Source organism: Streptomyces sp. NPDC007863 (genome assembly GCF_040633895.1).
Taxonomy (GTDB): Bacteria; Actinomycetota; Actinomycetes; order Streptomycetales; family Streptomycetaceae; genus Streptomyces.
Window position 1 is genome coordinate 277,079 of record NZ_JBEYEI010000002.1, and the last position, 57,671, is coordinate 334,749.

The window sequence follows — 57,671 nt, forward strand, 5'->3', positions numbered from 1 at the left end:
CCGCCGAGGCCGGGGTCGCCGAGCTGGTGACCGGCGTCCAGGGCGACGTCCGCGGGCTCTTCGACGTGGTCGAGCGCGACGCCTACGACGCGGTGCTCTGCCACGGCGTCCTGGAGTACGTGGACGACCCGGCCGAGGGCGTACGGAACACGGTGGCCGCGCTCCGTCCCGGCGGGGCGCTCAGCGTCCTCGGCGCCGGGCTCGGCGGCGCGGTCCTGGCCCGCGCCCTCGCCGGGCACTTCACCGAGGCCCGGACCGCGCTCGGCGACCCCGACGGGCGCTGGGGCGCGGGCGACCCCGTGCCCCGGCGGTTCACCGCCGAGCAGCTGACCGGCCTCGCCGAGGAGGCCGGGCTCTCCGTGAGCGCCGTCCACGGCGTACGGATCTTCGCGGACCTGGTCCCCGGCGTCCTCGTCGACACCGAGCCCGGTGCCGCCGAGGCGCTGCTGAAGCTGGAGGCCGCGGCGGCCGAACTGGCCGCCTTCCACGCCGTCGCCACCCAGCTCCACGTGCTCGCCGAGAAGCCCGCCTGATCGGGTGGAACCCAGGGGCCCCGCCACCCGTTCGGAGGTGTGGGCCCCGCTCTGCGACAGGCCGCCCCATATGCGGCTTCGCGCCGTATGATCGAGGGAAACCATCCGGCATGACGGGCGGGCGGCTGGGGAATCAACGCCTCACCAACCGAACCGCGTGGCGGCCCGGATGGGCTGATCGGCATTGAGGGCGGGTTTCACGGGGGCGATTCCCTGCCTATCCTGAAAGGGCCGCAACCGGTCGCCCCCGCGACCGACGACTAGGAGGACTCCGTGCCGCTCTCGGAGCACGAGCAGCGAATGCTCGAGCAGATGGAGCGAGCGCTGTACGCCGAAGACCCCAAGTTCGCGACAGCGCTCGAGGGAAGCGGGCTGCGCACGTACACCCGGCGACGGGTGTATCAGGCAGTCGTCGGCTTCCTGGTGGGTATCGCGCTCCTCATGGCCGGACTGGTCTTCTACGAGGACGGCCTGATCTGGATCAGCGTGGTGGGATTCCTCGTCATGCTGGGCTGCGCGGTTCTGGCGGTCACCGGATGGCGCAAGGCGCCGAAGCCGGGTGAGCAGGCGCAGCAGACGGGTCGGGGCCGGCAGGTCCAGGCGCGACGCTCGATGATGGACCGGATCGAGGCGCGGTGGCAGCGCCGCCGCGACGAGCAGCAGGGCGGCGGCCACTGACGCGGCCCTGAGCGGAGACCCCGCACCCCCGAACCCTCGCCCCGCCGGCCCCGAGCCTCGGCGGGGCGCAGTGTTTTCCACCCACCGGGGCGGTGCCCACGCTGTTCCGCCGTTCGCGGGTGCCTCCGCACACGCGCCTGAACCCGCACCCGTACGAAGCCGTACATCGGGGTGCGGGTTCAGGCGCGTAGGGCCTTGGCCCGGCAAGGGGCGCCGTCAGGTCGTCACAGGGTGCCGCGGAGGCCCGGGGTTCGGGTTTTGAGGGCGGTCCACTTCGTGGAGGCGGACCAGTGGAGGCGGGCGGCCGAGCGGGGGGCCAGCAGGGCTCGGAGGCGTACCCCGCGGGTGGCGTTCGCGTGGAAGGCGGTGCGGACGCGGGCCGCGTCCTCGGCCAGGCCCGCCACCGGGCGGGGAGACGGGGCGTAGAGGGCCTCCTCGACCGCCCCGGCCACGCGGTGGACCGACTCCGCCGCCGCACCCGTCAGCTCACCCGCCCGGACGATCCGCTCCGCCGTCCGCCGCGGCGTCTGCGCGTCGTCCGGTTCGAGCCCGTAGTCCCAGGCCGTGTCGCCGATCTCCCGCCACACCGTCAGCGGTCCCCCCGAGGGGCCGAGCCGGCGGGCCCGTACCCGGGTCCGCCAGAGGAGCGGGGTGAGCGGGAGGGCGAGGACGAGCAGGCCCGCCAGGGTCCAGGCGGCGACCTTCAGGAAGTCCGTGCCGCCGCCGGAGGACGCGTCGTCCGCCGCCGTCGCGGGCTGACCGCACTCACCGAGGCGCCGCATCTCCGGCGGGCAGCTCTCCGAGGCGCTCGGTGCCGCCGAGGGCTGGGCCGAGGCCGCGTCCGAGGGCTGCGCCGGACCGGTCGGGCCGGTGGTGGGAGAGGTCTGCCGGGTGTACGCGGGGGTGAAGCCGCGGGACGGCGTCGGCTCGAAGCGGGTCCAGCCGGCGCCCTCGAAGTACAGCTCGGGCCAGGCGTGGGCGTCCCGGATGCCGACCGAGACCGAACCGTCGGACTGGCTGGTGCCGGGCATGAAGCCGACCGCGACGCGCGCCGGGATGCCCAGCGTGCGGGCCATCGCCGCCATCGAGAAGGAGAAGTGGATACAGAATCCCTTCTTGTCCTTCAGGAAGCGGGAGATCGCCTCCGTGCCCGTCCCGGACGTCACGTCGACGTCGTACCGGAAACCGCCGTCCTCCGAGAACCAGTCCTGGAGCCGGACCGCCCGTTCGTAGTCGTTGGCCGCGTCCTTGGTGACCTCCAGGGCCGTCGACTTCACGTCGGCGGGCAGGCTGCCCGGCACCTTGGTGTACTCGCGGAGCAGCGCGTCCGGAGCCGGGCCCGCCGCGGCGAGCTGCTCGGCCGTGGGCTGCACGTCGAGGCTGGTCACCTGGTAGCGGACGCCCTTGGTGGTCTGCTTGTCGTCGCCGACGAGCATCCGGCCGGCCGGCTCGAACCGCCAGCGTCCCTCGATGTCGACCCGGGCGGCCGGGAACGGCATCGGCAGCCACTTCTGGTCGTACCCCTCCGAGGCGACGAAGTTGCTGGTCACCTCGGCGGTGCGGACGGACTGCGCGAGGCCGTCCGGCCACGGCAGCGACTTCGGCACGGCCTCGATCGGGCGGACCGAGGACTTCCACGAGGTGCCGTCGAACTGGTCGAGGGCGACGAGCCGCAGATAGAGATCGCTGTTGTCCAGGGCGTTGGTGCGGTAGCGCAGGACCTCGAAGTCCTCCGGCTGCCGCAGGTTGTCCTGGAGCGAGACCAGCGGGTTCACCGCGGCGATGGTGCCGCCGCCCCCGCCGCCCCCGCCCGCGGCCCCTCCGCCGCCGGTGCCCAGGAGCCCGCCGGAGAAGCCCGGCAGGACGAGCGGCACGACCAGGGCGGTGCCCATGGCGACGGCGCCGATCCGGCGGCCGGTGCGCACCGGGGCGAAGGACGTCCCGGTGCCCACGAGCGAGCCGGACCGGCCGCTGCGCTGGGCGCCGCCGAAGACCCGGCCCCAGGCCGAGAGCCGGTCACGGCCCTCGGCGAGGAGCAGCAGGAGGTAGCCGGCGGCGGCGAGCACGAACCAGAGCCGGCCCGCGCCGCCCCCGGAGAGCCCGGCGGCCACCGAGTACAGCGCGAGCAGCGGCAGACCCGCCGGGGCGGCGCGGCGGAAGGTGACCGCCAGGACGTCCACGAGCAGCCCGATCGCCAGCACCCCGGCGACCAGCATCAGCCGGATGCCCTCGGTGTCCGGGGCGGGGATCGCGTAGGTGCCGACGTCCTCGGCGCCGAGCCGGAACAGCTCGGCCACGTGCTGGACCGCGAGCGGCCCCGGCAGGAAGCCGAGGAGCGCCTGCTCGCGGGCGAAGACCACGGTCAGCGCGAGCACGCCGACGAGGAGCTGGGCGCCGACCGTCAGCGGCCGTGCCAGCGGCACCCGCCGGCACAGCATGCCGGTGCCGCTCTGCAGGGCGAGCAGGAAGGCGGCGGTGAAGATCCAGGTGGCCGGCTTGACCAGCGGCAGCAGCGCGCCGGCGGCCATCAGGGAGGCCGCCCAGGCGGCCAGTGTCAGGCGGGTGAGCCCGCTCATGCCCATCCTCCGTAGCTGTCTGCGGCGGCGGTGTCCCGCAGCGCCCCGGCGGCCTCCTGCCAGAGGTCGGCCATCCGGCCCCCCGGCGGCACGGAGACCACGGTCCAGCCGGCCTCGCGCAGCTGCCGGATCCGGGCCTCGACGGCCCCGGTCACGGCGCCGGCGGTGAGCCAGGAGCCGGAGTCCAGGACGAAGGCGACGGCCGCGCCGGCGCGGGCCCGCATCCGTCCGGCCAGCGCGGCCTGCTCCTCGTCGAGGTCGCCGAGGAAGGCGACGAGCAGCCCGTCGCCGCCGGTACGCAGCACGTCGGAGGCGCGGGAGAGCCCGGCGCCGTCGGAGTGGTCGACGATCGCGAGGGTGTCCATCAGGAGCCCGGCCGTCTCCGCGGAGTCGCCGGTGGTGGTGCCGGCGTACCCGCCGTCGGAGCCCTCGCCGGGGACGGCGGTGCCGGTGTCGGTGAGCAGCCGGACCGCGTAGCCCCGCTCCAGCATGTGGGTGAGGACGGAGGCGGCGCCGGAGACGGCCCACTCGAAGGCGGAGTCGGGGCCCGAGCCCTGGTAGCCGGCCCGGCGGGTGTCGAGGAGGACCGTGCAGTGGGAGCGCTGGGGCTGTTCCTCGCGGCGGACCATCAGCTCGCCGTACCGGGCGGTGGAGCGCCAGTGGACCCGGCGCAGGTCGTCGCCGATCCGGTACGCGCGCGGGATGACGTCGTCGTCGCCGGCGAGGGCGAGCGTGCGCTGCCGGCCCTCTCCGTACCCGGAGGCCTCGCCGCCCAGCCGGACGGCGGGCAGCGGGGTGGTGCGCGGGACGACGGTCAGGGTGTCGTACGCGTGGAAGGAGCGGGTCAGCTCGCACATCCCGAAGGGGTCGCTCAGCCGGAGCTGGAGCGGGCCGAGCGGGAAGCGGCCGCGCAGGTCGGAGCGGACCCGGTAGGAGACCTCGCGGCGGCCGCCGGCCTCGACCCGGTCGAGGACGAAGCGGGGGCGGGGGCCGAGCATGTACGGCACGTGGTCCTGGAGCATCAGCAGCCCGGTGGGGAGCTTGGAGATGTTCTCCATGCGGAGCTGGACCCGGGCCTCGGTGCCCGCCTCCACCCGCTGCGGGGTGAGCCGGCGCGAGGTGGCGACCCGGTAGCGGGTGCGGTGCAGGACGAAGGCGCAGATCAGCGGCAGGCTGGCGAGCAGCAGGCCGACCCGGAGCAGGTCGGCCTGGCCGAGCACGTAGGCGCAGACGGCGGCGGCCGCCCCGGCGGCCAGGAAGGACCGGCCGCGGGTGGTGAGCCCGCCGAGGGCGGCCCGCAGGCCGCCCCGGCCGTCCTCGGCCCGGGGGCCCGAGTGGTCGTCGGCCCGCTGCCCCTGGGGTGCGGCGGGGGTCGCCATCACAGCTGCCGGCCCCCGGGCTGCCGGCCGTAGAGCGGGCCGGCGGGCGGGGCCGCGGACGGGACGGGGGTCCGCTGGAGGATGTCGAGGACGACCTGCTCGGCGTTGCGCCGGTTGAGCTGGGCCTGCGCCGTGGGCAGCAGCCGGTGCGCGAGGACCGGCACGGCGAGCGCCTGGAGGTCGTCGGGCAGCACGTACTCGCGGCCGGCGAGGGCGGCGGAGGCCCTGGCGGCCCGCAGCAGGTGGAGCGTGGCGCGCGGGGAGGCGCCGAGCCGCAGGTCGGGGTGGTTGCGGGTGGCGGCGACGACGTCGACGGCGTACCGCCGCACGGCGTCGGCGACGTGCACCGTGCGGACCGCCTCGATCAGCTTGAGGATCTCGTGGGCGTGGGCGACCGGCTGGAGGTCGTCCAGCGGGTTGACCGCGCCGTGCACGTCGAGCATCTGGAACTCGGCCTCGGCGCTCGGGTACCCGATGGAGACCCGGGCCATGAAGCGGTCGCGCTGGGCCTCGGGCAGCGGATAGGTGCCCTCCATCTCGACCGGGTTCTGGGTGGCCACGACCATGAACGGGCTGGGCAGTTCGTAGGTGTGCCCGTCGATGGTGACCTGGCGTTCCTCCATGGACTCCAGGAGCGCGGACTGCGTCTTGGGCGAGGCGCGGTTGATCTCGTCGCCGATGACGATCTGGGCGAAGATCGCGCCCGGCTTGAACTCGAACTCCCGGCGCTGCTGGTCGAAGATCGACACGCCGGTGACGTCCGACGGCAGCAGGTCGGGCGTGAACTGGATGCGGCGCACCGAACAGTCGATGGACCGCGCGAGCGTCTTGGCGAGCATGGTCTTGCCGACGCCGGGTACGTCCTCGATGAGGAGGTGCCCCTCGGCGAGCAGCACCGTCAGCGCGAGACGTACGACCTCGGGCTTGCCCTCGATCACGCTCTCCACCGACCCGCGGACCCGCTCCGCGGTGGTGGTCAAGTCTGTGAGGCTCGCTCGGTCGTCATAGGTCGTCACCCCGGCCCTCCTCGGCCTTGCAGGAACACGGACACCTGCCCCCGCCGGGATGGACGGGGGGTGTCACCCGGGCATTCTCATGGGGATGGCCGGGCCGTGTCACTCGCCTGTGGACAACCGTGGGCGGAATGCCGGGGTTTGTCGTCTTACGCGGCGGCGGAAGATGTGCTCGGGCCGGTGCCGGAACCATTCTCCACAGGGTGGATCTCGCGCAGCAAGCCCGTCGTCACGTCGAAGACGAAGCCCCGGACGTCGTCCGTGTGCGGCAGGAACGGCGAGGTCCGCACCCGCTGCATCGACTGCCGCACGTCCTGGTCCACGTCGCGGAAGGCCTCGACCGCCCAGGCCGGCCGCTGGCCCACCTCGTCCTCCAGCTCGTGCCGGAAGTCCTCGGTGAGCGACTCCAGGCCGCAGCCGGTGTGGTGCACCAGCATCACGGCGCGGGTGCCGAGGGCGCGCTGGCTGATGGTGAGGGAGCGGATCACGTCGTCGGTGACGACCCCGCCCGCGTTGCGGATGGTGTGGCAGTCGCCGAGTTCGAGACCGAGTGCGGCGTGCAGGTCGAGCCGGGCGTCCATGCAGGCCACGACGGCGACGCGGAGCACCGGCCGCGCGTCCATGCCCGGGTCGGTGAAGTCGGCGGCGTACCGCGCGTTCGCCTCGACGAGCCGCTCGGTGACCGAGTCACCGGCGCCGGGGGAGGGGTGTGCGGAGGTCGTCATGGCTCGACCGTAGTGGGCACCACCCGCGCGGGCCCGCTGTGAGAAGAGGACAAAGAGCGCCAATGAACCCGCGTGTGAGCTAACCCACAGCGACCGTCGCGTGCGCCGATCGAGTGAACCGTCCGGAATGTCCGCCACCGCGTCCGGCGCCGCGCGGCGCGCCAGCCGGTTGATTGACCGGCCCCCTCCGTGGACTAGAGTGACGCGGAGTTCCTGGAGACAATCGAGCGATTTGAAGCGGTTTCTCCCCCGTGTGCGCGGCGGCACCCACGGCTCGGCCTCCATCCCGCTCGCCGTGCCCGTTCTGAGAGGGTGCGTTGAGCAACGACCGACACGTCCCGGTGATGCTCCAGCGGTGCCTGGACATGTTGGCCCCTGCCCTCCAGAGCCCGGGAGCGGTCGTGGTCGACTGCACCCTGGGCCTCGGCGGACACAGCGAGGCCCTGCTGCGCGCCTTCCCCGAGGCCCGCCTCGTCGCCCTGGACCGCGACAAGGAGGCCCTGCGCCTCTCCGGCGAGCGGCTCGCCCCCTACGGGGACCGCGCCACCCTCGTCCACGCGGTCTACGACGAACTGCCCGAGGTCCTCGACCGGCTCGGCATCGACAAGGTCGACGGCGTCCTCTTCGACCTCGGCGTCTCCTCCATGCAGCTGGACGAGGCCGACCGCGGTTTCGCCTACGCGCAGGACGCCCCGCTCGACATGCGCATGGACCAGACGACCGGCATGAGCGCCGCCGAGGTCCTCAACACCTACCCGGCCGGCGAGCTCGTCCGCATCCTGCGCGCCTACGGCGAGGAGAAGCAGGCCAAGCGGATCGTCTCCGCCGTCGTCCGCGAGCGCGAGAAGGAACCCTTCAGCAACAGCGCCCGGCTCGTCGAGCTCATCCGCGACGCCCTCCCGCAGGCCGCCAAGCGCACCGGCGGCAACCCCGCCAAGCGCACCTTCCAGGCCCTGCGCATCGAGGTCAACGGCGAGCTCAGCGTCCTGGAGCGGGCCATCCCGGCCGCCGTGAAGGCCCTCGCCGTCGGCGGCCGGGTCGCCGTCCTCTCGTACCACTCCCTGGAGGACCGGCTGGTCAAGCAGGTCTTCGCGGCGGGCGCGGCCACCACCGCCCCGCCCGGCCTCCCGGTCGTCCCCGAGCAGTACCAGCCCCGCCTCAAGCTCCTCACCCGCGGCGCCGAACTCCCCACCGAGGAGGAGGTGGCCGAGAACCGCCGGGCCGCCCCCGCCCGCCTCCGGGGCGTCGAGCGCATCCGGGAGGACGTGCTGTGAGCGCGGCCAGGGGGCCGCTCAAAGGCCGGGCCGCGCGCCTCGGACGGCTGATGCCGTCCGGGCCGAGCACGGCCGCCCGCACCCCCTTCGTCCTGCTCGTCGTCCTCCTCCTCGGCGGCGGCCTCATCACCCTGCTGCTGCTCAACTCCGCCCTCAACCAGGGCTCCTTCAAGCTGCGCGAGCTCAAGGACCGCACCACCGAGCTCACCGACGAGGAGCAGGCGCTCCAGCGCGACGTCGACGCCGACGCCGCCCCCGACGCCCTGGAGCGCCGCGCCCGCGAGCTCGGCATGGTCCCCGGCGGCAGCCCCGCCTTCCTCGGCCCCGACGGCAAGGTCCTCGGCGAGCCCACCGTCGCCGCCTCCCCGAAGCCGTCCCCCAAGCCCTCGTCGAAGCCCTCCCGCACGTCGGCCCGCGTCCCGGACCGCACCGGCGACCCGGCCCCGCCCGGTACGGGGCAGAGCCCCGCCCCCGGCACGAGCACCGCCCCCCGCTCCACGGCCACGGCGCCGAAGACCACCGCGCCCACTCCCACGACCTCCGGCAGGTGACCGAGCAGTGCCCTCCCAGGAGCCCCCGCGTCGCCGCGTCCCCGGCCCCGCCCGCCCGGCGGCCCGCCCCCGGCCCGCCTCCGCGGGATCCGGCGCCCGGAACGGCGGCCGTACCCCCCGGCCCGCCGCCCGCCCCGCCGCGCGCCGCCCGGCACCGCCCCGCCCGCCGGCCCGCAAGCCCCGCACCATCAAGCTCGGCAGCCCCCGGCCCCGGCTGCGCCTGATCTCCCTGGGCCTCACCCTCGTCATGCTGGTCTTCGTGGTGCGGCTGCTCCAGGTCCAGGCCGTCGACGCCAGCGCGTACGCGGCCAAGGCCGACAAGTACCGCTACCAGGAGTACACGCTCTCCGCCGAGCGCGGCGAGATCACCGACCGCAACGGCATCGCCCTCGCCACCAGCGTCGACGCCTACGACATCACCGCCGACCCGAAGCTCTTCACCCCCGAGGAGTCCAAGGTCCGCGACGCGCCCGAACAGGCCGCCGCGCTCCTCGCCCCGATCCTCGGCAAGGAACCGGCCGAGCTGGCCAAGAAGCTCCGGACCCCCAAGTCCCGCTACACCCTGCTCGCCCGCAAGCAGACCCCGCAGGTCTGGAACCAGATCAAGGACCTCAAGAAGGTCTACGCGCAGAAGGCCCAGGCCCCCGGCGGCACCGGCGTCAACCTGCTCGGCGGCGTCCTCAGCGAGCCCAGCACCAAGCGCGTCTACCCCAACGGGGACCTCGGCGCCGGGATACTGGGCTTCGTCAACGCCGAGGGCCGCGGCGCCGGCGGCGTCGAATCCCTGCTCGACCCCGAACTCGCGGGCAAGGACGGGAAGATCCGCTTCACCGCCTCCGGCGGCCGGCAGGTCCCCACCGCCGGCTCCCAGGGCACCCCCGCCGTCCCCGGCTCCGACGTCGAGCTCACCATCGACCGGGACATCCAGTGGGCCGCCCAGCAGGCCATCAGCGAGCAGGTCCGCAAGTCGAAGGCCGACCGCGGTTACGTCATCGTCCAGGACACCCGCACCGGCGAGGTCCTCGCCATGGCCAACGCCCCCGGCTTCGACCCCAACGACCTCTCCGCCGCCAACGCCGCCGCCATGGGCAACGCGGCCCTCCAGGACGCCTACGAGCCCGGCTCCACCAGCAAGGTCATGTCCATGGCCGCCGTCCTGGAGGAGGGCAAGGCCGCCGCCGACACCCACGTCACCGTCCCCAACCGGCTCCACCGCGGCGACCGGCTCTTCAAGGACGACATCGACCACCCGACCTGGTACCTGACGCTCAACGGCGTCCTCGCCAAGTCCAGCAACATCGGCACCATCCTCGCCACCGGCCAGCTCGGCAAGGACCAGGCCGAGTCCAACCGGATCCTCGACGGCTACCTCCGCCGCTTCGGCATCGGCAGCCCCACCGGCCTCGGCTTCCCCGGCGAGACCGCCGGCATCCTCGCCAAGCCCGAGGACTGGTCCACCTCGCAGCAGTACACGATCCCCTTCGGTCAGGGCCTCTCCGTCAACGCCCTCCAGGCCGCCTCCGTCTACTCGACGATCGCCAACGGAGGCGTACGGATCGAACCCACCCTGGTCCGCGGTACCAAGGGCCCCGACGGGCGCTTCGCCCCCGCCGGGAAGCCCGCCGAGAACCGCGTGGTCAGCGAGCAGACCGCCAAGACCCTCGCCCGGATGCTGGAATCCGTCGTCGACGACCGCGAGGGCACCGGCACCAAGGCCGCCATCCCCGGCTACCGCGTCGCCGGAAAGACCGGCACGGCCAACCGCGTCGACCCCGAACTCGGCCGCTACAAGGGCTACACCGCCTCCTTCGCCGGCTTCGCCCCCGCCGACCAGCCCCGGGTCACCGTCTACTGCGCCATCCAGAACCCCACCAAGGGCAGCTACTTCGGCGGCCAGATCTGCGGCCCCATCTACAAGAAGGTCATGGAGTTCGCGCTCAAGACCCTCCACGTGGCCCCCACCGGCAGCGCGCCCCCGCGTCTGCCGGTCACCTTCGAACCCACCCCGTGACCCCCGGGAGCACCACCAGTGACGACGATCACCCCCCATTCCGGGAACCGGAAATCGAACTCCGGCGACGCCCGCGGCTCGTTTGGTCCCCCGCAGGGTGCGCCCGGTACGCTCACCGCCGTGCCACACGCTGATCAGTCCCGAACCGCCCCGCCCCGCCCGGAGCGGGCCCGCCCGACACCCCTGGGCGAGCTCGCGGCACGGCTGGGCACCGAGCTCCCCGACGCCGCACAGGGCGTCCCGGTCTCGGGCATCACCCACGACTCCCGGGCGGTGCGCCCCGGGGACGTGTACGCGGCCCTGCCCGGCGCCCGCGCGCACGGCGCCGACTTCGTCGCCCAGGCCGCCGGCCTCGGCGCCGCCGCGGTCCTCACCGACCCGACCGGAGCCGACCGCGCCGCCGCCACCGGCCTGCCCGTCCTCGTCGTCGACAACCCGCGCGGCCGGATGGGCGAACTCGCCGCCGAGATCTACGGCCGCCCCGGCGAGGGCCTCCTCCGCATCGGCATCACCGGCACCTCCGGCAAGACCACCACCGCCTACCTCGTCGAGGGCGGGCTGCGCGGCGCCGGGAAGCACACCGGACTCGTCGGCACCGTCGAGATGCGGATCGGCGACGAGCGCATCAAGTCGGAGCGCACCACCCCCGAGGCCACCGACCTCCAGGCCCTCTTCGCCGTCATGCGCGAGCGGGGCGTCGAGGCCGTCGCCATGGAGGTCTCCAGCCACGCCCTCGTGCTCGGCCGGGTCGACGGCTGCGTCTTCGACGTCGCCGTCTTCAACAACCTCAGCCCGGAGCACATGGAGTTCCACTCCGACATGGAGGACTACTTCCGGGCCAAGGCGACCCTCTTCACCCCGGAGCGCAGCCGGCTCGGCGTCGTGAACGCCGACGACGAGTACGGCCGCCGGCTCGCGAAGGAGGCGACCGTCCCGGTCGTCACCTTCTCCGCCGAAGGCCGCGCCGACGCCGACTGGCGCGCCGAGGACGTCGTCCTGGGCGCCGCCGACTCCACCTTCACGGCCGTCGGCCCCGAGGGCGAGCGGATCCCCGCCACCGCCCCGCTGCCCGGCCCCTTCAACGTCGCCAACACCCTCGCCGCCATCGCGACCCTCGCGACCGCCGGGCTCGACCCGCGGACCGCCGCCGACGGCGTCGCCGCCGTCCCCGGCGTCCCCGGCCGCCTGGAGCGCGTCGACGCCGGCCAGCCGTACCTCGCCGTCGTCGACTACGCGCACAAGACCGACGCCGTCGAATCGGTGCTGCGCTCGCTCCGCGAGGTCACCGAGGGCCGGCTGCACGTGGTCATCGGCTGCGGCGGCGACCGGGACACCACCAAGCGCGGCCCGATGGGCGCCGCCACCGCGCGGCTCGCCGACACCGCCGTACTGACCTCCGACAACCCCCGCTCCGAGGACCCGCTCGCGATCCTCACCGCGATGCTCGCGGGCGCCGCCGAGGTGCCCGCCGCGGAGCGCGGCGCCGTCCTGGTCGAACCCGACCGGGCCGCCGCCATCGCCGCCGCCGTCGCCCGCGCCCGGCCGGGCGACACCGTCCTGGTCGCCGGCAAGGGCCACGAGCAGGGCCAGGAGATCGCCGGGCGGGTCCGTCCCTTCGACGACCGCCAGGTCCTCCGCGCCGCGATCGAAGCAGCGAACGAACACCGTCACCAGAACAGTCAGGGATGAAGCAGTGATCGCCCTCTCCCTCGCCGAGATCGCCGAAATCGTCGGCGGGCAGGCGCACGACATACCGGATCCGGGCGCCCGGATCACCGGGCCCGTCGTCATCGACTCCCGTGAGGTGAAGCCCGGCAGCCTCTTCGCCGCCTTCGCCGGCGAGCGCGTCGACGGCCACGACTACGCGGAGCGCGCCGTCGCGGCGGGCGCGGCGGCGGTGCTCGCCGCCCGCCCCGTCGGCGTCCCCGCGATCGTCGTGGACGACGTGCAGGGCGCCCTCGGCGCCCTCGCCCGCGCGGTCGTCGAGCGGCTCGGCACCGATGTCGTCGCCCTCACCGGCTCCGCCGGGAAGACCTCCACCAAGGACCTGATCGCCCAGGTCCTCGACCGCCACGCGCCCACCGTCTGGACGCCCGGCTCCCTCAACAACGAGATCGGCCTGCCGCTCACCGCGCTGAAGGCCACCGGGGAGACCCGGCACCTCGTCCTGGAGATGGGCGCCCGCGGCATCGGCCACATCCGCTACCTGACCGGGCTCACCCCGCCCCGGATCGGGCTCGTCCTCAACGTGGGCACCGCCCACATCGGCGAGTTCGGCGGACGCGAGCAGATCGCCGAGGCCAAGGGCGAGCTCGTCGAGTCCCTGCCGTCCGCCGAGGACGGCGGAGTGGCGGTCCTCAACGCCGACGACCCCCTCGTCCGCGCGATGGCGAGCCGCACCAAGGCCCGCGTGATCCTCTTCGGCGAAGCGGACGAAGCGGCCGTACGTGCCGAGAACGTCCGTCTCACAGGGACCGGACGGCCTTCTTTCACGCTCCACACACCCACCGGGTGCAGCGACGTGACCTTGCGCCTGTACGGTGAGCACCACGTGTCGAACGCGCTCGCAGCGGCCGCCGTCGCGCACGAGCTGGGCATGCCTGCCGAGGAGATCGCCACCGCGCTCTCCGAAGCCGGCTCCCTTTCGCGCTGGCGCATGGAGGTCACCGAGCGTCCGGACGGCGTGACGATCGTCAACGACGCCTACAACGCGAACCCCGAGTCCATGCGAGCCGCCCTGCGCGCGCTCGCGGCCATGGGCAGGGCCGGACAGGCCCGTGGGGCCCGTACGTGGGCGGTGCTCGGCAGGATGGCCGAGCTCGGTGACGCGTCGCTCGCCGAGCACGACGCGGTCGGACGGCTCGCCGTCCGGCTCAACGTCAGCAAGCTCGTCGCGGTCGGGGACAGGGAAGCGTCCTGGCTGCAACTGGGCGCCTATAACGAGGGTTCGTGGGGTGAGGAGTCGGTGCACGTGTCCGACGCGCAGGCGGCTGTCGACCTGTTGCGCAGGGAACTGCGCCCGGGGGACGTGGTCCTGGTGAAGGCCTCCCGGTCGGTCGGTCTCGAGCAGGTCGCGCTCGCGCTGCTCGACGCTGAGGGCGAGGTATCCGGCCGATGAGGCAGATCCTCTTCGCGGGGGCCATCGGCCTCTTCCTGACCCTGATCGGCACCCCGCTGCTCATCAAGCTGCTCGCCCGCAAGGGATACGGGCAGTTCATCCGCGACGACGGCCCCCGCGGCCACGCCGGGAAGAAGGGCACGCCCACCATGGGCGGCATCTCCTTCATCCTGGCCACGCTCATCGCGTACGCCCTGGCCAAGGTCATCACCGGCGAGGACCCGACGTACTCCGGCGTCCTGGTGCTGTTCCTGATGGCCGGTATGGGCCTGGTCGGCTTCCTCGACGACTACATCAAGATCGTCAAGCAGCGTTCGCTGGGCCTGCGGGCCAAGGCGAAGATGGCCGGCCAGCTGATCGTCGGCATCGCCTTCGCCGTGCTCTCGCTGCAGTTCGCGGACGCGCGCGGGCTCACCCCCGCCTCCGAGAAGCTCTCCTTCATCACGGACTTCGGCTGGTCCATCGGCCCGGTGCTCTTCGTGGTCTGGGCGCTCTTCATGATCCTGGCCATGTCCAACGGCGTGAACCTGACGGACGGTCTGGACGGCCTCGCCACCGGCGCCTCCGTGATGGTCTTCGGCGCCTACACCTTCATCGGGCTCTGGCAGTTCCAGGAGTCCTGCGCCAACGCGCTGACCCTGACCAACCCGAACGCCTGCTTCGAGGTCCGCGACCCGCTGGACCTCGCGGTCGTGGCCTCCGCCCTCATGGGCGCCTGCTTCGGCTTCCTGTGGTGGAACACCTCGCCCGCCAAGATCTTCATGGGCGACACCGGCTCCCTCGCGCTCGGCGGCGCGCTGGCCGGTCTCGCCATCTGCTCCCGTACGGAGCTGCTGCTCGCGCTGCTCGGCGGCCTGTTCGTGCTGATCACCCTCTCCGTGGTCATCCAGGTCGGCTCGTTCAAGATGACCGGCAAGCGCGTCTTCCGGATGGCCCCCCTCCAGCACCACTTCGAACTCAAGGGGTGGTCCGAGGTCCTGGTCGTCGTCCGGTTCTGGATCATCCAGGGCATGTGCGTCATCGTGGGCCTGGGCCTCTTCTACGCGGGATGGGCAGCCGACAAGTGAGCGAAGAGCTGGACTGGCAGGGCAAGCACGTCACGGTCGCGGGTCTCGGGGTGTCCGGCATCCCGGCCGCCCGGGCCCTGGCCGCCCGGGGCGCCGTGGTGACCGTCGTCAACGACGGGGACGACGAGCGCTCCCGGACACAGGCCGCCGCGCTGGAGGCGGAGGGGATCACCGTCCGCCTCGGCGACGGTGCGACCCTGCCGGCCGGCTCCGAACTGGTCGTCACCACCCCCGGCTGGCAGCCGGACAAGCCGCTCTTCGCGGCCGCCGCCGAGGCGGGCGTGGAGATCTGGGGCGACGTCGAGCTGGCCTGGCGACTGCGCGGCCCGGACGCGGCCCCCTGGCTGGCGATCACCGGCACCAACGGCAAGACCACCACGACCCGGATGCTCGCCTCCATCCTGGAGGCGGCCGGGCTGCGGACCGCCGCCGTCGGCAACATCGGCGTCTCGCTCCTCGACGCCGTCCTCGGCGACGAGGAGTACGACGTGCTCGCCGTCGAGCTCTCCAGCTACCAGCTGCACTGGGCGCCCTCCGTGCGCGCCCATTCGGCCGCCGTGCTCAACCTGGCGCCCGACCACCTCGACTGGCACGGCTCGATGGAGGCGTACGCCGCCGACAAGGGCCGTATCTACGAGGGCAACCAGGTCGCCTGCGTGTACAACGTGGCCGACCCGGTCACCGAGGACCTGGTGCGCGAGGCCGACGTCGAGGAGGGCTGCCGGGCGATCGGCTTCACCCTCGGCACCCCCGGCCCCTCCCAGCTCGGCGTCGTCGAGGGCATCCTCGTCGACCGGGCCTTCGTCGAGAACCGGCAGAAGAACGCCCAGGAGCTGGCCGAGGTCGCCGACGTGCAGCCGCCGGCCCCGCACAACATCGCCAACGCGCTCGCCGCGGCCGCCCTCGCGCGCGCCTTCGGCGTCGACGCCAAGGCCGTACGGGACGGACTGCGGGCCTTCCGGCCCGACCCGCACCGGATCGAACTGGTCGAGGAGATCGAGGGCGTGACGTACGTCGACGACTCCAAGGCCACCAACACCCACGCCGCCGAAGCCTCGTTGGCCGCCTACGACCCGATCGTCTGGATCGCCGGAGGCCTCGCCAAGGGCGCCACCTTCGACGAGCTCGTGCAGCGCTCGGCGAAGCGGCTGCGCGGGGCCGTGCTGATCGGCGCGGACCGCGCGCTGATCCGCGAAGCCCTGGCGCGACACGCCCCGGAGGTCCCGGTGGTGGACCTCGACCGGACCGACACTGGGGCGATGTCCGAGGCGGTCCGCGAGGCGGCCCGGCTCGCCCGCCCGGGGGACACCGTCCTCCTGGCCCCGGCCTGCGCCTCGATGGACATGTTCACCAACTACAACAAGCGGGGCGAGGCGTTCGCGGACGCGGTCCGCGCCCTCGCCGCCACCGGGGACGCCTGACCCGACCACTGCGAGGGTCCGGCCTACCGGGCCTGACCGGAGGGGGCAGCGAACCATGCCGAGCAAGATCGCCGGGACGCGCCGGCCCTCCGCCCGACCGGGCGGAGGGCGGGCCCCAGCGACCCCGCGGGGGGCGCGCGGCGGAGGCGTACGCGGGCTCTACACGCGGGCACAGCGGGCCTGGGACCGGCCGCTCACGGCGTATTACGTGATCATCGGAGCGGGGCTGCTCATCACCACGCTCGGCCTGGTGATGGTCTACTCGGCCTCGATGATCACGGCGCTCCGCTACGAGCTGGTGCCGTCCTACTTCTTCCGCAAGCAGTTCTTCGCGGCCCTGCTCGGCACCGGACTGCTGCTCGTCGCCTCCCGGATGCCGGTGAAGCTGCACCGGGCGCTGGCCTACCCGATCCTGGTCGGCGCGATCTTCCTCATGGTGCTCGTGCAGATCCCCGGGATAGGGCATTCCGTCGGCGGCAACCAGAACTGGATCTCGCTGGGCGGCCCGTTCATGCTCCAGCCCAGCGAGTTCGGCAAGCTCGGTCTGATCCTGTGGGGCGCCGACCTGCTCGCCCGCAAACAGGACATGAAGCTCCTGACCCAGTGGAAGCACATCCTCGTGCCGCTGGTCCCCGGCGCCTTCATGCTGCTCGGGCTGATCATGCTCGGCGGCGACATGGGCACCGCGATCATCCTCACCGCGATCCTCTTCGGCCTGCTGTGGACGGCCGGCGCCCCCACCCGCCTCTTCGTCGGGGTGCTCGTGGTGGCCGGTGCCCTCGGCGCGCTGCTCATCAGGACCAGCCCCCACCGGATGGACCGCTTCCAGTGCATCGGCGCCACCGATCCGGGGGGCGAGGGGGCCCCGTGCCTCCAGGCCGCGCACGGTATCTATGCTCTGGCGTCGGGCGGATGGTTCGGTTCCGGGCTCGGTGCGAGTGTGGAAAAATGGGGCCAACTGCCCGAAGCGCACACCGACTTCATCTTCGCGGTCACCGGTGAGGAACTGGGCCTCGCGGGGACGCTGTCGGTCGTCGCCCTGTTCGCGGCCCTAGGCTATGCGGGTATCCGCGTGGCCGGACGCACGGAGGACCCCTTCGTTCGATTCGCCGCGGGAGGCGTGACCACCTGGATCACGGCCCAGGCCGTGGTCAACATCGGTGCGGTGCTCGGTCTGCTGCCGATCGCCGGCGTCCCGCTCCCGCTGTTCTCGTACGGGGGGTCGGCCCTGCTGCCGACCATGTTCGCCGTCGGGCTCCTGATCGCCTTCGCGCGACAGGAACCCGCCGCGAAAGCGGCCCTGGCCATGCGCCGCCCCGGCTGGGGCAAGCGGGCCGGGGTGAGATGGAAGTCGATGCGACGGCGCGTCAAGAAGCGCCCGTCCGGAGAGCGGTGAATTTCGGTGCATGTCGTACTCGCCGGCGGGGGGACCGCCGGTCACATCGAGCCGGCGCTCGCCCTCGCGGACGCCCTGCGCAGGCAGGACCCGAGCGTGGGCATCACGGCGCTGGGCACGGAGAAGGGCCTGGAGACCCGGCTCGTGCCCGAGCGGGGCTACGAGCTGGCGCTCATCCCCGCCGTACCGCTGCCCCGCAAGCCCACCCCCGAGCTGATCACCGTCCCGGGGCGCCTGCGCGGCACGATCAAGGCCGCCGAGCAGGTCCTGGAGCGGACCAAGGCGGACTGTGTGGTCGGCTTCGGCGGTTACGTGGCGCTGCCCGGCTACCTCGCCGCCAAGCGCCTCGGCGTGCCGATCGTGGTCCACGAGGCCAACGCCCGGCCCGGCCTCGCCAACAAGATCGGCTCCCGGTACGCCGCCGGGGTCGGCGTCGCCACCCCGGACTCCAAGCTCCGCAACGCCCGTTACATCGGGATCCCGCTGCGGCACACCATCGCCACCCTCGACCGGGCGCGGGTCCGGCCCGAGGCGCGCGCCGCCTTCGGCCTCGACCCCAACCTGCCGACGCTGCTCGTCTCCGGCGGCTCCCAGGGCGCGCGCCGGCTCAACGAGGTCATCCAGCAGATCGCCCCGGTGCTCCAGCGCTCCGGCATCCAGATCCTGCACGCGGTCGGCCCGAAGAACGAGGTGCCGCGCGTCGACAACATGCCCGGAATGCCGCCGTACGTGCCGGTACCGTACGTGGACCGGATGGATCTCGCGTACGCCGCCGCCGACATGATGCTCTGCCGCGCCGGCGCCATGACCGTCGCCGAGCTCTCCGCCGTCGGACTGCCCGCCGCCTACGTCCCGCTGCCCATCGGCAACGGCGAACAGCGGCTCAACGCGCAGCCGGTGGTCAAGGCCGGCGGCGGACTCCTCGTCGACGACGCGGAGCTGTCGCCGCAGTGGGTGCAGGCCAACGTCCTGCCCGTACTGGCCGATCCGCACCGGCTGTACGAGATGTCCCGCGCCGCCTCCGAGTTCGGCCGCCGGGACGCCGACGACCTGCTCGTCGGCATGGTGTACGAGGCGATCGCCGCCCGCCGACAGGCGTAGCGGGGGACCAGGGAAGAGGCGCGCGTGGCAGCCGGACCGACGACCGCGGAGAAGAGCGGCACCGAGAAGCCCAAGGGATCGTCGGACCGGCAGCCCCGGCCGGAAGGCACGGGCGGCCGCTTCCGTCCGACCGGACTGAAGCTCGCCCTGACCGCCGTCGGCCTGCTGCTGCTCGCCGGCGGCACGGTCTGGGCGCTCTACGGCTCCACCTGGTTCCGTGTGGAAGGTGTGAAGACTTCGGGCACGGCGGTGCTCACCCCGGCCCAGGTCGAGGCCGTCGCCGCCGTCCCGGTCGGCGCCCCCCTGGTCACCGTCGACACCGAAGCCATCGCGGCCCGGCTCCGGGAGGAACTCCCGCGCATCGCCTCGGTCGACGTGATCCGGTCCTGGCCGCACGGAATCGGGATCGAAGTGACCGAACGGAAACCCGTACTCCTTCTGGAAAAACGCGGATCCTTCACCGAAGTGGACGGCGACGCCGTTCCGTTCGCGACCGTCACCACCCCGCCCCGCGGCGTCCCCCGGCTGGTCCTCGACGCGGCGGCTTCGCCCAGCCTGCGGCGGTTCGACGCGGACCGGCTCCTCGCCGAGGCGGTGCGCGTACGGAGTGAACTCCCGGACGCGATCGCGAAGGACACTCGTGTCGTACGCCTCTCCTCGTACGACTCCGTCACTCTGGAACTCACCCGCGATCGCACCGTCTTCTGGGGCAGCGCCGAACACGGGCCCGCCAAGGCCCGGGTGCTGACCGCTCTCATGAAGGCGACCCCCAAAGCGGGGCACTTCGACGTAAGTGCCCCCAGCGCGCCCGCCTCGTCGGGAAGTTGACGCGCATCCGCGCTGGCCAGCACCCTGGTTGGCCAGCGCTACGGGTGATCACATAGGGTGAAAAGAAAAACGGGAGGTTCGGCGTGTTCGTTGAACACGCGCACCTTGTCGACTTAGTGTCCTGTTCGGAAGAGTCCAGCGGGCAGGGACACTGGTAACCCTAAACTTCAACGTTAGGGTTGGGGTCGGCGCACGGACCACCCCATCGGCATCCGTCGTCGCGGCGCGCAAACCACCGCGCAATGACGACACGTAACTCGAGGCGAGAGGCCTTCGACGTGGCAGCACCGCAGAACTACCTCGCAGTCATCAAGGTCATCGGTGTCGGCGGCGGTGGTGTCAATGCCATCAACCGAATGATCGAGGTCGGTCTCAAGGGCGTCGAGTTCATCGCCATCAACACCGACGCACAGGCACTGTTGATGAGCGACGCCGACGTCAAGCTCGACGTCGGCCGTGAACTGACCCGCGGCCTCGGGGCCGGGGCGAACCCCGCCGTCGGCCGCAAGGCCGCCGAAGACCACCGCGAGGAGATCGAGGAGGTCCTCAAGGGGGCCGACATGGTCTTCGTCACCGCCGGCGAGGGCGGCGGCACCGGCACCGGCGGCGCGCCCGTCGTCGCCAACATCGCGCGCTCGCTCGGCGCGCTCACCATCGGCGTGGTCACCCGCCCCTTCACCTTCGAGGGCCGGCGCCGCGCCAACCAGGCGGAGGACGGCATCGCCGAGCTCCGCGAAGAGGTCGACACCCTCATCGTCATCCCGAACGACCGGCTGCTGTCCATCTCGGACCGCCAGGTGTCGGTCCTCGACGCCTTCAAGTCGGCCGACCAGGTCCTGCTCAGCGGTGTCCAGGGCATCACCGACCTCATCACCACCCCGGGTCTGATCAACCTCGACTTCGCCGACGTCAAGTCGGTCATGTCCGAGGCCGGCTCCGCCCTCATGGGCATCGGCTCCGCCCGCGGCGACGACCGCGCGGTGGCCGCCGCCGAGATGGCGATCTCCTCGCCGCTCCTGGAGGCGTCCATCGACGGCGCCCGCGGTGTGCTGCTCTCCATCTCCGGCGGCAGCGACCTCGGTCTCTTCGAGATCAACGAGGCCGCCCAGCTGGTCAGCGAGGCCGCCCACCCGGAGGCCAACATCATCTTCGGCGCCGTCATCGACGACGCCCTCGGCGACGAGGTCCGGGTCACCGTCATCGCGGCCGGCTTCGACGGCGGCCAGCCGCCGGCCCGCCGGGACAACATCATCGGCTCGGTCTCCGCCAAGCGCGAGGAGCCGGCCCCGGCCCCCCGCGTCGCCGAGACCCCCCGCCCGCTCGGCGGCCTCGGCACGGTGACCCCGCGCGAGGAGCCCGCGGCCGCCCCGGTCGAGCCGGTCCCGGCCGTCAACGAGGCCCCGCTGCCGCCCGCCCCGCCGGTGGTCCCGCCGGCCCGTCCGTACGCGGACAGCCCCGCCGAGGAGCTGGACGTGCCGGACTTCCTGAAGTGATAGGGCACCGCCACACGACGAACGGCGCGCACTTCGCCTTCACCGACAGGTGGGGCGGGGTGAGCGCCGTTCCGTACGAGGAGCTCAACCTCGGCGGCGCCGTCGGCGACGACCCGGAGGCCGTACGGACCAACCGGGCCCGCGCCGCCGCCGGGCTCGGCCTCGACCCGGACCTCGTCGTCTGGATGAACCAGGTCCACGGCGCCGACGTCGCCGTGGTCGACGGCCCCTGGGAGCACGGCGAGGCCGTCCCCGCCGTCGACGCGATCGTCACCACCCGCCGCGGACTCGGCCTCGCCGTCCTCACCGCGGACTGCGTCCCCGTCCTCCTCGCCGACCCGGTCGCCGGTGTCGTCGCCGCCGCCCACGCCGGGCGGCCCGGCATGATCGCCGGAGTCGTCCCCGCCGCCGTCGCGGCGATGACGGAGCTCGGCGCCGAGCCCGGCCGGATCACCGCCCGCACGGGCCCCGCCGTCTGCGGACGCTGTTACGAGGTCCCCGAGGCGATGCGCGCCGAGGTCGCGGCCGTCGAACCCGACGCGTACGCGGAGACCTCCTGGGGCACCCCGGCCGTCGACGTCGCCGCCGGAGTCCGGGCCCAGCTCGCCCGGCTCGGCGTGACCGACGTCGAGGACGCCGGGGTCTGCACCCTGGAGTCCGGCGACCACTACTCGTACCGCCGCGACCGCACCACCGGGCGACTCGCGGGATATGTCTGGTTGGGCAGGTAAGAGGAATGACGGACCGTAAGTCCGAACTCGCGGAGAACCTGGCACGGGTGGAGGAGCGGATCGCCGCGGCCTGCGCCGCCGCCGGGCGGCCCCGCGAGGAGGTCACCCTGATCGTCGTCACCAAGACCTACCCCGCGAGCGATGTGCGGATCCTGCACGGACTCGGGGTGCGTCACGTGGCGGAGAACCGCGACCAGGACGCCGCGCCCAAGGCGGCCGCCTGCGCCGACCTCGATCTCGCCTGGCACTTCGTCGGTCAGTTGCAGACCAACAAGGTCAGATCCGTGGTGGGTTATGCCGATGTGGTGCAGTCCGTCGACCGGCTCAGGCTCGTCTCCTCGCTCTCCGCGGCGGCGGGGAAGGCCGGGCGGGAGCTCGGCTGCCTGATCCAGGTCGCCCTCGACGCCGAGGCGGGCGGCCGGGGCGACCGCGGCGGCGTCGCGCCCGACGGCGTCGAGGAGTTGGCCGCCGCCCTCGACGAGGCCCCCGGGCTGAGGCTCGCCGGACTCATGACGGTGGCCCCGCTCGTCGGGGAGTACGCCGGGCGGCAACGGGCCGCCTTCGACCGGCTGATGGATTTGTCGACTGCCCTGCGCGCGAACCGTCCGGCTGCGAACATGGTGTCAGCGGGAATGAGCGCGGACCTCGAGGACGCCATCGCCGCCGGGGCGACACACGTACGCGTCGGTACGGCGGTACTCGGAGTCCGCCCGAAGCTCGGGTAACGTCGCGAAGCAGGTCGGACCACAGCAGAAAATATGGTCATTCCGCGAACGGCGGGGTGACCGCGTGGATCGCGGGCACTTGGTGACGAGGCCGATCCACCACAGAGCGGAGGAATCGGAGCATGGCCGGCGCGATGCGCAAGATGGCGGTCTACCTCGGTCTCGTGGAGGACGATGGGTACGACGGCCGGGGCTTCGACCCCGACGACGACTTCGAACCCGAGCTGGAGCCGGAGCCCGAGAGGGAGCGGCGCCACACCCCCCCGCGCCAGATCGAGCGTGAGGAACCCGTGCGCGTGGTGGCCCCTCCGGCCCCCCGGGAACCGGTCGCCCACTCTGCCCCGGTACTCGCCGAAAGTGGACGTCCGGCCCGAATTGCCCCCGTGGCATCCATCACACCCGAACGCCCGAGCCTGGAGAAGAACGCACCGGTGATCATGCCCAAGGTCGTGTCCGAGCGGGAGCCGTACCGCATCACCACGCTCCACCCCCGGACCTACAACGAGGCCCGTACCATCGGGGAACACTTCCGTGAGGGCACCCCGGTGATCATGAACCTCACGGAGATGGACGACACGGACGCGAAGCGACTTGTCGACTTTGCCGCCGGACTCGTCTTCGGGCTCCATGGCAGCATTGAGCGCGTGACGCAGAAGGTGTTCCTGTTGTCGCCTGCTAACGTCGATGTCACGGCGGAGGACAAGGCCCGGATCGCAGAGGGCGGATTCTTCAACCAGAGCTGAGGAACGAGACCGGACGGACCGGCCGCGAGGGCGGTCGGAGCAAGCTGAGCACACGAGGGCCAGGGGAGAGGGAACAGCGGGATGGGCGTCGCACTACAGGTGGTCTACATCGCGCTGATGTGCTTCCTCGTCTTCCTGATCTTCCGGCTCGTCATGGACTACGTCTTCCAGTTCGCACGTTCATGGCAACCCGGTAAGGCGATGGTGGTCGTTCTGGAGGCCACCTACACTGTCACCGATCCACCGCTCAAGCTTCTGCGGCGGCTCATCCCGCCGCTTCGTCTCGGGGGCGTGGCACTCGACCTGTCCTTCTTCGTTCTGATGATCATCGTCTACATCCTCATCTCCGTCGTGAACTCCCTCGCGAGGTGAGTGTGGACGATACGGTCCTGCCGACTGCCGACGACTACGTAGAGGTGAAGAAGAGATGCCGCTGACTCCTGAGGACGTGCGGAACAAGCAGTTCACGACCGTCCGCCTGCGAGAAGGCTATGACGAGGACGAGGTCGATGCCTTTCTCGACGAGGTCGAGGCCGAGCTGACCCGTCTGCTCCGCGAGAACGAGGACCTGCGCGCCAAGCTGGCCGCGGCCACGCGTGCGGCCGCGCAGAACCAGCAGCAGGCCATGCGCAAGCCCCCGGAGCCGCAGGACCGTCCCGTCGGACCCGGCGCCCCGGTGCCCGCCGCCATATCCGGTCCGCCGGTCCAGCAGCAGCCGCCGCAGATGGGCCCGCCGCAGCTGCCTTCCGGTGCTCCTCAGCTTCCCGCCGGCCCCATGCAGGGCGGACCCATGGGTCCCGGCCCGATGCAGGGCGGTCCGATGGGTCCCGGCCCGATGCAGGGCGGCCCCATGGGTCACCCGCAGCAGCAGCAGATGCAGCCGCAGCCTCCGCAGCAGCCCGGTGGCGACAGCGCCGCGCGTGTCCTCTCGCTGGCCCAGCAGACCGCCGACCAGGCGATCGCCGAGGCCCGCTCCGAGGCCAACAAGATCGTCGGCGAGGCGCGCTCGCGCGCCGAGGGCCTGGAGCGCGACGCCCGCGCCAAGGCGGACGCTCTTGAGCGGGACGCGCAGGAGAAGCACCGCGTCGCGATGGGCTCCCTGGAGTCCGCGCGTGCCACCCTCGAGCGCAAGGTCGAGGACCTGCGGGGCTTCGAGCGCGAGTACCGGACCCGTCTGAAGTCCTACCTGGAGTCCCAGCTGCGTCAGCTGGAGACCCAGGCGGACGACTCGCTGGCTCCGCCGCGGACCCCGGCCACGGCCTCGCTGCCGCCGGCCCCGTCCATGGCCTCGGCCGGTGCGGGTGCGCCGTCCTACGGCGGCAACGGCCCGATGGGCGGCGGTCCGTCCATGGGCGGTGGCCCGTCCTACGGCGGCCAGCAGCAGATGTCCCCGGCGATGACCCAGCCGATGGCTCCGGTCCGTCCGCAGGCGCCGCAGCCGATGCAGCAGGCGCCGGCGCCGATGCGCGGCTTCCTGATCGACGAGGACGACAACTGAGGCGGCGCCTGAGCGTGCGCTGAGCACGTAGCCGTCGGCAGCCGAAGGGCCAGGACCTGGATCACTCCAGGCACCTGGCCCTTCGCCGTTCCCACGACCCGCATCCGGCCGTCCCCGCGTGGCGGTCGCGGCCATGCGGAAGGGCCCCGCACCGGGTGGTGCGGGGCCCTTCTCGGCGGGGGTTACGCCTTGCGGAGGTGGAAGGTGAGGGCCAGGGGCTCGTCCTCGAAGGCGGGGCCGTGGGACGCGTCGGGCTCGCCCTGCGCGAAGTCCGTCGCCAGCACCTCGTCCGCGATGAGCGTCGCGTGGACCGCCAGCGCCTCCGCCGTCTCGGGAGACGTCGACGTCCAGCGGAGCGCGATCCGGTCCGCGACGTCGAGGCCGCTGTTCTTGCGGGCCTCCTGGATGAGGCGGATCGCGTCACGGGCCAGGCCGGCACGGCGCAGCTCGGGGGTGATCTCCAGGTCCAGGGCGACCGTCGCGCCGGAGTCGGAGGCGACCGACCAGCCCTCGCGCGGGGTCTCCGTGATGATGATCTCCTCCGGCGTGACGGTGATCGTCTCGCCGTTCACCTCGAGCGGCGCCTCGCCGTCCCGCAGCGCCAGCGCCAGCGCCGCCGCGTCGGCCGCGGCCACCGCCTTCGCCACGTCCTGGACGCCCTTGCCGAAGCGCTTGCCGAGGGCGCGGAAGTTCGCCTTGGCCGTGGTGTCGACCAGCGAGCCGCCGACCTCGGAGAGGGAGGCGAGGGAGGAGACGTTCAGCTCCTCCGTGATCTGCGCCTGGAGCTCGGGGGAGAGCGCCGCGAAGCCGTTCGCCGCGACGAGCGCGCGGGAGAGCGGCTGACGGGTCTTCACGCCGGACTCGGCGCGGGTGGCGCGGCCCAGCTCGACCAGACGGCGGACGAGCAGCATCTGCTCGGACAGCGTCCCGTCGATGAGCGCCGCGTCGGCCTCGGGCCAGGTCGCGAGGTGGACCGACTCGGGGGCGTCGGGCGTCACCGGGACGACGAGGTCCTGCCAGACCCGCTCCGTGATGAAGGGGGTGAGCGGGGCCATCAGGCGGGTGACGGTCTCGACGACGTCGTGCAGGGTCCGCAGGGCCGCCTTGTCGCCCTGCCAGAAGCGGCGGCGGGAGCGGCGCACGTACCAGTTGGACAGGTCGTCGACGAAGGCCGAGATCAGCTTGCCGGTGCGCTGGGTGTCGTACGCCTCCATCGCCTCGGTCGTCTCGGCGACCAGCGTGTTCAGCTCGGAGAGCAGCCAGCGGTCGAGGACCGTGCGGTCGGCCGGCGCCGGGTCGGCCGCGGACGGCGCCCAGCCGGACGTACGGGCGTACAGGGCCTGGAAGGCGACCGTGTTCCAGTAGGTGAGGAGCGTCTTGCGGACGACCTCCTGGATGGTGCCGTGGCCGACCCGGCGGGCCGCCCAGGGGGAGCCGCCGGCGGCCATGAACCAGCGCACGGCGTCGGCGCCGTGCTGGTCCATGAGCGGGATCGGCTGGAGGATGTTGCCGAGGTGCTTGGACATCTTGCGGCCGTCCTCGGCGAGGATGTGGCCGAGGCAGACCACGTTCTCGTACGAGGACTTGTCGAAGACGAGTGTGCCGACGGCCATCAGGGTGTAGAACCAGCCGCGGGTCTGGTCGATGGCCTCGGAGATGAACTGCGCCGGGTAGCGGGACTCGAACAGTTCCTTGTTCTTGTACGGGTAGCCGTACTGGGCGAACGGCATGGAGCCCGAGTCGTACCAGGCGTCGATGACCTCGGGCACGCGCGTGGCGGTCTTCGTGCAGCTGGGGCACGGGAAGGTGACCGCGTCGATGTACGGGCGGTGCGGGTCGAGGTCCGACTGGTCGGTGCCGGTCAGCTCGGTGAGCTCGGCGCGCGAGCCGACGCAGGTCAGGTGGTCGTCCTCGCAGCGCCAGATCGGCAGCGGGGTGCCCCAGTAGCGGTTGCGGGAGAGGGCCCAGTCGACGTTGTTGGTGAGCCAGTCCCCGAAGCGGCCGTGCTTGACGGAGTCCGGGAACCAGTTGGTCTTCTCGTTCTCCTCCAGGAGCCGGTCCTTGACGGCGGTCGTCCGGATGTACCAGGACGGCTGCGCGTAGTAGAGCAGGGCCGTGTGGCAGCGCCAGCAGTGCGGGTAGCTGTGCTCGTACGGGATGTGCCGGTAGAGCAGGCCGCGGGCGTCGAGGTCGGCGGTGAGCGCCTCGTCGGCCTTCTTGAAGAAGACGCCGCCGACCAGCGGCACGTCCTCCTCGAAGGTGCCGTCGGGGCGGACGGGGTTGACCACCGGCAGGCCGTACGCCTTGCAGACCTTGAGGTCGTCCTCACCGAAGGCGGGGGACTGGTGGACGAGACCGGTGCCGTCCTCGGTCGTCACGTACTCGGCGTTGACCACGTAGTGGGCCGGGGCGTCGAACGGGACCAGCTCGAAGGGGCGCTGGTAGGTCCAGCGCTCCATCTCCTTGCCGGTGAAGGACTCGCCGGTGGTGACCCAGCCCTCGCCGAGGGCCTTGTCGAGCAGCGGCTCGGCCACGACGATCTGCTCGTCGCCGTCCGTGGCGACCACGTAGGTGACCTCGGGGTGGGCGGCGACGGCCGTGTTGGAGACCAGCGTCCAGGGGGTCGTCGTCCAGACGAGGAGCGCGGCCCGGCCGGCGAGCGGGCCGGAGGTCAGCGGGAAGCGGACGTAGACCGAGGGGTCGACGACCGTCTCGTAGCCCTGGGCCAGCTCGTGGTCGGAGAGGCCGGTGCCGCAGCGGGGGCACCAGGGGGCGACGCGGTGGTCCTGGACGAGCAGGTCCTTGTCGAAGATCTGCTTGAGCGACCACCAGACCGACTCGATGTACGAGGGGTCCATGGTGCGGTAGGCGTCGTCGAGGTCGACCCAGTAGCCCATCCGGGTCGTCAGCTCGGCGAAGGCGTCGGTGTGGCGGGTCACCGACTCGCGGCACTTCGCGTTGAACTCCGCGATGCCGTACTCCTCGATGTCCTTCTTGCCGGAGAAGCCGAGTTCCTTCTCGACGGCGAGCTCGACCGGGAGGCCGTGGCAGTCCCAGCCGGCCTTGCGGGCCACGTGGTAGCCGCGCATGGTGCGGAAGCGCGGGAAGACGTCCTTGAAGACGCGGGCCTCGATGTGGTGGGCGCCCGGCATGCCGTTGGCGGTCGGCGGGCCCTCGTAGAACACCCACTCGGGGCGGCCCTCGGACTGCTCCAGGGTCTTCGCGAAGACCTTGTTCTCCTGCCAGAAGTCGAGCACGGCGTGCTCGAGCGCGGACAGGTCGACCTGGGCGGGCACCTGGCGGTACTGCGGCGTGGTCATGCGGCGGACTCTCCTCCGGACGGACATTTCCTGCTTCCGTCGGAGGGACGAGAGCCGTGCTCCCGCGGTACCACCCTCCTTGGCCCCGGGCGTGACCGTCCGAAGCCCCCTCATTGGGGTCGCGACACCGGGTCTAGTCACCGCGCTTCGTGGTGCGTGTGCACGCGGCTTTCTTCCGGCAGCTCCGGGGTGATGCTTCGCATCGGGCTCGCCCCCGGGCTCTCACCGTCCCCGGGTCGCTCATGGCTCGCGTACGACGCTACTGGTCCCCATCGACGCCTCTCGCTGAGGCCAGTGTACGGGGCGCGGGGGTGCCGGGCCGACCGGATTGCCGGTGACCCGAATGGGCACACGGGGCGCGGCGGGTTCCCGGGGGCCGTGCGGGGGAGCGGCGGGGTGGATAACCCGGCGGGGAGTTGGGCACCACTTCCCACGGGCCCGCGCCGGGAGGCACGGGGTGGGCGGAATGGGCGGCGTGCCCCGTTGCCGCGCGCCTTGGGCCGATTTATCGTCCCAGCACGATGCGCGAGCAAGATCACAAAATGTGAAGGGGCCGCGACATGGTGGCGAAGAAGACCGCCGCGAAGCAGTCCCCGGCCGCCGCCGGGGACCCCGGGGCCGCCGGTTCCCCGGGCGACCCCGAGTCCCCGGACGGCCCGGCCCGCCCGGCCGGGAAGCGGAAGGCGGCGGCCCCGGCACGCAAGGCGACGAAGCGTGCGTCCGAGGAGAGCGCGTCCGAGGAGAGCGCGTCCGCGGACGAGGCGCCGGAGGCCCCGGCGTCCGCCGCGCCGGCCGCGAAGAAGACGGCCGCCGGGAAGCCGTCGGCGAAGAAGTCCGTGAAGAAGGCCGTCGGCCGGAAGGCCGCCGCGAAGAAGCAGACAGGAGCCAGGACGGTGGCAGCGAAGAAGACCGCGGGTGGCGTCACGACCGCCGAGGACGAGGCGGCCGTGCCCCCGGCACGGACCGGTGAGCTCGCGGTGCGGCCCGGCGAGGACCCGTGGACGCCGGACGAGGTCGCCGAGGCCCGCAGCGAGCTCCAGGCCGAGGTGCTGCGGCTGCGCAGCGAGCTCGTCCACTCCCAGGAGGAGCTGACCGGGCTGATGCGGGACTCCGGGGACGGCGCGGGCCACGACGAGGCGGACACCGGCACCAAGAACATCACCCGCGAGCACGAGCTCGCCCTGGCGGCGAACGCGCGGGAGATGCTGGAGCAGTCCGAGCACGCCCTGGAGCGGCTCGACGCGGGCACGTACGGCCTCTGCGAGGTCTGCGGCAAGCCCATCGGCAAGGCCAGGATGCAGGCCTTCCCCCGCGCCACCCTCTGCGTGGAGGACAAGCAGAAGCAGGAGCGGCGAGGCTAGGGCCGGCCTCCGGTTCGGGACCGGCGGCTCGGACTGCCGGTCTCGCACGTCTGTGCCGTACCCTCGGGGCACGGTCAGGCAACGAGGTACGAGGGACTCACTCACGTGGCAGAGACGGAGAGCGTCATCGGTACGCCGGATTCAGCACCGGATGCGGCGGAGGCCGAGGAGCGGCCCCAGGGGAGGCGGCGGATCGTCGCGCTCTTCGTCGTGGCCGTGCTCGCCTATCTCGTCGACCTCGGCAGCAAGATCGTCGTGGTGGAGAAGCTGGAGGGCCGCGAGCCGATCAAGGTGATCGGCGACCTGCTCCGCTTCGAGGCGATCCGGAACCCGGGCGCGGCCTTCGGCATGGGCGAGGCGTTCACCATCGTCTTCACCTGCATCGCGGCGGCCGTCATCGTGGTGATCATCCGACTGGCCCGCAAGCTCTACAGCCTGCCCTGGGCGATCGCGCTGGGCCTGCTGCTCGGCGGCGCGCTGGGCAACCTCACGGACCGGCTGTTCCGCTCGCCGGGCGTCTTCGAGGGCGCGGTCGTGGACTTCATCGCCCCGGCCCACTTCGCCGTCTTCAACCTCGCCGACTCGGCGATCGTCTGCGGCGGCATCCTGATCGTCATCCTGTCCTTCCGGGGCCTGGACCCGGACGGCACGGTCCACAAGGACTGAGCGCACCTCCCGGCACGGCGTACGCGCGGCTCGCGGCAAGGCATACTCGACGAGTGAGCACGAGTCCCGAGATCCGCACCCTGCCCGTTCCCGATGGCCTGGAGGGCGAGCGCGTCGACGCCGCCATCGCCCGAATGTTCGGGTTCTCCCGTACGAAGGCGGCCGAGCTCGCCGCGGCGGGGAAGGTCCAGGTCGACGGCTCCGTCGTCGGCAAGTCCGAGCGGGTCAGCGGCGGCGCGTGGCTGGAGGTCGAGATGCCCGGCGCCCCGGCGCCGGTGCAGATCGTCGCCGAGCCCGTCGAGGGCATGGAGATCGTCCACGACGACGACGACATCGTCGTGATCATGAAGCCGATCGGGGTCGCGGCCCATCCGAGCCCCGGCTGGACCGGCACCACCGTCATCGGCGGCCTCGCCGCCGCCGGCTACCGGATCTCCACCTCCGGCGCCGCCGAGCGCCAGGGCATCGTGCACCGCCTCGACGTCGGCACCTCCGGTCTGATGGTGGTCGCCAAGTCGGAGTACGCGTACACCTCGCTCAAGCGCCAGTTCAAGGAGCGCGTGGTCGACAAGCGCTACCACGCGCTGGTGCAGGGCCACCCGGACCCGCTGAGCGGCACCATCGACGCGCCGGTCGGCCGGCACCCGAACCACGACTACAAGTGGGCGGTGACCGCCGACGGCAAGCCGTCCGTCACCCACTACGACCTCATCGAGGCGTACCGGGCGGCCTCGCTGCTCGACATCAAGCTGGAGACCGGCCGCACCCACCAGATCCGGGTGCACATGTCGGCCCACCGCCACCCCTGCGTCGGCGACCTCACCTACGGCGCGGACCCGACCATGGCCAAGCGCCTCGGCCTCACCCGCCAGTGGCTGCACGCGGTCCGGCTGGGCTTCGAGCACCCCGGTGACGGGCAGTGGGTCGAGTTCTCCTCCTCGTACCCGGCCGACCTCCAGACCGCCCTCGACCGCATCGAGGCGGAGAGCCGGTGAGCGGGGAGTACACGGTCCGCGAGGCCGTCGCCGACGAGGACCGCGAGGCGTGCTTCGCGGTGCGCCGTGAGGTCTTCGTCGAGGAGCAGGGCGTCCCGGCGGAGATCGAGTACGACCCGTACGACGCCACCGCCGTGCACGTCCTCGCGGTCCGCGGGGACGGCGTGCCGCTGGGCACCGGGCGGCTGCTGCACGGCGCCGACGCGACCGGCAAGACCGGTGCGGACGCCTCCGTCGGCTCGCTCGGCCGGCTCGCGGTCGCCGAGGCGGCGCGCGGTCTCGGCGTCGGCGCGGCGCTGGTCCGGGCCATCGAGGACGCGGCCCGCGGGCGCGGTCTCACCGCCGTCGACCTGCACGCGCAGACCCACGCCCTCGGCTTCTACGAGCGGCTGGGCTACGTGGCGTACGGCGAGGAGTTCCCCGACGCGGGGATCCCGCACCGGGCGATGCGCCGGGTGCTCTGACGGCTCCGGCGCGCGAAAAGGGCCCGGTCCGGTGGGATACGGGCCCTCGGGCTGTCCGGGGCGGCGGTTCACGGCGCGCCCGGGTGCGGCGTTTCGGCGCCGTCTACTTCCAGGTGTGGCAGCCGTGCGGCCGCTCGGCGGCGGGACCGGTGCACTGACCGCTCTGGCCTCCGCCGTTTCCGCCGTTGGTGGGCGGGTGAGGTGACGCCAGCGCGGCCGAGCCGGCGCCGAGCACGCCCGCTACGGCGAGCACCAGGGCCGCCGCGCGACGCCCGATGGTCTGCTTCAGCATGACACCCTCCTCGCGATGGCTGGAATGTCCCTTTTATGATATGCCTTCGATCTTGAATCGGCTCAAGGGGACACCGTGGACCAGCTCGCCCTGCTGTTCTTGCTGCTGCTCGGGGCGGTGCTCACCGTCCCGCTCGGTGACCGGCTGGGGCTGCCCGCACCCGTCCTGATGACGCTCCTCGGCATCGTGCTGGCCTTCCTGCCCTTCGTGCCGAACGTCGAGATCCCGCCCGAGTTCATCCTCCCGCTGGTGCTGCCACCGCTGCTCTACGCCTCCGTGCAGCGGACCTCCTGGCGGCAGTTCGCGGCCAACCGGCGGCCGATCTTCCTGCTCGCGGTGGCCCTGGTCTTCGTGACCACGGCCGCCGTCGGCGCGGTCGCGGACGCGCTGGTGCCCGGCATCCCGCTCGCCGCCGCCCTCGCGCTCGGCGCCCTCGTCGCCCCGCCCGACCCGATCGCGGCGACCGCCGTGGCCGGCTCGCTCGGGCTGCCCCGGCGGCTCGTGTCGATCCTGGAGGGCGAGGGGCTCTTCAACGACGTGACCGCGATCGTGCTCTACCACGTGGCCATCGCCGCCGTGGTGAGCGGCGAGTTCTCCTGGCCCGAGGCGCTGGGCCAGTTCGTCCTCTCGGCGGTGGTGGCGATCGTGGTCGGCCTCGCCCTCGGCTGGCTCACCAACAAGCTCATGGGCTTCCTCGGCGACGCCACCCTGCAGACCGGGCTCACCCTCCTCGTCCCCTTCGTCTCCTACGTCCTCGCCGAGGAGCTGCACGGCTCCGGCGTCCTCGCGGTCCTGGTCACCGCGCTCTTCCTCGCCGAGTACGCGGTCGACGCCGACGACGTGATGGGGCGGCTCGCCGGGCAGACCTTCTGGGAGATCGTCGACACCCTGGTCACCGGCATCGCCTTCGGCCTCATCGGCCTGGAGCTGATCCACGTCCTCGGCGTCGCCGAGGGGCACGTGGGCGAGATGCTCGGCTGGGGCGCGGCGGTCGTCGGCGTCGTCGTCGGCGTCCGGCTGCTGTGGCTGCTGCCGGCCGGCTGGCTGGCGCAGAAGCTGCACGACCGGCGGGACCTCGACGAGGAGATCCCGACGAGCTGGCGGGAGACCGTCGTCATGTGGTGGTCGGGGATGCGCGGGGTGGCCTCGGTCGCGCTGGCCCTCGCCATCCCCCGCACCACGGACGACGGTGCGCCCTTCCCCGGCCGGGACGAGCTGATCTTCCTCGCCTTCTGCGTGATCCTCGCCACCCTGGTGGTGCAGGGGCTCACCCTGCCGTGGCTGGTCCGCAGGCTCGGGGTGAAGGCCGACGCCGACGCCGAGCGGGCCTTCGAGCGCGAGCTGGCGCTGCGGGCCGCCAAGGCCGCCAAGCGGCGCCTGAAGGAGATCGAGGAGGTCGAGGAGCTGCCCGAGGAGGTCGCCGAACGGCTCCAGCGCGGGGCCTTCGACATCGGCGCGCGGATCAGCCCGGACATGGTGGACGAGGAGCGGCGGGCCGCCTTCACCGAGCGGGTCGAGCGGGTGAAGCGGCTCCAGGCGATCCAGCGGGAGATGATGTCCGCCGCGCGGCACGCGGTGCTCTCGGCGCGCAGCGAGCCGGGGGCCGACCCGGAGGTCGTCGACCGGGTGCTGCGCCACCTGGACGTCCGGTCGATGCGCTGACCTGGGGGTTCCGGCGGGTTGCCGGGGGCGGGTGGCAGGATGGCGGGATGGACATCATGCTTTTCCACTCGGTGTACGGGAAGCGCCCGGCCGTGGAGGCCGCCGCGGAACGGCTGCGGGCCGCCGGCCACCAGGTGTGGGTGCCGGACCTCTTCGACGGCTGGACCACCGACTCGGTGGAGGTGGCCATGGCGAAGAAGGACGAGATCGGCTCGGACGAGCTGCTGAAGCGCGCGGTCATGGCCGCCGCCCCCTACTCGGAGCGCGGTCTCGTCTACGCGGGCTTCTCCTTCGGCGCCTCGGTCGCGCAGACCCTGGCGCTCGGCGACGAGAAGGCGCGCGGGCTGCTGCTGCTCCACGGCACCTCGGACCTGGCGCCGAACGCCTCCGTGGACGAGCTGCCCGTCCAGCTGCACGTGGCGGAGCCGGACCCGTTCGAGACGGACGACTGGCTGTCCTCCTGGTACCTCCAGATGCGCCGGGCCGGCGCGGACGTGGAGGTCTACCGCTACCGGGGGGCCGGGCACGTGTACACGGACCCGGAGCTGCCGGACTGGGACCCCGACGCGGCGGAGCGGACCTGGGCGATCGCGCTCGACTTCCTCGACGGGCTCGACGGGCTCGCCGGGGAGGAGTGACGGGGACGGCCCCCGGGGGATTCCCCCGGGGGATTCCCCCGGGGGAATCCCCCGGGGGCCGTTCACCGTGCGCGGACGGGCCGTCAGGCGCGGTACGCGGTCCAGTGGTCGTTCATGCGGGTCACCTGGCCGGTGGTGAACTGGTACATGCACGCGTCGTACGTGTAGTCCATGAAGTTGTGGATCGGGTCCACACCGGTCTTGGAGGCGCAGGAGTCACGGCCGGTCGGGCACTCGTACGCCGGGGACTTCTCGGCCGGGGTGTCGGTGACGTAGTCGCCGTTGCCGTTACAGCCGCCCTGGAAGGTGTGGTAGAGGCCCATCCAGTGGCCGACCTCGTGGGTGGCGGTGTCGCCCTGGTTGTAGTTGGCCGCCGAGCCGCCCGGCAGGGAGGCGTCGAGCAGGACGACGCCGTCCATGGACGGGTTGGACTGGTACGAGGACGGGAAGGTCGCCCAGCCGAGCAGGCCGCCGCTGAGGTTGGCGGTGTAGATGTTCAGCGCGTTCGCGCCGCCCTGGCGGAGGGACTGCTTCATGCTCTTCTCGGCGGTGGAGCCGGAGGCCAGGTTGTACCAGGAGGCGTTGTCCGTGTAGGTGGTGCCGGCGAGGGAGAACTGGAAGCCGGTGTTCACGTTGCCGGTGCCCTGGCCGCCGAAGGCCGCGTTGAGCACGTTCATCTGGTTGTTGATGTCCGTGGAGCTCAGCTTGCCGGTCGTGCCGCTGTGGACGACGTGGAAGTAGACCGGGATGGTCCCGCCGGCCGCGGCGGCCGAGGCGGAGAGCCGGCCGCTCGACTTCAGCGCCGAGAGCTTCTTGTTCAGGTCGGCGTCCATGGCCTTGGCCTGGGCGGCGGAGACTTCACCCGGCTCGTGGGCGTGGGCGTCGGCGCCCTTCTCCTTGCGCGCGCCGGACAGGGCGGCCGTGTCGTCGGCGCACTCCTCGGCGGAGGCGCCGGCCAGGCTCGGGGACGCCTGGGCGACGACGGGGGCGGAGAACGGCGCCAGGGCCAGGGTTCCGGCCAGGACGGCAGTGCCGAGTACACGACGTGAGGTACGCGGCGATATACGGACAAGAGCACGCACAGGTGACTCCTCGCGGGGGGTTGTGGGAGGTACTTCCTCGCCACGGCGGGGAGATTACGCGTTCATGTCAGACACCGTTGAGCGGTGATCAGGCCCAATCAATCGGAGGACAATTGGGGGCATCGGGAAGAAATTTTCAGGTGCCTTCCGGAGTTTGAGACACCGACGTAACGAAACCGGTGAGAGAGGCGGGTGGTGTGTCCGGATTCGCCTGTCCGGATCCACCACCCGCCGTAGCCATGTGATCTCCCGTTAACAGAGAGGATCATGGCTGAAAATCGTCGGTCAGACGACCGGCTGGTACACCCGCTCGACGCGCTGCGTTCCACTGAGCGTCCGGTAGGAGCGCGCCCAGGAGGCCGTCGCGGCCGGATCGCGCTTGTCGGAGACCGTGTAGTAGTCCATCTGCGAGCGGGCCGAGGTCACGTCCAGGACGCCGTACCCGTGGTGGTCCATGTCCACCCACTTCACGTGCCGGTTGGCCGCCTTCACCGCGCCCGCCGCCACCACCGAGAGCGTGCCCGGGGCCACGTTCAGCAGGTCGTCCAGGTTGTCCGAGGTCACCGAGGTGACCACGAACTCGGTCGCCACGGAGGCCGAGACCGGGTACGTGGCCGCCTTGGCCGGAACGTCGTTCGCCCACGCCATGTGGATGTCGCCGGTGAGGAAGACGGTGTTCCGGATCGCCCGCGAACTCAGGTGCGCGAGCAGCTCCTTGCGGTCGTCGGTGTAGCCGTCCCACTGGTCGACGTTGACCGCGATCCCCTCGACCGGCAGCCCCATCAGCTCGGCGAGCGGCTCCAGGAGGTACGCGGGCAGCGAGCCGAAGGCGACCGGCGAGATCATCACCGAGGTGCCGACCAGCTGCCAGGCGGCGTCCGAACCGGCCAGGCCGGACTTCAGCCAGTCGAGCTGCGCGCGGCCGGTGATCGTGCGCTCCGGGTCGTCGACCGAGCCGGAGCCCGTCTTCGCCTGGGCGGAGCGGAAGGACCGCAGGTCGAGCAGGTGCAGATCGGCCAGCTTGCCGAAGCGGAGGCGGCGGAAGACCGTGCCCTCCGTGGAGGTGCGGACCGGCATCCACTCGAAGTAGGCCCGCTTGGCGGCGGCGACCCGGGCGGCCCAGTCGCCCTCGGCGCCGGGGGTGTGGTTCTCGGCCCCGCCGGTCCAGGCGTCGTTGGCGAACTCGTGGTCGTCCCAGATCGCCACCACGGGGTGGGCGGCGTGCAGCGCCTGGAGGTCCGGGTCCGTCTTGTACCGGCCGTGCCGGGTGCGGTAATCGGCCAGCGAGACGATCTCGTGGCGCGGCTCGTGGGTCCGGACGGTGTCCTTCGCCTCCGGGTAGACCCCGCTCGCGTACTCGTAGATGTAGTCGCCGAGGTGCAGGATCGCGTCCAGGTCGCCCCGGGCGGCGAGGTGGCGGTACGCGGAGAAGTGGCCGGCCTCGTAGTTGGCGCAGGACACCACGCCGAAGCGGACGCCCGGGGCGGCGGAGTCGGCGGCCGGGGCGGTGCGGGTCCGGCCCGTGGCCGAGACGGTGCCGCCGGCGGTGAAGCGGAAGAAGTAGGCGGTGGCCGGGCGCAGTCCGCGGACGTCCGCCTTGACGGTGTGGTCGGCGGTGGCGGACGCGGTGGCCGCGCCGGAGGCGACGACCCGGGCGAAGGAGCGGTCCTCGGCCACCTCCCAGTCGACGCGGACGTCCGCGCCGAGCCCGGAGCCGGGCACGGCCTCGGGGGAGGGGGTGACGCGCGTCCACAGCAGGACGCCGTCGGGCAGCGGGTCGCCCGAGGCGACACCGTGCAGGAAGGCGGGCGCCGGGGCGTCCGCGAGGGCCGGCGAGGCCGCGCCGAGGAGCACGGGCGCGGTGACGGCGGTGACGGCGGCGGCCTTGACGACCGTGCGCCGCGTGGGGGCAGGAGATATGGAGTGACTGGTCACGGCCAGTCAGATTACTGACGGGTACGAAAGGTTGACAGACGGAAGCGGAAAGTTTTCCGGAGTTTCGCCCGCCGCTCACGACGATTTTCCGCCAGGCCCCTCGCTTCCCGGCCGGACGGGCCGGGAAGCGGAGGAGAGGCGTCAGCCGCCGAGGACCGGAGTGAGGGCGGCGTTGAACTCCTCGACGGTCAGCGGCGGGTTCTGCGAGCCCGCCGCCGTGAGGGTCTTGCCGTCCATCTTCAGCGTCGGGGTGCCGGTCACCCCGCTGTCGTCGAAGGTCTTCGACATCTTCATCGCCCAGGCGTCGAAGGTGCCCTCCTCGACGTGCTTCTTGAAGGCGGCGTTGGCCTTCAGGGCCGGGACCGTGTCCGCGACCTCCAGGAGGTAGGAGTCCTTCGCGAACTTGTCCTCGCTCTCCTCCGGGTGCCACTTCGCGGAGTAGAGCGCCGCCTTGTAGTCGAGGAAGGCCTCCGGGCTCACGTCGAGCGCCGCGCCGAGCGCCGACAGGGCGTTCTTCGAGCCCTCGCCCTGGTCCATGTTGTCGATGAAGGTGGCGCCGACGTACTTCACCTTGTACTTGCCGGCCTCGACGTCCTTCTCGACGGTGGAGCCGACCGACTGCTCGAAGGTCGCGCAGACCGGGCAGCGCGAGTCCTCGTAGATCTCCAGGGTCTTCTTCGCGGAGGCCTTGCCGACGACGACGGTCGTGCCGTTCTCGCCCTCGGTGTTCTTCGGGGCCGTCACCGACTTCGAGTCGGCGGCGGCCTCCCACGCGGAGGGCTTGTTGGCCTGGACGACGGCGTAGCCGATGCCGCCGGCGGCGGCGAGCACGGCCACCGCCGAGACGCCGACGACCAGCTGCCGGCGGGCCCGCTCCTTCTTGGCCTGGGCCTCGCGCTCGGCGCGCAGACGCTCGCGGGCGGCAGCCTTGTTGGCCTGGTTGTTGCGTGCGCTCATGATCGTGGATCTCCGGAGAGGTGAAGAGAGAAAAAAGGGGGGGAAGGTCGGGGAGCGGGCCGCTCAGACGAGAGCGAGCGCGGCCCGCGGCGGTCCCCGCCGCCCCACGGAGTGCACCAGGAGACGCGTACGGGACGGGCGCGGCCGGGGCTCGGGGCGCGCCGGGCCGGGCGCCGCCGGACGGGCGACGCCCACCAGGGCCGCGAGCAGCTCCAGCGGCCGGAAGGCCGAGGCCGCCGCCGCGCCGAGCAGCCGTGCGAGGGCCCGCTCCCCGCCGCGCAGCCAGCCGGCCGCCGAGAGGCCGACCAGCACGTGGGCGCCGAGCAGCAGCCACGGCAGCGCCGGGTCGGGGGAGGCGAGCACCGCGACGGCGCCACCCTCGGGCGCCACGACCCCGGGCAGCGGGGTGCCGACGGCCCCGCCGCACAGCACCTCCACCCCGAAGGACCGCAGCGCGCCGGCGACCGGCCCGCCGGCGGGGCCGTAACAGACGGCCTGGCCGGAGGTGAAGAGGGTGTCGGCGGCCAGCTCCAGCGGGACGAGCAGCCCCGCGATCGGGACGAAGCCGCGCTCGCGGCCGGCCAGCGCGTACGCCACGGCGAAGACGCCGGCGGCGACCGGGGCGACCGTGCCCAGCGGCAGCGGCACCCCGGAGAGCAGCACATGGGAAGCCACGGACAGCGTCACGACCAGTGCCGTGAAGACCGCCGCCCGCAGCGCCCTCAGCCGCGTCCCTGCCATGTCCATTGTTGAACGAGTGTGCCATGCCGGGTCATAAGGGGTCCCTAAGAAGGAGCTGTGGGCCCGCTCGAAGCGCTGTGGGACTTCTTACAGGCCCGGTATCCGGCCGTTACGGAAGAGGTCCACGAAGATCTGGTGGTCGGCACGCGCGCGTGCGCCGTACGCGTGGGCGAAGTCCACCAGGAGCTCGACGAAGCCCTCCTCGTCGGCCGCGATCGCCCCGTCGATGGCCCGCTCCGTGGAGAACGGCACCAGCGAGTGGCCGCTGGACTCGTCCGCCGCCGCGTGCATCGTGGCGGTCGCCCGGCCCAGGTCGGCCACGGTCGCCGCGATGTCCTCGGGGTCGTCGATGTCCGACCAGTCCAGGTCGACCGCGTACGGCGACACCTCGGCGACCAGCTGACCGGCGCCGTCCAGCTCCGTCCACCCCAGCCACGGGTCCGCGTGCGCCTGGAGCGCCCGCTGGGAGATCACCGTGCGGTGCCCCTCGTGCCGGAAGTAGCCGCGCACCGCCGGATCCGTGACGTGCCGCGAGACCGCCGGGGTCTGCGCCTGCTTGAGGTAGATCACCACGTCGTTCTCCAGGGCGTCGCTGTGCCCCTCCAGGAGGACGTTGTACGAGGGCAGGCCGGCCGAGCCGATGCCGATCCCGCGCCGCCCGACGACGTCCTTCACCCGGTACGAGTCCGGGCGGACCAGGCTCGACTCCGGCAGGGTCGCCAGATAGCCGTCGAAGGCCGCGAGCACCTTGTAGCGGGTCGCCGCGTCCAGCTCGATCGACCCGCCGCCGGTGGCGAAGCGGCGCTCGTACTCCCGTATCTCGGTCATCGAGTCGAGCAGCCCGAAGCGGGTCATCGCCCGCGCCTCGCGCAGCGCGCCGAGCAGCGCCCCGTCGGCGGTCTCCAGGGTGAAGGGGGTGCCGCCGTCGCCGCCGCTGCCGGAGGCGAGGGCGTGGATCCGCTCCCGGTAGGCCGCCGCGTAGATCCGGACCAGGCGGGTGATCTGGCCGTCGCTGAGCGCCTTGGTGTAGCCGATCAGGGCGAGCGAGGCGGCGAGCCGCTTGAGGTCCCAGGTGAAGGGGCCGACGTACGCCTCGTCGAAGTCGTTGACGTTGAAGATCAGCCGTCCGTTGGCGTCCATGTAGGTGCCGAAGTTCTCCGCGTGGAGATCGCCGTGGATCCACACCCGGCCGGTCCGCTCGTCCAGGAACGGGCCGCCGCCGTCGGCCTCCGCCTCCAGGTCCTGGTAGAAGAGGCAGGCGGTGCCCCGGTAGAAGGCGAAGGCGGATCCGGCCATCTTCCGGAACTTGACCCGGAAGGCCGCCGGGTCGGCGGCGAGCAGCTCTCCGAAGGCGGTGTCGAAGACGGCGAGGATCTGCTCACCGCGCTCGGCGGCGGCGGGCTGGTGGACCGGCATCGAGGGTGCCTCCTGTGCGGGACTGGTCATGACAAATGGGGACAGGTGTTCCCTGACTCACAACGCGCGACGGTACCGCCCGGTGCCCGACTCCTGTCACTCGTGCGACGTAGACTTCGACGCTGTCCCCCCAGAAGTTCATAGTCGGAGGCACCCCCTGTGACCAAGCCGCCCTTCACGCACCTCCACGTCCACACCCAGTACTCCCTGCTGGACGGTGCCGCGCGGCTGAAGGACATGTTCAACGCGTGCAACGAGATGGGCATGACCCATATCGCCATGTCCGACCACGGCAACCTCCACGGCGCGTACGACTTCTTCCACACCGCCAAGAAGGCGGGCGTGACGCCGATCATCGGCATCGAGGCCTACGTCGCCCCCGAGTCCCGGCGCAACAAGCGGAAGATCCAGTGGGGCCAGCCGCACCAGAAGCGGGACGACGTCTCCGGTTCCGGCGGTTACACCCACAAGACGATCTGGGCGGCGAACTCCACCGGACTGCACAACCTCTTCAAGCTCTCCTCCGACGCCTACGCCGAGGGCTGGCTCCAGAAGTGGCCCCGGATGGACAAGGAGACCATCTCCCAGTGGTCCGAGGGGCTGATCGCCTCCACCGGCTGCCCCTCCGGCGAGCTCCAGACCCGGCTGCGCCTCGGCCAGTTCGACGAGGCCCTGAAGTCGGCCTCCGAGTACCAGGACATCTTCGGCAAGGACCGCTACTTCCTGGAGCTGATGGACCACGGCATCGAGATCGAGCGCCGGGTCCGCGACGGCCTCCTGGAGATCGGCAAGAAGCTCGGCATCCCGCCGCTGGTCACCAACGACTCGCACTACACCTACGCGCACGAGGCGACCGCCCACGACGCCCTGCTGTGCATCCAGACCGGCAAGAACCTCTCCGACCCGGACCGCTTCAAGTTCGACGGCACCGGCTACTACCTGAAGTCCACGGACGAGATGTACGCCGTCGACTCCTCGGACGCCTGGCAGGAGGGGTGCGCCAACACCCTCCTGGTGGCCGAGCAGATCGACACCACCGGCATGTTCGAGGCCAAGAACCTCATGCCGAAGTTCGACATCCCCGAGGGCTACACCGAGGTCACCTGGTTCCGCGCCGAGACCATGAGGGGCATGGAGCGGCGCTTCCCCGGGGGCATCCCCGAGGACCGCATGAAGCAGGTCGAGTACGAGATGGACACCATCATCTCGATGGGCTTCCCGGGCTACTTCCTCGTCGTCGCCGACTTCATCATGTGGGCGAAGAGCCAGGGCATCGCCGTGGGCCCCGGCCGAGGCTCCGCGGCCGGCTCGATCGTCGCGTACGCCATGGGCATCACCGACCTCGACCCCATCCCGCACGGCCTGATCTTCGAGCGCTTCCTCAACCCCGAGCGCATCTCCATGCCCGATGTCGACATCGACTTCGACGAGCGCCGGCGCGTCGAGGTGATCCGGTACGTGACCGAGAAGTACGGCGCCGACAAGGTCGCCATGATCGGCACCTACGGCAAGATCAAGGCCAAGAACGCGATCAAGGACTCCGCCCGCGTCCTCGGCTACCCCTACGCCATGGGCGACCGGCTCACCAAGGCCATGCCCGCCGACGTCCTCGGCAAGGGCATCGACCTCGACGGCATCACCAACCCGACCCACCCGCGCTACAGCGAGGCGGGCGAGATCCGGGCGATGTACGAGAACGAGCCCGACGTGAAGAAGGTCATCGACACCGCCAAGGGCGTCGAGGGCCTGGTCCGCCAGATGGGCGTCCACGCCGCCGGCGTGATCATGTCCAGCGAGCCGATCGTCGACCACGCCCCCATCTGGGTGCGGCACACCGACGGCGTCACCATCACGCAGTGGGACTACCCGCAGTGCGAGTCGCTCGGCCTGCTGAAGATGGACTTCCTCGGCCTGCGCAACCTCACGATCATGGACGACGCCGTCAAGATGGTGAAGGCCAACAAGGGGATCGACCTCGACCTCCTGGCCCTGCCGCTCGACGACCCCAAGACCTTCGAGCTGCTCCAGCGCGGTGACACCCTCGGCGTCTTCCAGTTCGACGGCGGCCCCATGCGGTCCCTGCTGCGGCTGATGAAGCCCGACAACTTCGAAGACATCTCCGCCGTGTCCGCGCTCTACCGCCCGGGCCCGATGGGCATGAACTCGCACACGAACTACGCCCTGCGCAAGAACGGCCAGCAGGAGATCACCCCGATCCACCCCGAGCTGGAGAAGCCGCTCGAAGAGGTGCTCGCGGTCACCTACGGCCTCATCGTCTACCAGGAGCAGGTCCAGAAGGCCGCCCAGATCATCGCCGGCTACTCGCTCGGCGAGGCCGACATCCTCCGCCGCGTCATGGGCAAGAAGAAGCCCGACGAGCTGGCGAAGAACTTCACCATCTTCCAGGCCGGCGCCCAGAAGAACGGCTACAGCGACGAGGCCATCCAGGCCCTCTGGGACGTCCTGGTCCCCTTCGCCGGCTACGCCTTCAACAAGGCGCACTCCGCCGCGTACGGCCTGGTCTCCTACTGGACCGCCTACCTCAAGGCGAACTACCCCGCCGAGTACATGGCGGGCCTGCTGACCTCGGTCAAGGACGACAAGGACAAGTCCGCGGTCTACCTCAACGAGTGCCGCCGCATGGGCATCAAGGTCCTCCCGCCGAACGTGAACGAGTCGGAGTCGAACTTCGCCGCCCAGGGCGACGACGTCATCCTCTTCGGCCTCACCGCCGTGCGGAACGTCGGCGCCAACGTCGTCGAGTCGATCATCAAGAGCCGCAAGGCCAAGGGGAAGTACTCCTCCTTCCCCGACTTCCTCGACAAGGTCGAGGCCGTGGTCTGCAACAAGCGCACCATCGAGTCGCTGATCAAGGCCGGCGCCTTCGACACCATGGGCCACACCCGCAAGGGCCTCGTCGCCCAGCACGAGCCCATGATCGACAACGTGGTCGCGGTCAAGCGCAAGGAGGCCGAGGGACAGTTCGACCTCTTCGGCGGCATGGGCGAGGAGGAGAGCAGCGAGCCCGGCTTCGGCCTCGACGTCACCTTCACCGACGACGAGTGGGACAAGACCTACCTGCTCGCGCAGGAGCGCGAGATGCTCGGTCTGTACGTCTCCGACCACCCGCTCTTCGGCCTGGAGCACGTCCTCTCCGACAAGACCGACGCGGGCATCTCCCAGCTCACCGGCGGCGAGCATTCCGACGGCGCGGTCGTCACCATCGGCGGCATCATCTCGGGCCTCCAGCGGAAGATGACCAAGCAGGGCAACGCCTGGGCGATCGCCACCGTCGAGGACCTCGCCGGCTCCATCGAGTGCATGTTCTTCCCCGCCACCTACCAGCTGGTCTCCACCCAGCTCGTCGAGGACGCCGTCGTCTTCGTCAAGGGCCGGCTCGACAAGCGGGAGGACGTCCCCCGCCTCGTCGCCATGGAGCTGATGGTCCCCGACCTCTCCAACGCCGGGACCAACGCCCCCGTGATCCTCACCATCCCGGCCCTCAAGGTCACCCCGCCGATGGTCAGCCGACTGGACGAGATCCTCCGCCACCACAAGGGCAACACCGAGGTGCGGATCAAGCTCCAGGGCCCCCGCTCCACCACCGTGCTCCGCCTCGACCGGCACCGGGTCCAGCCCGACCCCGCCCTCTTCGGCGACCTGAAGGTGCTGCTCGGCCCGTCCTGCCTGGCCGGCTGACCGGTCCCGTACCGCACGCGCAAGGGGCGCGCCCGTCGTCACGGGCGCGCCCCTTTGCCGATTCTCCCGGCGTCGGCCGGGCGTCAGTTGTGCCCGAAGCGCTTCTGACGGCCCTTCCGCGCCATGTCACCGGGGGTGACCTGGGAGGCGCGGCTCTCGGCCTGGGACTCCATCGACGACTGCTGCGCCTGCTGGGCACCGCGCTCGGCCGGCGACTGCTGCTGCTTCTGACGGTTCTGGTTGCGGTTCTTGGCCATGGGGATGATGCCTCCTCGAAGGGATCTAGGGGCCAGGGCCGCTGTCAGACTCACATACGGGAGAAACCGCCGCATGTTGGATCATTACGGTGCGTGAGGACGCTCCCCGCGGGAGCGGGTTCCCACTCCGCCACGCCGATGATCCAGTTCCGGCCGTCAACCCCCGGGCCGTCGGGCAGACTCGAAGGAACCCGGAACACCTGAGATCCCGACAGGGCCGAGATCGAAAGAAGGTGGAGCACGTGGACCGATGCGTCGTCCTGGTGGACGCCGGCTATCTGCTGGGGGCCGCCGCCAGTCTGCTCGCCGGAGAACCGGCCCGCTCCCGCATCACCGTCGACCACGCGGGGCTCATCCAGCAGCTCAGGGAACGCGCCGAGAGCGAGACCGGCCTCCCGCTGCTGCGGATCTACTGGTTCGACGGCGCCCCCGACCGGGTGCCCCAGCCCGAGCACCGCAGGCTGCGCGTGATGCCCCGGGTCACCGTCCGGCTGGGCGCCCTGACCCGCAGCGACGGCCGCTGGGCGCAGAAGGGCGTCGACGCCGCCATGCACACCGAGCTCACCGAGCTGGCCCGCAACCGCGCCTGCACCGACATCGTCCTCGTCACCGGCGACGGAGACCTGCTGCCCGGCCTCATGTCCGCCAAGGAGCACGGCGTCGCCGTCCACCTCTGGGCCGTCCAGGCCGCCGACGGCGACTACAACCAGTCCGAGGACCTGGTCGCCGAGGCCGACGAGCGCCGCGTCCTCGACCGGAGCTGGATCACCCGGGCCGTCCGCGCCAAGGACCTCACCGGCCTCTGCGCCCCGCCGCCGGTGCCCCGCCCCGAGATCGCCGCCATCCTCTCCGCGCCGCTGCCCGAGGCCGCCCTCGCCTCCGCCGAACGCGCCGCCGAGGCGGCGGCCGCCGCTGCCGCGCGCAACGGCGGCCCGGCCCCCGACGGGGCCCCTGCCCCCGCCGCCGACGGCCACGAGCGCGGCCACGACCACGACCACGGCCACGGGCCCGCCGCCGTCCCGCCGCCCGCCGCCGGGAGGTCCGTCCCCACCCCCAAGGACCTCGCCGGGCTGCGCCCCGCCGCGGCCCCGCACCCCGCCGCGCCCCAGCCGGCCAGCGCCCTGCGCTGGTCCTCCGACCGGGGCTGGGTCGAGCGGCCCCCGACCGCCCTCGGCGAGCCCCCCGAGACCGCCTCGCTGCCCACCCTGGCCCACCTCACCAGCGCCGAGCAGCGCTGGGCCGACCGCGAGGAGGACATCACCACCGTCGGCGGCGACCCCTTCGAAGTCGGACAGGTGTTCGCCCGTCGGTGGCTGGAGCGGCTCCCCGAGCAGTCCCACATGCAGCGGCTCTCCGTCCTCTACCCCCGCATCCCGCACCGCATCGACGGCGAACTCCTCCGCTACGCCGCCCGGTTCGGCCTCCTCGCCCACAAGGACGACCAGATCGACGAGCACGACCGCTACGCCATCCGGGCCGGCTTCTGGCGCGAGATCGACGTCCGCGCCGCCGCCGAAACCGCCCCCGCGCCCGCCCCGGGACCGGCGACCCCGTAGGCTCTCCCCCCGTGAGTACGGTGTGCGTGGTGCGGGATCTGGTCAAGACGTACCCCGCCACGCGCGGCAGGCGCGGCGCGCCCGCGACCCCCGAGGTGCGCGCCACCGACGGGATCAGCCTGGACGTGCGCGGCGGCGAGATCTTCGGGCTGCTCGGGCCCAACGGGGCGGGCAAGTCCACCCTGGTCCGGCAGCTCACGGGGCTGATGCGCCCCGACTCCGGCTCCGTCACGCTCCTCGGCCACGACCTCGTCCGCCACCCCGAGCGCGCCGCCCGCCTCCTCGCCCACCTCGGCCAGGAGTCCACCGCCCTCGACGAGCTGACCGTCTCCCTCGCCGCCGAGACCACCGGCCGGCTCCGCGGGCTGAGCGCCGCCGACGCCCGCGCCGCACGGGACGCCGTCCTCGACGAGCTGGGCCTCGGCGAGCTCGCCGACCGGCCGCTGAGGAAGCTCTCCGGCGGCCAGCGCCGGCTCGCCTGCTTCGCCACCGCACTGGTCGGTCCGCGGCCCGTCCTCGTCCTCGACGAGCCCACCACCGGCATGGACCCGGTCGCCCGCCGCGCCGTCTGGGCCGCCGTCGACCGCCGCCGCGCCGAGGACGGCACCACCGTCCTCCTCGTCACCCACAACGTCATCGAGGCCGAGACCGTCCTCGACCGGGTCGCCGTCCTCGACCGCGGCCGGGTGATCGCCTGCGACACCCCCGCCGGACTGAAGGAACGCGTCGCCGACGAGGTCCGCGTGGAGCTCCTGTGGCGCGAGTCCGCCCCGCTCGACCTCCCCGAGGTCGCCGCCCTGCGCGAGCTCGCCCAGGAGTCCGGCCGCCGCTGGGTCCTCCGCCTCGCCCCCGACGCCGCCCGCGCCGCCGTCGCCACCGTCACCGGCGGCGCCGCCTTCGCGGCCCTCGACGACTTCACCCTCGCCACGCCCAGCCTGGAGGACGTCTACCTCGCCCTCGGCGGCGCCGCCCGCGAAGGACTGGTGAAGGCATGAGCACCACCCCTTCCGCCCCCGGCGTGACCCCCCACCTGCCGCACGTCACCCCCAGGAGCTGTCCGCGTTGAGCACCCTGCCCGCCGAGGCCCTGCCGGCCGGCGTGAAGGCCGCCCGGGTCCCGGGCGCCGAGGAGGCCGCGCCCCTCGCCCCGCCCGCCCGGCTGCTGCCCTCCCTCGCCGCCGTCTACCGGGCGCAGCTCAGCCGCGCCCGGGTGGCCCGCATCCCGCTGCTCTTCGTCGCCACCTTCCAGTCCATCGGCATCATGATCATGATGCGGGGGGTCGTCGACGGCGGCTCCGAGGCCCGCGCCGTCGTGGCCGGCTCCACCGTCCTCGTCGTCGCCTTCGTGGCCCTCAACCTGCTCGCCCAGTACTTCGGCCGGCTCCGCGCCGACGGCGGCCTCGACCACTACGCCACGCTGCCCGTGCCGCCCGCCGCCGTGGTGCTCGGCGCCGCCGGCGCGTACGCCTCCTTCACCGTCCCCGGCACGCTCGTCACCGCCGTCACCGGCGCCGTCCTCTTCGGCCTGCCGCTCGGCCACCTGTGGCTGCTCGTCGCCGTCGTGCCGCTCTCCGGCGCCGCCCTCTCCGGGCTCGGCGCCGCCCTCGGCCTGCTCGCCCCCCGCCAGGAACTGGCCACCCTCCTCGGCCAGCTCGGCATGTCCGCCGCCCTCCTCCTCGGGGTGCTGCCGGCCGAGCGGATGCCGGAGCCGATCGCCTGGGCGCGGGACCTGCTGCCGTCCACGTACGGCGTCGAGGCCCTGGCCCGCGCCTTCGACCCGCGCCCCGACTGGGCGGCCGTCGCCCTCGACCTCGCCGTCTGCGGCGTCGTCGGGGTGCTGTCGCTGGCCCTCGCGACCTGGGCGTACCGCAGGGCCGCGGTCCGCTGAGGCGGGCCGCGGGGACACCTGGCACCATGGCGGGGTGACCGCACCCCTGACGCCCTCCCAGCCGCCCCCGCACGATTCCGGGTGGCCGCCGCCCCCGCCGCACCAGGGGCCCGCCGGTGACCCGGTCACCGCGGCCGAGGTCGTCCAGGGACTGGTGGTGACGGCGGCCTCCGCGGTCGCCGGTGCGGTGCTCGGCGCGCTCTGGGTGTGGCTGGCCCCCACCATCCAGCTGATCTCCGACGGCGAGGGCGTCTATCTGAGGAACTCCGAGGGGGAGGCCGCGATCGGCGCCGACGGCACCTTCGTCCTCCTCGCGCTCGCCTTCGGCGCCATCGCCGGACTCGTCGTCTTCCTGGTCCGCCGCAAGGGCGGGGTGCCGCTCGTCCTCGGCCTGGCGGTCGGCGGCGTCCTCGGCTCGCTGCTCGCCTGGTGGCTGGGGACGAAGCTGGGGCCGACCGCCGACGTGATCGCGCACGCCAAGGCCGTCGGCCCGAACGTCGTCTTCGACGCCCCGCTGAAGCTCCGGATGGGCGCCGCGGCGATGCTGGCCTGGCCGCTCGCCGCGACGGTCGTCCACCTGCTCCTGACCGGGATCTTCGGCCCCCGCGACCCGGAGCAGGGCCCCTGGGACACGTACAAGCACTGACCCGGGGTCAGCCGCGGCCGATCGGGGCGAGCACCGCGGAGGTGAGCGCGGCCAGGTCGGCGGGGGAGAGCTCGACCTCCAGACCCCGCCGGCCGGCCGAGACGCAGATCGTCGGGTGCCCCGACGCCGAGGAGTCGAGCACCGTCCGCAGCCGCTTGCGCTGCCCCAGCGGGGAGATCCCGCCCCGGACGTAGCCGGTCGTCCGTTCGGCCGCCGCCGGGTCGGCCATCGCCGCCCGCTTGCCGCCGACCGCCGTCGCGAGCGCCTTCAGGTCCAGCTGGCCGGCGACCGGCACCACCGCCACCGTCAGCTCCCCGTCGACGTCCGCCACCAGCGTCTTGAAGACCCGGTCGGGCGTGACGCCGAGCGCCTCCGCCGCCTCCTCGCCGTACGAGGGGGTCGCCGGGTCGTGCTCGTAGGCGTGCAGGGTGTACGCCGTCCCGGCCGCGGCCAGCGCCACCGTCGCCGGGGTGCCTCCGGCGTTCTTCTGCTTCTTCTTCGCCACGGGGCTTCCTCGGTTCCCTCGGTCCGTCAGTTCGGGTGGGTCGGCGCCTGCGTCAGCTCCACCGCCGGCAGCGACGGGAGGTGCCGCAGCACCGCCGTCTCCGCCCGCAGCAGCGCCAGCTCCTCGCGCAGCCGGACCGTGGTGTCCGGGGCCTCCAGGAGCCGCTGCTTCGTCGGCACGTCCACCATGGCCGCCGCCGCGACCAGGTACGACACCACCGAGGGGTCGTCGGGCAGTTCGGTGGTCGTCAGGGACCGCTCCCGCGCCCCCGCCAGCCGCTTCTGGTACGAGCGGAAGGCCCGCAGCACGCCCTCGGCCAGCGCCTCCGCCTCCTCGCCCGGGTCCTCCGGCAGTTCCTCGGTCTCGGCCGTCAGGAAGGGGCCGCTCGCGTCCACCGAGTGCAGCCGGACCCGGGTGGTTCCGGTGACCATCAACTCGTACGAGCCGTCCCCGCGCTGCCGGATGCTCGCCGCGTCCGCGACGCACCCCACCGGGTGGAAGCTCTTGATCGGGTCGGGGCCGAAACCGGCCGCCGGGCCCTTCTCGGGCAGCGACGTCGGGTCCGGCATCCCGGGCGCGGTCCGCGCCACCTCGGACCCGTCCCGGATCGCGACCACGGCGAACCGGCGCGGCTCGGAGGCGTCGATGTCCAGGAGCGCGCGCATCATGGCGCGATATCGCTCCTCGAAGACGTTGAGAGGCAGCACGAGGCCCGGGAACAGCACCGCGTTGAGCGGGAAGAGGGGCAGGCGAGCGGAGGTCACAGCGGCCAAGCCTAATGGCCGCGCGGACCGCTCCGTCCGGGGATTGCGCGAGCCCGTCCCCACAGCGGGGTCCGGCGCGCCAGCTCCGCCCGCGTCCGGTCCCGGGTGGCGAGGAACCGCCGCAGCGGATCGTGCCCGCCGACCGCCCACGGGAAGGAGGTGGCGTACGGCCCCGTGCGCCCGAACTCGGCCAGCGCCTCCTCCCACCGCTCCCGCTCCACCAGCACGTACGCCAGCAGGTTCCGCACCTCCGCGGGCCACGGGTCGCCGGGCGCGAACGCCGCCGACAGCGCCAGGCCCCGGTCCGCGGCCCGGTCGATCCGCGCGCCGTCCGACGCCTCGGCGCCCTCCGGACCCGTCGGCCGCTCCCGGCCCGCGCCCGGCAGCGGGCGCAGCGCCTCGTGGGCGGCGCGCACCGGCAGCGCCCGCACCAGCGAGCCGGGCGCCGCGTCGTCGGCGGCCTGCTCCGCGAAGTCGAAGGCCGCCCGCTGCGAGCCGTACCACTGCGCCGACAGGTACTTCAGTGCGGCGACATGGCAGCCGTAGTGGTGCGGGGAGCGGAGCAGCGCCTGCTCCCACAGCCGCTCGAAGACCGCGTGCCCGGCGTGCGCCCCGCGCGCGTGGTCGAGGGCGAGCCGCCACGGCACGGGATCGCGCCCGGCCTCCTCGGTGAGCGGCCGCAGCAGGGGGTCGAGCTCGCGCAGCCGCTCGGCCCGGGCCGGCGACTCCCAGGCCCGGCGCACCGCGAGCTGCGCGGCCACGAGGAGCGCGTCGGGGTCCCGGGGCGCGGCCTCCCGCCACCGGTCCAGCCACTCGCCCCGGTGGTACGCGAAGGTGGCGAGCCGGGCCACGTAGCGGTCCCGGTCCTCCCACTCCGCGGCGTCCCGGGTGGTCGCGAGCAGCTTCGCCGCGGGCTCCGGGTCGCCGAGCGCGGCGGCGACCAGGGCGGGGGAGAGCCGCCCGTCGGGGGCGTCCAGCAACACGTCGTCGTCCGGCGTCAGCCCGGCGGCGAGACGCGGGGCGTGCCGGGCCGAGCGGGCGGTGCCGACCAGGGCGCGGAGAAAGGACATGTCGGCTCGTATCTTCCCACCGGGCGGGGCGGGGGGCCCGCCGTCCGCCCCCGCCTTCACCCGGATCACACCCGGTCTCCCCCTGGCCGTCACGCGGGCCGCGGGGCCGCCCGCCACGCCGCCCCTCACGCCGCCCGCCACGCGGTCCGCCGGGGCTCACCCCCTGCTGAGCAGCCGGGTCGCGCCCGCCGCCACCGTGGTGGCCAGGATCCAGCCGAGCAGGATCAGCGCGGCCGCCGTCCACTGCCAGCCGCCCTCCAGCTTCCAGTAGCCGTCCTGGCCGAGGGTGATCACCGGGAGCAGCAGGTCCAGGGCGTACAGGGTGCCGTTCCACGCCGGGCCCTCGCCCTGCTTGATCGGCACCGGGTCGTACCGGGAGAAGGCCAGCGTGCCCGCCGCCCACAGCACCGCCATCCACAGCGCGGCCCGGCCCGGCCGGTAGCCGTACGCCACCGTCCAGTCCTGGACGTACCCCCACAGCTTCCCGGCGACCGGCAGCGTCTCCCGTCTGCGCCGCTGCTTGGCGAGCAGCACCTCCCGGGCGTCGGCGTCCTCCCCGCTGGCCCGCAGCACGGCCGCGAGCCGCTCGTACGGCTCCGGGGCGTACTCGGGGGTCGCCGCCGCCACCCAGGCGATCCGCCGGGCCAGCGGGAAGTGGCCGTACGGCACGAGGTTCTCGTAGACGAAGCCGCTCATTGCGAGGCCGCCCGGGCCCGGCCAGCTGGTCGACAGGTCGATCAGCGTCACCACCTTCGCGCCGTTCAGCACCACCCGGCCCTCCTCCGGCCGCTCGCCGTTGAACCTCAGCTCCGGGGTGACGATCCGGCGCAGCGACAGCTCCTCCCGGCGGGCCCCGCTCAGCAGGAAGCGGGCGTGGTTGAGGTCCACCGCGTCCCCGAACCGCCCGTCGTCCAGCCGCACCCCGCCGTGGAACTCGGCGGGCTTGCGCCGGGCGTCCTGGAGGGGCGTCACGCCGTACGGCGGGGTCGCCGTGGACGGGCCGTCGCCCGCGTACACCCAGGCGGCGTTCAGGTACAGGGTCCGCTCCACGGTCAGCTGCGGGGCGTTCAGCGCGCGCCTGCCCCGGTCCCCGCGCAGCACGCTGCCCCGCAGGCTGAGCGAGACCCCGACCTTCGCCCCGCGCAGGCTGAACTCGCCGTGCGTCTCGACCAGCTCGGCCTGGAGGTCCTGCGCCACCGACAGGCCGTCCGCCGTGATCGCCCGGCCGCGGCCGTCCGGCCACACCTGGATCTGGTTGAGCAGCAGGTCCGTGCCGATCTGCGCGTCCGTCAGCCGGATGCCGCGCCGCACCCGGCAGCGCGGCAGATGGAGGTCGCCCTCCGTGTGCAGCCGGGCCGCCTCCAGGCGCAGGAGCGCGCAGCCGACGAGGCGCAGCGTGCCGAACCGGGCCTCGGGCAGCAGCACCTCGTCGTCGAAGCGGCAGCCGTGCAGCTCCACGTACGGGCCTATGGAACCGCCCGCCAGGTCGAGCACGCCGGTGATCCGCACCCCGCGCAGCTTCAGCGCGGCCACCCGGCCCGGCAGGGCGGCCGGCCCGCCGAGCAGCAGCGCCGCCACCACGTCGGCGCGCACGCTCCGCTCCGGCCCCCACACCGCCTCCCCGAACGGGTCGTCCCGCTCCGGCACCCCCTCCGTCAGATCACAGGTCCTGCCGATCCGGAACGCCTGCCACACGGCCCGCTCCGGACCCGTGAGACCTTCCGGCATCCCGTCCTCGTGCGGCTCGGTCACTGCCGCCCCCTCGCTCTCCCCGATGCGCTCCCACCACTCCGCTCACCGGGAGTAGTGGATTCGTACAGTCGTTCTTCCCGCACTGTGACGGGCTGAACGCTAACGGTCAGGAGTGGCGAGGAGACGCCACAGTGGCGTGTATCGACGCGCGGCAAGCCGTGTATCAGCCAGTGATACGGGAGTCCGGCGCCGTGGGGCGTCTGAGAGAATTGACCCGTGATCTCTCGAATCGATCTGCGCGGCGAGGCCCTCCCCGAGGGTTCCGCCCTGCGCGACCTGCTGCCCCGTGCCGAGTTCGACGTGGAAGCCGCCCTGGAGACGGTGCGGCCCATCTGCGAGGACGTACGGCATCATGGCGCGGCGGCGGTGATCGAGTACGGGGAGAAATTCGACGGCGTGCGGGTCCCGGGCCTCCGGGTGCCCGCCGAGGCGATCGCCCGGGCCCTCGACGAGCTCGACCCGGCCGTCCGCGCGGCCCTGGAGGAGTCGATCCGGCGCGCCCGCCTGGTCCACCGCGACCAGCGCCGCACCACCCACACCACCCAGGTCGTGCCCGGCGGCAGGGTCACCGAGAAGTGGATCCCCGTCGACCGCGTCGGCCTGTACGTGCCGGGCGGCCGGGCCGTCTACCCGTCCTCCGTCGTGATGAACGTCGTCCCGGCCCAGGAGGCCGGCGTCACGGGCCTGGCCGTGGCCTCCCCGCCGCAGAAGGAGTTCGGCGGCCTGCCGCACCCGACGATCCTCGCCGCCTGCGCCCTCCTCGGCGTCGACGAGGTCTACGCCGCCGGCGGCGCCCAGGCCGTCGCCATGTTCGCGTACGGCACCGGGTCCACCGCCGACGAGCCCGGCTGCGAGCCCGTCAACCTGGTCACCGGCCCCGGCAACATCTACGTCGCCGCCGCCAAGCGCCTCCTCAAGGGCCGCATCGGCATCGACGCCGAGGCCGGTCCCACGGAGATCGCGGTCCTCGCGGACGCCGGCGCCGACCCGGCGCACGTCGCCGCCGACCTGATCAGCCAGGCCGAGCACGACCCGATGGCCGCCTCCGTCCTCGTCACCGACTCCGAGGCGCTCGCCGAGGCCGTCGAGGCCGAGCTGAAGACCCAGGTCGCCGCGTCCAAGCACGTCGACGAGCGGATCGTCCCGGCGCTGGCCGGCAAGCAGTCCGCGATCGTCCTCGTCACCGACCTGGAGGACGGCCTCAAGGTCGTCGACGCCTACGGCGCCGAGCACCTGGAGATCCAGACCGCCGACGCGGCCGCCCTCGCCGACCGGGTCCGCAACGCGGGCGCGATCTTCGTCGGCCCCTGGTCGCCGGTCTCCCTCGGCGACTACTGCGCCGGCTCCAACCACGTCCTGCCCACCGGCGGCTGCGCCTGCCACTCCTCGGGGCTCTCCGTGCAGTCCTTCCTGCGCGGGGTGCACCTCGTGGACTACACGCGCGACGCGCTCGCCGACGTGGCCCACCACGTGGTCACCCTCGCCGAGGCCGAGGACCTCCCGGCCCACGGCGCGGCGATCAAGGCGAGGTTCGGCTGGAAGGTGCCCGGGAACAAGTGAACGCGTACGAGAAGATCGGGATCGACGACCTGCCGATCCGCGAGGAGCTGAAGGGCAAGTCGCCCTACGGCGCCCCCCAGCTCGACGTGCCCGTCCAGCTGAACACCAACGAGAACCCCTACCCGCTGCCCGAGCCCCTGGTGGCCCGGATCGCGGAGCGGGTCGCCGAGGCCGCCCGGAACCTCAACCGCTACCCCGACCGGGACGCGGTGGAGCTCCGCACCGAGCTGGCCCGCTACCTCAGCCGCACCGGGGGCCACCCGGTCGCCCTGGAGAACGTCTGGGCCGCCAACGGCTCCAACGAGGTGCTCCAGCAGCTCCTCCAGACCTTCGGCGGCCCGGGCCGCACCGCGATCGGCTTCGAGCCCTCGTACTCGATGCACGCCCTGATCGCCCGCGGCACCGGCACCGGCTGGATCTCCGGGCCGCGCAACGAGGACTTCACCATCGACGTGGAGGCCGCCGAGGCGGCGATCGCCGAGCACCGGCCCGACGTCGTCTTCGTCACCTCGCCCAACAACCCCACCGGCACCGCCGTCGAGGCCGGGGTCGTGGCGCGGCTGTACGAGGCCGCCCAGGCCGCGAAGCCCTCGCTGGTCGTGGTGGACGAGGCGTACGTGGAGTTCAGCCACCGCGCCTCGCTGCTGCCGCTCCTGGAGGGCCGGCCGCACCTGGTGGTCTCCCGGACCATGTCCAAGGCCTTCGGCGCCGCCGGACTCCGCCTCGGCTACCTCGCCGCCCACCCGGCCGTCGTCGACGCCGTGCAGCTGGTCCGGCTGCCGTACCACCTCTCCGCCGTCACCCAGGCCACCGCGCTCGCCGCCCTGGAGCACACCGACACCCTCCTCGGGTACGTCGAGCAGCTCAAGGCCGAGCGGGACCGGCTCGTCGCCGAGCTGCGCGCGGCCGGCTACGAGGTCACCGAGTCGGACGCCAACTTCGTCCAGTTCGGGCGTTTCACCGACACGCAGGAGGCGTGGCGGAAGATCCTCGACCGGGGCGTCCTGGTCCGGGACAACGGCGTACCCGGCTGGCTGCGGGTCACCGCAGGCACCCCCGAAGAGAACGACGCGTTCCTCGACGCGGTTCGTGAGCTGAAGAAGGAGCAGAACGCATGAGCCGCGTAGGCCGCGTGGAGCGCACCACCAAGGAGACGTCCGTCGTCGTCGAGATAGACCTCGACGGCACCGGGAAGGTCGACGTGTCGACCGGGGTCGGTTTCTACGACCACATGCTCGACCAGCTCGGCCGCCACGGCCTCTTCGACCTCACGGTCAAGACCGACGGCGACCTGCACATCGACTCCCACCACACCATCGAGGACACCGCCCTCGCCCTGGGCGCCGCCTTCAAGCAGGCGCTCGGCGACAAGGTCGGCATCTACCGCTTCGGCAACTGCACGGTCCCGCTGGACGAGTCCCTCGCCCAGGTCACCGTCGACCTCTCCGGCCGCCCCTACTTGGTGCACACCGAGCCGGAGAACATGGCGCCGATGATCGGCTCGTACGACACCACCATGACGCGCCACATCCTGGAGTCCTTCGTGGCCCAGGCGCAGATCGCGCTGCACGTGCACGTGCCGTACGGCCGCAACGCCCACCACATCGTGGAGTGCCAGTTCAAGGCGCTCGCCCGGGCCCTGCGCTACGCCTCCGAGCGCGACCCGCGCGCCGCCGGAATCCTCCCCTCCACGAAGGGCGCGCTGTAACCGTGACCGGCCTCTCCACCATCCTGATCGTCGTCGGGCTCTTCCTGCTCGGCGGCATCTACTCCTTCGTCAAGCAGCAGATGCCCAAGGGCCTCATCGTGCTGCTCTCCATCGGTGCCGTCATGTGCCTCTCCGCCGGCGTGATGCGACTGGACGTGTGGTCATGAGCACCGCGACTCCGAAGAAGGTCGTCGTCTTCGACTACGGCTTCGGCAACGTCCGCTCCGCCGAGCGCGCGCTCGCCCGGGTCGGCGCCGACGTCGAGATCACCCGCGACTACGAGACGGCGATGAACGCCGACGGGCTCCTCGTCCCCGGCGTCGGCGCCTTCTCGGCCTGCATGCAGGGGCTCAAGGAGGCCCGCGGCGACTGGATCGTCGGCCGCCGCCTCTCCGGCGGCCGCCCCGTCATGGGCATCTGCGTCGGCATGCAGATCCTCTTCGAGCGCGGCATCGAGCACGGCGTCGAGACCGAGGGCCTCGACGAGTGGCCCGGCACCGTCGAGCCGCTCCTCGCGCCCGTCGTCCCCCACATGGGCTGGAACACGGTCGACGCGCCCGAGGACACCGAGCTCTTCGCCGGCCTCGACGCCGACGCCCGCTTCTACTTCGTGCACTCCTACGCGGTGCGCGAGTGGAGCCTGGAGGTCGGCAACCCCAACATCCGCGCCCCGAAGGTCACCTGGGCCACCCACGGCGAGCCCTTCGTCGCCGCCGTGGAGAACGGCGCCCTGTGGGCCACCCAGTTCCACCCCGAGAAGTCCGGCGACGCCGGAGCCCAGCTCCTCACCAACTGGATCGGAACCCTGTGAGCACTCTCGAACTCCTCCCCGCCGTCGACGTGCGTGACGGCCAGGCCGTCCGGCTCGTCCACGGCGAGTCCGGCAGCGAGACCTCCTACGGCTCCCCGCTGGAGGCCGCGCTCTCCTGGCAGCGCTCCGGCGCCGAGTGGCTCCACCTCGTCGACCTGGACGCCGCCTTCGGCACCGGCGACAACCGCGACCTCGTCCGCCAGATCACCGAGGCCATGGACATCAAGGTCGAGCTCTCCGGCGGCATCCGCGACGACGCCTCGCTCGCCGCCGCCCTCGCCACCGGCTGCACCCGCGTCAACCTCGGCACCGCCGCCCTGGAGACCCCCGAGTGGGTCGCCAAGGTCATCGCCGAGCACGGCGACAAGATCGCCGTCGGCCTCGACGTCCGCGGCACCACCCTCAAGGGCCGCGGCTGGACCAGCGAGGGCGGCGACCTCTACGAGACCCTCGCCCGCCTCGACTCCGAGGGCTGCGCCCGGTACGTCGTCACCGACATCGGCCGCGACGGCACCCTCACCGGCCCCAACGTCGAGCTCCTGAAGAACGTCTGCGCGGCCACCGACAAGCCCGTCGTCGCCTCCGGCGGCGTCTCCTCCCTGGACGACCTGCGGGCCCTCGCGGGCCTCACGCACCTGGGCGTCGAGGGCGCGATCGTCGGCAAGGCGCTCTACGCCAAGGCGTTCACCCTGGAGGAGGCCCTTCAGGCGGTGGCGTCCGCATGACCGACTCCGTGCGCAAGATCGTCACCGGCGCCCCCTGGGAGGAGGTCTTCGGCTACTCCCGCGCCGTCGAGCTGCCCAACGGGACCGTGCTCGTCTCCGGCTGCACCTCGGTGATCGACGGGGCCATCGCCGACGGCGGGCCGTACGAGCAGACCGTCAACTCCTTCAACGTCGCCTTCGACGCCCTGAAGCAGCTCGGCCTCGGCGCCGAGGACGTCGTCCGCACCCGCATGTACATCACCCACGCGCGGGACGTGGACGAGGTGGGCCGCGCCCACAAGGAGCTGTTCGACGCGGTCCGCCCGGCGGCCTCGATGATCATCGTCTCCGGCTTCGTCGAC

The 57,671-nt window shown here is 72.6% G+C and carries 52 protein-coding genes (2 of these 52 running past the window's edge); 36 read left to right on the plus strand and 16 right to left on the minus strand.

Annotated features, from left to right (window positions below; genetic code table 11):
• Positions 1–533 carry the 3' portion of a methyltransferase gene (locus ABZ621_RS03890; protein WP_360600374.1) on the plus strand. The gene continues 256 nt to the left of window position 1, outside the view, so 533 of the gene's 789 nt are visible here — the last part of the coding sequence; the start codon falls outside the window, past its left edge; it ends in the stop codon at positions 531–533.
• Positions 534–806: 273 nt separating this feature from the next.
• Positions 807–1,211, plus strand: a complete 405-nt coding sequence (locus ABZ621_RS03895; protein ID WP_360600376.1) for a DUF3040 domain-containing protein — start codon at positions 807–809, stop codon at positions 1,209–1,211.
• 224 nt (positions 1,212–1,435) lie between these two features.
• On the opposite strand, the gene ABZ621_RS03900 is transcribed toward ABZ621_RS03895, so the two are convergent.
• The 4 genes from ABZ621_RS03900 to ABZ621_RS03915 all read right to left on the minus strand — a co-directional run bounded on the left by ABZ621_RS03900 (position 1,436) and on the right by ABZ621_RS03915 (position 6,904).
• A complete protein-coding gene (locus tag ABZ621_RS03900; RefSeq protein ID WP_360600378.1) occupies positions 1,436–3,787 on the minus strand; it encodes a DUF3488 and transglutaminase-like domain-containing protein in 2,352 nt (783 codons plus the stop codon).
• The gene (locus ABZ621_RS03905) at positions 3,784–5,166 is read right to left on the minus strand and encodes a DUF58 domain-containing protein (protein ID WP_360600380.1); all 1,383 of its coding nucleotides are present in this window, start codon (positions 5,164–5,166) and stop codon (positions 3,784–3,786) included. The genes ABZ621_RS03900 and ABZ621_RS03905 overlap by 4 nt, the downstream gene beginning before the upstream one ends.
• Entirely contained in the window at positions 5,166–6,182 is a 1,017-nt protein-coding gene (locus tag ABZ621_RS03910; protein WP_360600382.1) for a MoxR family ATPase, read from the minus strand. The genes ABZ621_RS03905 and ABZ621_RS03910 overlap by 1 nt, the downstream gene beginning before the upstream one ends.
• Before the next feature lie 146 nt (positions 6,183–6,328).
• The gene (locus ABZ621_RS03915) at positions 6,329–6,904 is read right to left on the minus strand and encodes a carbonic anhydrase (protein WP_360600384.1); all 576 of its coding nucleotides are present in this window, start codon (positions 6,902–6,904) and stop codon (positions 6,329–6,331) included.
• Positions 6,905–7,221: 317 nt separating this feature from the next.
• Here ABZ621_RS03915 and rsmH point away from each other — a divergent pair, with 317 nt between their 5' ends.
• From rsmH to ABZ621_RS03995, 16 genes are all read left to right on the plus strand, one after another.
• Positions 7,222–8,178, plus strand: coding sequence for a 16S rRNA (cytosine(1402)-N(4))-methyltransferase RsmH (gene rsmH / locus ABZ621_RS03920; RefSeq protein ID WP_360600386.1), 957 nt, complete (start codon positions 7,222–7,224; stop codon positions 8,176–8,178).
• Complete coding sequence (locus ABZ621_RS03925; protein WP_360600388.1) at positions 8,175–8,729, plus strand: septum formation initiator; 555 nt, start codon at positions 8,175–8,177, stop codon at positions 8,727–8,729. Before rsmH ends, ABZ621_RS03925 begins: the two co-directional genes overlap by 4 nt.
• 7 nt (positions 8,730–8,736) lie before the next feature.
• Positions 8,737–10,740, plus strand: a complete 2,004-nt coding sequence (locus tag ABZ621_RS03930) for a penicillin-binding protein 2 (RefSeq protein WP_360600390.1) — start codon at positions 8,737–8,739, stop codon at positions 10,738–10,740.
• Between the two features lie 18 nt (positions 10,741–10,758).
• Positions 10,759–12,429, plus strand: coding sequence for a UDP-N-acetylmuramoyl-L-alanyl-D-glutamate--2,6-diaminopimelate ligase (locus ABZ621_RS03935; protein WP_360600392.1), 1,671 nt, complete (start codon positions 10,759–10,761; stop codon positions 12,427–12,429).
• A 4-nt stretch (positions 12,430–12,433) separates the two neighbouring features.
• The gene (gene murF, locus ABZ621_RS03940) at positions 12,434–13,858 is read left to right on the plus strand and encodes a UDP-N-acetylmuramoyl-tripeptide--D-alanyl-D-alanine ligase (protein ID WP_360600394.1); all 1,425 of its coding nucleotides are present in this window, start codon (positions 12,434–12,436) and stop codon (positions 13,856–13,858) included.
• Entirely contained in the window at positions 13,855–14,925 is a 1,071-nt protein-coding gene (gene mraY / locus ABZ621_RS03945; protein WP_360600396.1) for a phospho-N-acetylmuramoyl-pentapeptide-transferase, read from the plus strand. Before murF ends, mraY begins: the two co-directional genes overlap by 4 nt.
• Positions 14,907–16,346, plus strand: a complete 1,440-nt coding sequence (gene murD, locus ABZ621_RS03950; protein WP_360600398.1) for a UDP-N-acetylmuramoyl-L-alanine--D-glutamate ligase — start codon at positions 14,907–14,909, stop codon at positions 16,344–16,346. The genes mraY and murD overlap by 19 nt, the downstream gene beginning before the upstream one ends.
• 55 nt (positions 16,347–16,401) lie before the next feature.
• Positions 16,402–17,742 (plus strand): putative lipid II flippase FtsW, encoded by a 1,341-nt coding sequence (gene ftsW / locus ABZ621_RS03955; protein ID WP_360600400.1) that lies wholly within the window; start codon positions 16,402–16,404, stop codon positions 17,740–17,742.
• A gap of 6 nt (positions 17,743–17,748) precedes the next feature.
• Positions 17,749–18,843 (plus strand): undecaprenyldiphospho-muramoylpentapeptide beta-N-acetylglucosaminyltransferase, encoded by a 1,095-nt coding sequence (gene murG, locus ABZ621_RS03960; protein WP_169085706.1) that lies wholly within the window; start codon positions 17,749–17,751, stop codon positions 18,841–18,843.
• A gap of 24 nt (positions 18,844–18,867) precedes the next feature.
• Positions 18,868–19,671 carry an FtsQ-type POTRA domain-containing protein gene (locus ABZ621_RS03965; protein WP_360600402.1) on the plus strand — a complete coding sequence of 268 codons (804 nt, stop codon included), beginning with the start codon at positions 18,868–18,870 and terminating at the stop codon, positions 19,669–19,671.
• Between the two features lie 278 nt (positions 19,672–19,949).
• On the plus strand, positions 19,950–21,164 hold the full coding sequence (gene ftsZ, locus ABZ621_RS03970) for a cell division protein FtsZ (protein ID WP_360600404.1): 1,215 nt from the start codon (positions 19,950–19,952) through the stop codon (positions 21,162–21,164).
• Complete coding sequence (gene pgeF / locus ABZ621_RS03975) at positions 21,161–21,895, plus strand: peptidoglycan editing factor PgeF (protein WP_360600406.1); 735 nt, start codon at positions 21,161–21,163, stop codon at positions 21,893–21,895. Before ftsZ ends, pgeF begins: the two co-directional genes overlap by 4 nt.
• Positions 21,896–21,900: 5 nt before the next feature.
• Positions 21,901–22,620 carry a YggS family pyridoxal phosphate-dependent enzyme gene (locus ABZ621_RS03980; RefSeq protein ID WP_360600408.1) on the plus strand — a complete coding sequence of 240 codons (720 nt, stop codon included), beginning with the start codon at positions 21,901–21,903 and terminating at the stop codon, positions 22,618–22,620.
• 122 nt (positions 22,621–22,742) lie between these two features.
• Positions 22,743–23,363, plus strand: coding sequence for a cell division protein SepF (sepF, locus tag ABZ621_RS03985; protein ID WP_030748389.1), 621 nt, complete (start codon positions 22,743–22,745; stop codon positions 23,361–23,363).
• A gap of 81 nt (positions 23,364–23,444) precedes the next feature.
• Positions 23,445–23,735, plus strand: coding sequence for a YggT family protein (locus tag ABZ621_RS03990; protein WP_031007132.1), 291 nt, complete (start codon positions 23,445–23,447; stop codon positions 23,733–23,735).
• A 55-nt stretch (positions 23,736–23,790) separates the two neighbouring features.
• A complete protein-coding gene (locus tag ABZ621_RS03995) occupies positions 23,791–24,861 on the plus strand; it encodes a DivIVA domain-containing protein (protein ID WP_359522677.1) in 1,071 nt (356 codons plus the stop codon).
• A gap of 182 nt (positions 24,862–25,043) precedes the next feature.
• Here the strand turns inward: ABZ621_RS03995 and ileS are convergent, their stop codons facing one another.
• Positions 25,044–28,181, minus strand: coding sequence for an isoleucine--tRNA ligase (gene ileS, locus ABZ621_RS04000; protein WP_360600411.1), 3,138 nt, complete (start codon positions 28,179–28,181; stop codon positions 25,044–25,046).
• A gap of 560 nt (positions 28,182–28,741) precedes the next feature.
• On the opposite strand from ileS, the gene ABZ621_RS04005 reads away from it, so the two are divergent.
• The 4 genes from ABZ621_RS04005 (at position 28,742) to ABZ621_RS04020 (ending at position 31,667) form a co-directional block, all read left to right on the plus strand.
• On the plus strand, positions 28,742–29,542 hold the full coding sequence (locus ABZ621_RS04005; RefSeq protein ID WP_360600413.1) for a TraR/DksA C4-type zinc finger protein: 801 nt from the start codon (positions 28,742–28,744) through the stop codon (positions 29,540–29,542).
• Positions 29,543–29,647: 105 nt separating this feature from the next.
• Positions 29,648–30,208, plus strand: a complete 561-nt coding sequence (lspA, locus tag ABZ621_RS04010) for a signal peptidase II (protein ID WP_360600415.1) — start codon at positions 29,648–29,650, stop codon at positions 30,206–30,208.
• 53 nt (positions 30,209–30,261) lie between these two features.
• Entirely contained in the window at positions 30,262–31,203 is a 942-nt protein-coding gene (locus tag ABZ621_RS04015) for an RluA family pseudouridine synthase (RefSeq protein WP_360600417.1), read from the plus strand.
• Positions 31,200–31,667 carry a GNAT family N-acetyltransferase gene (locus tag ABZ621_RS04020; RefSeq protein WP_360600419.1) on the plus strand — a complete coding sequence of 156 codons (468 nt, stop codon included), beginning with the start codon at positions 31,200–31,202 and terminating at the stop codon, positions 31,665–31,667. The genes ABZ621_RS04015 and ABZ621_RS04020 overlap by 4 nt, the downstream gene beginning before the upstream one ends.
• A gap of 103 nt (positions 31,668–31,770) precedes the next feature.
• Here the strand turns inward: ABZ621_RS04020 and ABZ621_RS04025 are convergent, their stop codons facing one another.
• Complete coding sequence (locus ABZ621_RS04025; RefSeq protein ID WP_360600421.1) at positions 31,771–31,959, minus strand: hypothetical protein; 189 nt, start codon at positions 31,957–31,959, stop codon at positions 31,771–31,773.
• Between the two features lie 75 nt (positions 31,960–32,034).
• Here ABZ621_RS04025 and ABZ621_RS04030 point away from each other — a divergent pair, with 75 nt between their 5' ends.
• Both ABZ621_RS04030 and ABZ621_RS04035 read left to right on the plus strand, forming a co-directional pair.
• On the plus strand, positions 32,035–33,621 hold the full coding sequence (locus ABZ621_RS04030; RefSeq protein ID WP_360600423.1) for a Na+/H+ antiporter: 1,587 nt from the start codon (positions 32,035–32,037) through the stop codon (positions 33,619–33,621).
• Positions 33,622–33,668: 47 nt separating this feature from the next.
• Positions 33,669–34,259 carry a dienelactone hydrolase family protein gene (locus ABZ621_RS04035; protein ID WP_360600425.1) on the plus strand — a complete coding sequence of 197 codons (591 nt, stop codon included), beginning with the start codon at positions 33,669–33,671 and terminating at the stop codon, positions 34,257–34,259.
• A gap of 83 nt (positions 34,260–34,342) precedes the next feature.
• Here the strand turns inward: ABZ621_RS04035 and ABZ621_RS04040 are convergent, their stop codons facing one another.
• From ABZ621_RS04040 to ABZ621_RS04060, 5 genes are all read right to left on the minus strand, one after another.
• Positions 34,343–35,341, minus strand: coding sequence for a zinc metalloprotease (locus tag ABZ621_RS04040; protein ID WP_360600427.1), 999 nt, complete (start codon positions 35,339–35,341; stop codon positions 34,343–34,345).
• 285 nt (positions 35,342–35,626) lie between these two features.
• Positions 35,627–37,276, minus strand: coding sequence for an alkaline phosphatase D family protein (locus ABZ621_RS04045; protein ID WP_360600429.1), 1,650 nt, complete (start codon positions 37,274–37,276; stop codon positions 35,627–35,629).
• Positions 37,277–37,417: 141 nt separating this feature from the next.
• A complete protein-coding gene (locus ABZ621_RS04050) occupies positions 37,418–38,233 on the minus strand; it encodes a DsbA family protein (RefSeq protein WP_360600431.1) in 816 nt (271 codons plus the stop codon).
• A 63-nt stretch (positions 38,234–38,296) separates the two neighbouring features.
• Positions 38,297–38,980: a hypothetical protein gene (locus ABZ621_RS04055; RefSeq protein ID WP_360600433.1), complete on the minus strand. Its 684-nt coding sequence runs from the start codon at positions 38,978–38,980 to the stop codon at positions 38,297–38,299.
• A gap of 81 nt (positions 38,981–39,061) precedes the next feature.
• The gene (locus ABZ621_RS04060) at positions 39,062–40,390 is read right to left on the minus strand and encodes a DUF2252 domain-containing protein (RefSeq protein WP_360600817.1); all 1,329 of its coding nucleotides are present in this window, start codon (positions 40,388–40,390) and stop codon (positions 39,062–39,064) included.
• Positions 40,391–40,549: 159 nt separating this feature from the next.
• On the opposite strand from ABZ621_RS04060, the gene dnaE reads away from it, so the two are divergent.
• Positions 40,550–44,089 carry a DNA polymerase III subunit alpha gene (gene dnaE / locus ABZ621_RS04065; RefSeq protein ID WP_360600435.1) on the plus strand — a complete coding sequence of 1,180 codons (3,540 nt, stop codon included), beginning with the start codon at positions 40,550–40,552 and terminating at the stop codon, positions 44,087–44,089.
• 83 nt (positions 44,090–44,172) lie between these two features.
• Here the strand turns inward: dnaE and ABZ621_RS04070 are convergent, their stop codons facing one another.
• Positions 44,173–44,346 carry a hypothetical protein gene (locus ABZ621_RS04070; RefSeq protein WP_189945183.1) on the minus strand — a complete coding sequence of 58 codons (174 nt, stop codon included), beginning with the start codon at positions 44,344–44,346 and terminating at the stop codon, positions 44,173–44,175.
• A gap of 233 nt (positions 44,347–44,579) precedes the next feature.
• Between ABZ621_RS04070 and ABZ621_RS04075 the strand changes: the two genes are divergently transcribed.
• The 4 genes from ABZ621_RS04075 to ABZ621_RS04090 all read left to right on the plus strand — a co-directional run bounded on the left by ABZ621_RS04075 (position 44,580) and on the right by ABZ621_RS04090 (position 48,435).
• Positions 44,580–45,902: an NYN domain-containing protein gene (locus ABZ621_RS04075; RefSeq protein ID WP_360600437.1), complete on the plus strand. Its 1,323-nt coding sequence runs from the start codon at positions 44,580–44,582 to the stop codon at positions 45,900–45,902.
• Positions 45,903–45,913: 11 nt separating this feature from the next.
• Entirely contained in the window at positions 45,914–46,897 is a 984-nt protein-coding gene (locus ABZ621_RS04080) for an ABC transporter ATP-binding protein (RefSeq protein ID WP_360600439.1), read from the plus strand.
• 103 nt (positions 46,898–47,000) lie between these two features.
• On the plus strand, positions 47,001–47,789 hold the full coding sequence (locus tag ABZ621_RS04085) for an ABC transporter permease (protein WP_360600819.1): 789 nt from the start codon (positions 47,001–47,003) through the stop codon (positions 47,787–47,789).
• Positions 47,790–47,823: 34 nt separating this feature from the next.
• Positions 47,824–48,435, plus strand: coding sequence for a DUF2567 domain-containing protein (locus ABZ621_RS04090; RefSeq protein ID WP_360600441.1), 612 nt, complete (start codon positions 47,824–47,826; stop codon positions 48,433–48,435).
• A gap of 7 nt (positions 48,436–48,442) precedes the next feature.
• Here the strand turns inward: ABZ621_RS04090 and ybaK are convergent, their stop codons facing one another.
• From ybaK to ABZ621_RS04110, 4 genes are all read right to left on the minus strand, one after another.
• Positions 48,443–48,940: a Cys-tRNA(Pro) deacylase gene (gene ybaK / locus ABZ621_RS04095; RefSeq protein ID WP_360600443.1), complete on the minus strand. Its 498-nt coding sequence runs from the start codon at positions 48,938–48,940 to the stop codon at positions 48,443–48,445.
• 26 nt (positions 48,941–48,966) lie between these two features.
• Entirely contained in the window at positions 48,967–49,704 is a 738-nt protein-coding gene (locus ABZ621_RS04100) for an LON peptidase substrate-binding domain-containing protein (protein WP_360600445.1), read from the minus strand.
• 11 nt (positions 49,705–49,715) lie between these two features.
• Positions 49,716–50,774 carry a hypothetical protein gene (locus ABZ621_RS04105; RefSeq protein WP_360600447.1) on the minus strand — a complete coding sequence of 353 codons (1,059 nt, stop codon included), beginning with the start codon at positions 50,772–50,774 and terminating at the stop codon, positions 49,716–49,718.
• Positions 50,775–50,930: 156 nt separating this feature from the next.
• Positions 50,931–52,526, minus strand: coding sequence for an oxidoreductase (locus tag ABZ621_RS04110; RefSeq protein WP_360600449.1), 1,596 nt, complete (start codon positions 52,524–52,526; stop codon positions 50,931–50,933).
• A gap of 216 nt (positions 52,527–52,742) precedes the next feature.
• Here ABZ621_RS04110 and hisD point away from each other — a divergent pair, with 216 nt between their 5' ends.
• The 7 genes in view from hisD to ABZ621_RS04145 are tightly spaced (at most 2 nt apart) and all read left to right on the plus strand, a layout consistent with a single transcriptional unit that may run on beyond the window.
• Positions 52,743–54,086, plus strand: coding sequence for a histidinol dehydrogenase (hisD, locus tag ABZ621_RS04115; RefSeq protein WP_360600451.1), 1,344 nt, complete (start codon positions 52,743–52,745; stop codon positions 54,084–54,086).
• Positions 54,083–55,204, plus strand: a complete 1,122-nt coding sequence (locus ABZ621_RS04120; RefSeq protein WP_360600453.1) for a histidinol-phosphate transaminase — start codon at positions 54,083–54,085, stop codon at positions 55,202–55,204. Before hisD ends, ABZ621_RS04120 begins: the two co-directional genes overlap by 4 nt.
• The gene (hisB, locus tag ABZ621_RS04125) at positions 55,201–55,794 is read left to right on the plus strand and encodes an imidazoleglycerol-phosphate dehydratase HisB (protein WP_030492957.1); all 594 of its coding nucleotides are present in this window, start codon (positions 55,201–55,203) and stop codon (positions 55,792–55,794) included. The genes ABZ621_RS04120 and hisB overlap by 4 nt, the downstream gene beginning before the upstream one ends.
• A 2-nt stretch (positions 55,795–55,796) precedes the next feature.
• Complete coding sequence (locus ABZ621_RS04130; protein WP_360600455.1) at positions 55,797–55,961, plus strand: hypothetical protein; 165 nt, start codon at positions 55,797–55,799, stop codon at positions 55,959–55,961.
• Entirely contained in the window at positions 55,958–56,605 is a 648-nt protein-coding gene (hisH, locus tag ABZ621_RS04135; protein WP_360600457.1) for an imidazole glycerol phosphate synthase subunit HisH, read from the plus strand. Before ABZ621_RS04130 ends, hisH begins: the two co-directional genes overlap by 4 nt.
• On the plus strand, positions 56,602–57,330 hold the full coding sequence (gene priA, locus ABZ621_RS04140; RefSeq protein ID WP_360600459.1) for a bifunctional 1-(5-phosphoribosyl)-5-((5-phosphoribosylamino)methylideneamino)imidazole-4-carboxamide isomerase/phosphoribosylanthranilate isomerase PriA: 729 nt from the start codon (positions 56,602–56,604) through the stop codon (positions 57,328–57,330). Before hisH ends, priA begins: the two co-directional genes overlap by 4 nt.
• Positions 57,327–57,671 carry the 5' portion of a RidA family protein gene (locus ABZ621_RS04145; RefSeq protein ID WP_360600461.1) on the plus strand. The gene runs 54 nt beyond the window's last position, so 345 of the gene's 399 nt are visible here — the first part of the coding sequence; the start codon lies at positions 57,327–57,329; its stop codon lies off the right edge, out of view. Before priA ends, ABZ621_RS04145 begins: the two co-directional genes overlap by 4 nt.

Coding starts and splice junctions, on each gene's coding strand:
- ABZ621_RS04105 (WP_360600447.1), bottom strand. CDS start 50,774: ATGTCCTTTCTCCGCGCCCTGGTCGGCACCGCCCGCTCGGCCCGGCAC.
- ABZ621_RS03980 (WP_360600408.1), top strand. CDS start 21,901: ATGACGGACCGTAAGTCCGAACTCGCGGAGAACCTGGCACGGGTGGAG.
- ileS (WP_360600411.1), bottom strand. CDS start 28,181: ATGACCACGCCGCAGTACCGCCAGGTGCCCGCCCAGGTCGACCTGTCC.
- mraY (WP_360600396.1), top strand. CDS start 13,855: ATGAGGCAGATCCTCTTCGCGGGGGCCATCGGCCTCTTCCTGACCCTG.
- hisB (WP_030492957.1), top strand. CDS start 55,201: ATGAGCCGCGTAGGCCGCGTGGAGCGCACCACCAAGGAGACGTCCGTC.
- ABZ621_RS04055 (WP_360600433.1), bottom strand. CDS start 38,980: ATGGACATGGCAGGGACGCGGCTGAGGGCGCTGCGGGCGGCGGTCTTC.
- ABZ621_RS03995 (WP_359522677.1), top strand. CDS start 23,791: ATGCCGCTGACTCCTGAGGACGTGCGGAACAAGCAGTTCACGACCGTC.
- ABZ621_RS04025 (WP_360600421.1), bottom strand. CDS start 31,959: ATGCTGAAGCAGACCATCGGGCGTCGCGCGGCGGCCCTGGTGCTCGCC.
- ABZ621_RS03915 (WP_360600384.1), bottom strand. CDS start 6,904: ATGACGACCTCCGCACACCCCTCCCCCGGCGCCGGTGACTCGGTCACC.
- ABZ621_RS04070 (WP_189945183.1), bottom strand. CDS start 44,346: ATGGCCAAGAACCGCAACCAGAACCGTCAGAAGCAGCAGCAGTCGCCG.
- ftsW (WP_360600400.1), top strand. CDS start 16,402: ATGCCGAGCAAGATCGCCGGGACGCGCCGGCCCTCCGCCCGACCGGGC.
- ABZ621_RS03900 (WP_360600378.1), bottom strand. CDS start 3,787: ATGAGCGGGCTCACCCGCCTGACACTGGCCGCCTGGGCGGCCTCCCTG.
- ABZ621_RS04005 (WP_360600413.1), top strand. CDS start 28,742: ATGGTGGCGAAGAAGACCGCCGCGAAGCAGTCCCCGGCCGCCGCCGGG.
- ABZ621_RS03990 (WP_031007132.1), top strand. CDS start 23,445: ATGGGCGTCGCACTACAGGTGGTCTACATCGCGCTGATGTGCTTCCTC.
- murD (WP_360600398.1), top strand. CDS start 14,907: ATGGGCAGCCGACAAGTGAGCGAAGAGCTGGACTGGCAGGGCAAGCAC.
- ABZ621_RS04060 (WP_360600817.1), bottom strand. CDS start 40,390: ATGCCGGTCCACCAGCCCGCCGCCGCCGAGCGCGGTGAGCAGATCCTC.
- sepF (WP_030748389.1), top strand. CDS start 22,743: ATGGCCGGCGCGATGCGCAAGATGGCGGTCTACCTCGGTCTCGTGGAG.
- ABZ621_RS04050 (WP_360600431.1), bottom strand. CDS start 38,233: ATGAGCGCACGCAACAACCAGGCCAACAAGGCTGCCGCCCGCGAGCGT.
- ABZ621_RS04035 (WP_360600425.1), top strand. CDS start 33,669: ATGGACATCATGCTTTTCCACTCGGTGTACGGGAAGCGCCCGGCCGTG.
- ABZ621_RS03905 (WP_360600380.1), bottom strand. CDS start 5,166: ATGGCGACCCCCGCCGCACCCCAGGGGCAGCGGGCCGACGACCACTCG.
- hisH (WP_360600457.1), top strand. CDS start 55,958: ATGAGCACCGCGACTCCGAAGAAGGTCGTCGTCTTCGACTACGGCTTC.